Annotated in this window: 50 protein-coding genes, 3 tRNA genes and 1 pseudogene (1 of these 54 running past the window's edge); 20 read left to right on the top strand and 34 right to left on the bottom strand. The window is 66.6% G+C overall.

Annotation, left to right across the window (positions count from 1 at the left end; translation table 11 throughout):
* Window positions 1-123, top strand: partial view of a DsbA family protein gene (locus A6W98_RS08130; RefSeq protein WP_042460095.1) — the end only. It extends 636 nt beyond the left edge of the window; only the last 123 of its 759 coding nucleotides appear in the window; its start codon lies beyond the left edge, outside the window; its stop codon occupies window positions 121-123.
* Between the two features lie 121 nt (window positions 124-244).
* On the opposite strand, the gene ispG is transcribed toward A6W98_RS08130, so the two are convergent.
* The 4 genes from ispG to A6W98_RS08110 all read right to left on the bottom strand — a co-directional run bounded on the left by ispG (window position 245) and on the right by A6W98_RS08110 (window position 5,260).
* On the bottom strand, window positions 245-1,381 hold the full coding sequence (gene ispG / locus A6W98_RS08125) for a flavodoxin-dependent (E)-4-hydroxy-3-methylbut-2-enyl-diphosphate synthase (protein WP_042460092.1): 1,137 nt from the start codon (window positions 1,379-1,381) through the stop codon (window positions 245-247).
* Window positions 1,382-1,480: 99 nt separating this feature from the next.
* Window positions 1,481-2,737 carry a helix-turn-helix domain-containing protein gene (locus A6W98_RS08120; RefSeq protein WP_042460089.1) on the bottom strand — a complete coding sequence of 419 codons (1,257 nt, stop codon included), beginning with the start codon at window positions 2,735-2,737 and terminating at the stop codon, window positions 1,481-1,483.
* Between the two features lie 113 nt (window positions 2,738-2,850).
* The gene (gene hemA, locus A6W98_RS08115; RefSeq protein WP_042460086.1) at window positions 2,851-4,074 is read right to left on the bottom strand and encodes a 5-aminolevulinate synthase; all 1,224 of its coding nucleotides are present in this window, start codon (window positions 4,072-4,074) and stop codon (window positions 2,851-2,853) included.
* Between the two features lie 526 nt (window positions 4,075-4,600).
* Window positions 4,601-5,260 carry a 5-aminolevulic acid synthase gene (locus A6W98_RS08110; RefSeq protein ID WP_269202146.1) on the bottom strand — a complete coding sequence of 220 codons (660 nt, stop codon included), beginning with the start codon at window positions 5,258-5,260 and terminating at the stop codon, window positions 4,601-4,603.
* 171 nt (window positions 5,261-5,431) lie between these two features.
* Between A6W98_RS08110 and A6W98_RS08105 the strand changes: the two genes are divergently transcribed.
* Window positions 5,432-6,805 (top strand): M20/M25/M40 family metallo-hydrolase, encoded by a 1,374-nt coding sequence (locus A6W98_RS08105; RefSeq protein WP_042460083.1) that lies wholly within the window; start codon window positions 5,432-5,434, stop codon window positions 6,803-6,805.
* A 245-nt stretch (window positions 6,806-7,050) separates the two neighbouring features.
* Here the strand turns inward: A6W98_RS08105 and A6W98_RS08100 are convergent.
* Together A6W98_RS08100 and A6W98_RS08095 are read right to left on the bottom strand one after the other, a co-directional pair.
* Window positions 7,051-7,127, bottom strand: a tRNA-Asp gene (locus A6W98_RS08100).
* 28 nt (window positions 7,128-7,155) lie between these two features.
* Window positions 7,156-7,232, bottom strand: a tRNA-Asp gene (locus A6W98_RS08095).
* Window positions 7,233-7,521: 289 nt separating this feature from the next.
* Here A6W98_RS08095 and A6W98_RS08090 point away from each other — a divergent pair.
* The 3 genes from A6W98_RS08090 to A6W98_RS08080 are packed head-to-tail and all read left to right on the top strand — an operon-like array spanning window position 7,522 to window position 10,623.
* Window positions 7,522-7,968, top strand: coding sequence for a GNAT family N-acetyltransferase (locus tag A6W98_RS08090; protein ID WP_406678855.1), 447 nt, complete (start codon window positions 7,522-7,524; stop codon window positions 7,966-7,968).
* 40 nt (window positions 7,969-8,008) lie between these two features.
* Window positions 8,009-9,388 (top strand): DUF2927 domain-containing protein, encoded by a 1,380-nt coding sequence (locus A6W98_RS08085; RefSeq protein WP_042460077.1) that lies wholly within the window; start codon window positions 8,009-8,011, stop codon window positions 9,386-9,388.
* Window positions 9,389-9,441: 53 nt separating this feature from the next.
* Window positions 9,442-10,623: a vWA domain-containing protein gene (locus A6W98_RS08080; protein WP_042460073.1), complete on the top strand. Its 1,182-nt coding sequence runs from the start codon at window positions 9,442-9,444 to the stop codon at window positions 10,621-10,623.
* An 807-nt stretch (window positions 10,624-11,430) separates the two neighbouring features.
* Here A6W98_RS08080 and A6W98_RS08075 read toward each other — a convergent pair.
* The 6 genes from A6W98_RS08075 to A6W98_RS08050 form a co-directional block, all read right to left on the bottom strand.
* On the bottom strand, window positions 11,431-11,841 hold the full coding sequence (locus A6W98_RS08075; RefSeq protein ID WP_042460070.1) for a F0F1 ATP synthase subunit epsilon: 411 nt from the start codon (window positions 11,839-11,841) through the stop codon (window positions 11,431-11,433).
* Window positions 11,842-11,898: 57 nt separating this feature from the next.
* Entirely contained in the window at window positions 11,899-13,323 is a 1,425-nt protein-coding gene (gene atpD / locus A6W98_RS08070; protein WP_042460068.1) for a F0F1 ATP synthase subunit beta, read from the bottom strand.
* 18 nt (window positions 13,324-13,341) lie between these two features.
* Window positions 13,342-14,211, bottom strand: a complete 870-nt coding sequence (locus A6W98_RS08065) for a F0F1 ATP synthase subunit gamma (protein ID WP_042460066.1) — start codon at window positions 14,209-14,211, stop codon at window positions 13,342-13,344.
* 21 nt (window positions 14,212-14,232) lie between these two features.
* Complete coding sequence (gene atpA, locus A6W98_RS08060) at window positions 14,233-15,771, bottom strand: F0F1 ATP synthase subunit alpha (protein ID WP_042460065.1); 1,539 nt, start codon at window positions 15,769-15,771, stop codon at window positions 14,233-14,235.
* On the bottom strand, window positions 15,772-16,332 hold the full coding sequence (locus tag A6W98_RS08055; RefSeq protein WP_042460062.1) for a F0F1 ATP synthase subunit delta: 561 nt from the start codon (window positions 16,330-16,332) through the stop codon (window positions 15,772-15,774). It lies immediately after the preceding gene.
* A gap of 277 nt (window positions 16,333-16,609) precedes the next feature.
* Window positions 16,610-17,356: a class I SAM-dependent methyltransferase gene (locus A6W98_RS08050; RefSeq protein ID WP_042460059.1), complete on the bottom strand. Its 747-nt coding sequence runs from the start codon at window positions 17,354-17,356 to the stop codon at window positions 16,610-16,612.
* Window positions 17,357-17,424: 68 nt separating this feature from the next.
* Between A6W98_RS08050 and gloB the strand changes: the two genes are divergently transcribed.
* Entirely contained in the window at window positions 17,425-18,186 is a 762-nt protein-coding gene (gene gloB / locus A6W98_RS08045; RefSeq protein WP_042460056.1) for a hydroxyacylglutathione hydrolase, read from the top strand.
* Between the two features lie 175 nt (window positions 18,187-18,361).
* Window positions 18,362-20,698, top strand: coding sequence for an ATP-dependent Clp protease ATP-binding subunit ClpA (gene clpA / locus A6W98_RS08040; protein ID WP_042460054.1), 2,337 nt, complete (start codon window positions 18,362-18,364; stop codon window positions 20,696-20,698).
* A gap of 342 nt (window positions 20,699-21,040) precedes the next feature.
* Here clpA and A6W98_RS08035 read toward each other — a convergent pair whose 3' ends face one another.
* The 4 genes from A6W98_RS08035 to A6W98_RS08020 form a co-directional block, all read right to left on the bottom strand.
* Window positions 21,041-21,304: a hypothetical protein gene (locus A6W98_RS08035; RefSeq protein WP_052677979.1), complete on the bottom strand. Its 264-nt coding sequence runs from the start codon at window positions 21,302-21,304 to the stop codon at window positions 21,041-21,043.
* A 608-nt stretch (window positions 21,305-21,912) separates the two neighbouring features.
* Window positions 21,913-21,987, bottom strand: a tRNA-Thr gene (locus A6W98_RS08030).
* Window positions 21,988-22,041: 54 nt separating this feature from the next.
* Window positions 22,042-23,700, bottom strand: a complete 1,659-nt coding sequence (locus A6W98_RS08025) for an ABC transporter permease (RefSeq protein WP_042460051.1) — start codon at window positions 23,698-23,700, stop codon at window positions 22,042-22,044.
* 247 nt (window positions 23,701-23,947) lie between these two features.
* Entirely contained in the window at window positions 23,948-24,229 is a 282-nt protein-coding gene (locus tag A6W98_RS08020) for a DUF2312 domain-containing protein (protein ID WP_042460048.1), read from the bottom strand.
* 126 nt (window positions 24,230-24,355) lie between these two features.
* Between A6W98_RS08020 and A6W98_RS08015 the strand changes: the two genes are divergently transcribed.
* Complete coding sequence (locus A6W98_RS08015) at window positions 24,356-24,571, top strand: hypothetical protein (protein WP_042460044.1); 216 nt, start codon at window positions 24,356-24,358, stop codon at window positions 24,569-24,571.
* Here A6W98_RS08015 and A6W98_RS08010 read toward each other — a convergent pair.
* Window positions 24,558-26,669, bottom strand: a complete 2,112-nt coding sequence (locus tag A6W98_RS08010; protein ID WP_042460040.1) for an enoyl-CoA hydratase/isomerase family protein — start codon at window positions 26,667-26,669, stop codon at window positions 24,558-24,560. The two genes, A6W98_RS08015 and A6W98_RS08010, sit on opposite strands and share 14 nt — an antisense overlap.
* 147 nt (window positions 26,670-26,816) lie before the next feature.
* Entirely contained in the window at window positions 26,817-27,029 is a 213-nt protein-coding gene (locus A6W98_RS08005; protein ID WP_042460038.1) for a hypothetical protein, read from the bottom strand.
* Between the two features lie 765 nt (window positions 27,030-27,794).
* Between A6W98_RS08005 and A6W98_RS08000 the strand changes: the two genes are divergently transcribed.
* Entirely contained in the window at window positions 27,795-28,265 is a 471-nt protein-coding gene (locus tag A6W98_RS08000) for a protein tyrosine phosphatase family protein (protein ID WP_231098403.1), read from the top strand.
* Between the two features lie 33 nt (window positions 28,266-28,298).
* Here A6W98_RS08000 and A6W98_RS07995 read toward each other — a convergent pair whose 3' ends face one another.
* The 5 genes from A6W98_RS07995 to A6W98_RS07975 form a co-directional block, all read right to left on the bottom strand.
* Window positions 28,299-29,483 carry a FliM/FliN family flagellar motor switch protein gene (locus A6W98_RS07995; RefSeq protein ID WP_042460035.1) on the bottom strand — a complete coding sequence of 395 codons (1,185 nt, stop codon included), beginning with the start codon at window positions 29,481-29,483 and terminating at the stop codon, window positions 28,299-28,301.
* Between the two features lie 95 nt (window positions 29,484-29,578).
* The gene (locus A6W98_RS07990; protein WP_155734755.1) at window positions 29,579-32,272 is read right to left on the bottom strand and encodes an ATP-binding protein; all 2,694 of its coding nucleotides are present in this window, start codon (window positions 32,270-32,272) and stop codon (window positions 29,579-29,581) included.
* Window positions 32,269-32,529 (bottom strand): hypothetical protein, encoded by a 261-nt coding sequence (locus A6W98_RS07985; protein ID WP_042460032.1) that lies wholly within the window; start codon window positions 32,527-32,529, stop codon window positions 32,269-32,271. The genes A6W98_RS07990 and A6W98_RS07985 overlap by 4 nt, the downstream gene beginning before the upstream one ends.
* Before the next feature lies 1 nt (window position 32,530).
* Window positions 32,531-32,899, bottom strand: coding sequence for a response regulator transcription factor (locus A6W98_RS07980; RefSeq protein ID WP_042460028.1), 369 nt, complete (start codon window positions 32,897-32,899; stop codon window positions 32,531-32,533).
* Window positions 32,900-32,988: 89 nt separating this feature from the next.
* Window positions 32,989-34,299, bottom strand: coding sequence for a helix-turn-helix transcriptional regulator (locus A6W98_RS07975; protein WP_042460025.1), 1,311 nt, complete (start codon window positions 34,297-34,299; stop codon window positions 32,989-32,991).
* Between the two features lie 224 nt (window positions 34,300-34,523).
* On the opposite strand from A6W98_RS07975, the gene A6W98_RS07970 reads away from it, so the two are divergent.
* The 6 genes from A6W98_RS07970 (at window position 34,524) to acs (ending at window position 41,785) form a co-directional block, all read left to right on the top strand.
* Complete coding sequence (locus A6W98_RS07970) at window positions 34,524-35,873, top strand: substrate-binding protein (RefSeq protein WP_042460021.1); 1,350 nt, start codon at window positions 34,524-34,526, stop codon at window positions 35,871-35,873.
* Window positions 35,874-35,981: 108 nt separating this feature from the next.
* The gene (locus tag A6W98_RS07965) at window positions 35,982-37,013 is read left to right on the top strand and encodes a branched-chain amino acid ABC transporter permease (protein ID WP_042460018.1); all 1,032 of its coding nucleotides are present in this window, start codon (window positions 35,982-35,984) and stop codon (window positions 37,011-37,013) included.
* Window positions 37,014-37,017: 4 nt separating this feature from the next.
* Entirely contained in the window at window positions 37,018-38,232 is a 1,215-nt protein-coding gene (locus A6W98_RS07960) for a branched-chain amino acid ABC transporter permease (protein WP_042460015.1), read from the top strand.
* A 12-nt stretch (window positions 38,233-38,244) separates the two neighbouring features.
* Complete coding sequence (locus A6W98_RS07955) at window positions 38,245-39,000, top strand: ABC transporter ATP-binding protein (RefSeq protein WP_042460013.1); 756 nt, start codon at window positions 38,245-38,247, stop codon at window positions 38,998-39,000.
* Window positions 39,001-39,010: 10 nt separating this feature from the next.
* Window positions 39,011-39,766 carry an ABC transporter ATP-binding protein gene (locus tag A6W98_RS07950; RefSeq protein WP_042460009.1) on the top strand — a complete coding sequence of 252 codons (756 nt, stop codon included), beginning with the start codon at window positions 39,011-39,013 and terminating at the stop codon, window positions 39,764-39,766.
* 69 nt (window positions 39,767-39,835) lie between these two features.
* Window positions 39,836-41,785 carry an acetate--CoA ligase gene (acs, locus tag A6W98_RS07945; RefSeq protein ID WP_042460007.1) on the top strand — a complete coding sequence of 650 codons (1,950 nt, stop codon included), beginning with the start codon at window positions 39,836-39,838 and terminating at the stop codon, window positions 41,783-41,785.
* A gap of 87 nt (window positions 41,786-41,872) precedes the next feature.
* Here the strand turns inward: acs and A6W98_RS21020 are convergent, their stop codons facing one another.
* The 6 genes and pseudogenes from A6W98_RS21020 to aptA form a co-directional block, all read right to left on the bottom strand.
* On the bottom strand, window positions 41,873-42,019 hold the full coding sequence (locus A6W98_RS21020; RefSeq protein ID WP_155734754.1) for a hypothetical protein: 147 nt from the start codon (window positions 42,017-42,019) through the stop codon (window positions 41,873-41,875).
* A gap of 205 nt (window positions 42,020-42,224) precedes the next feature.
* Window positions 42,225-42,982, bottom strand: a protein-coding gene (locus A6W98_RS20305; protein ID WP_155734753.1) for an IS5 family transposase whose coding sequence is annotated in 2 segments (ribosomal slippage) — window positions 42,225-42,646 and window positions 42,646-42,982 — 759 coding nt in all. Because the reading frame shifts where the segments join, the coding sequence is not laid out codon by codon here.
* Between the two features lie 79 nt (window positions 42,983-43,061).
* Window positions 43,062-43,628: pseudogene (locus A6W98_RS20300) on the bottom strand (ABC transporter ATP-binding protein); the annotation flags it as partial.
* A gap of 79 nt (window positions 43,629-43,707) precedes the next feature.
* A complete protein-coding gene (hydA, locus tag A6W98_RS07925; protein ID WP_042460000.1) occupies window positions 43,708-45,162 on the bottom strand; it encodes a dihydropyrimidinase in 1,455 nt (484 codons plus the stop codon).
* Between the two features lie 114 nt (window positions 45,163-45,276).
* On the bottom strand, window positions 45,277-46,527 hold the full coding sequence (locus A6W98_RS07920) for a Zn-dependent hydrolase (protein ID WP_042464766.1): 1,251 nt from the start codon (window positions 46,525-46,527) through the stop codon (window positions 45,277-45,279).
* 466 nt (window positions 46,528-46,993) lie between these two features.
* Window positions 46,994-48,322, bottom strand: coding sequence for an omega-aminotransferase AptA (gene aptA / locus A6W98_RS07915; protein WP_042459996.1), 1,329 nt, complete (start codon window positions 48,320-48,322; stop codon window positions 46,994-46,996).
* A 239-nt stretch (window positions 48,323-48,561) separates the two neighbouring features.
* On the opposite strand from aptA, the gene A6W98_RS07910 reads away from it, so the two are divergent.
* Window positions 48,562-49,176, top strand: a complete 615-nt coding sequence (locus A6W98_RS07910; protein ID WP_042459991.1) for a TetR family transcriptional regulator C-terminal domain-containing protein — start codon at window positions 48,562-48,564, stop codon at window positions 49,174-49,176.
* 127 nt (window positions 49,177-49,303) lie between these two features.
* Complete coding sequence (locus A6W98_RS21015) at window positions 49,304-49,642, top strand: hypothetical protein (RefSeq protein WP_143540216.1); 339 nt, start codon at window positions 49,304-49,306, stop codon at window positions 49,640-49,642.
* Between the two features lies 1 nt (window position 49,643).
* Here A6W98_RS21015 and preA read toward each other — a convergent pair whose 3' ends face one another.
* Both preA and A6W98_RS07900 read right to left on the bottom strand, forming a co-directional pair.
* Complete coding sequence (gene preA, locus A6W98_RS07905; protein ID WP_042459987.1) at window positions 49,644-50,963, bottom strand: NAD-dependent dihydropyrimidine dehydrogenase subunit PreA; 1,320 nt, start codon at window positions 50,961-50,963, stop codon at window positions 49,644-49,646.
* 3 nt (window positions 50,964-50,966) lie between these two features.
* Window positions 50,967-52,307, bottom strand: coding sequence for an NAD(P)-dependent oxidoreductase (locus tag A6W98_RS07900; RefSeq protein ID WP_042459985.1), 1,341 nt, complete (start codon window positions 52,305-52,307; stop codon window positions 50,967-50,969).
* Between the two features lie 373 nt (window positions 52,308-52,680).
* Here A6W98_RS07900 and accB point away from each other — a divergent pair, with 373 nt between their 5' ends.
* Genes accB through aat form a run of 3 tightly spaced genes read left to right on the top strand, consistent with a single transcriptional unit; the run spans window position 52,681 to window position 55,229 of the window.
* Window positions 52,681-53,190: an acetyl-CoA carboxylase biotin carboxyl carrier protein gene (accB, locus tag A6W98_RS07895; protein ID WP_042459982.1), complete on the top strand. Its 510-nt coding sequence runs from the start codon at window positions 52,681-52,683 to the stop codon at window positions 53,188-53,190.
* Window positions 53,191-53,203: 13 nt separating this feature from the next.
* Window positions 53,204-54,553 carry an acetyl-CoA carboxylase biotin carboxylase subunit gene (accC, locus tag A6W98_RS07890; protein ID WP_042459979.1) on the top strand — a complete coding sequence of 450 codons (1,350 nt, stop codon included), beginning with the start codon at window positions 53,204-53,206 and terminating at the stop codon, window positions 54,551-54,553.
* Between the two features lie 31 nt (window positions 54,554-54,584).
* Complete coding sequence (aat, locus tag A6W98_RS07885) at window positions 54,585-55,229, top strand: leucyl/phenylalanyl-tRNA--protein transferase (protein WP_042459977.1); 645 nt, start codon at window positions 54,585-54,587, stop codon at window positions 55,227-55,229.
* Here the strand turns inward: aat and A6W98_RS07880 are convergent.
* The 3 genes from A6W98_RS07880 to A6W98_RS07870 are packed head-to-tail and all read right to left on the bottom strand — an operon-like array spanning window position 55,193 to window position 56,627.
* Window positions 55,193-55,744: a DUF2155 domain-containing protein gene (locus A6W98_RS07880; protein WP_231098402.1), complete on the bottom strand. Its 552-nt coding sequence runs from the start codon at window positions 55,742-55,744 to the stop codon at window positions 55,193-55,195. The two genes, aat and A6W98_RS07880, sit on opposite strands and share 37 nt — an antisense overlap.
* Window positions 55,741-56,241, bottom strand: coding sequence for an outer membrane lipid asymmetry maintenance protein MlaD (gene mlaD, locus A6W98_RS07875; protein WP_042459975.1), 501 nt, complete (start codon window positions 56,239-56,241; stop codon window positions 55,741-55,743). The genes A6W98_RS07880 and mlaD overlap by 4 nt, the downstream gene beginning before the upstream one ends.
* Window positions 56,242-56,243: 2 nt before the next feature.
* Window positions 56,244-56,627, bottom strand: a complete 384-nt coding sequence (locus A6W98_RS07870) for an NADH:ubiquinone oxidoreductase subunit NDUFA12 (protein ID WP_042459971.1) — start codon at window positions 56,625-56,627, stop codon at window positions 56,244-56,246.
* Window positions 56,628-56,822: the final 195 nt, after the last annotated feature.

Raw genomic sequence — 56,822 nt, 5'->3', positions numbered from 1 at the left:
GCGCTGGCGCAACGGCTGCAGATCTCGGGCACGCCCACCTTCATCCTCGGCGACCAGATGATCCGGGGCTATGTGCCGCTCGAGGGCATGAAGCAACTGGTCGAGGACGCGCGGGCGGACTGATCGCACCGCCCACAACGCTTCGGGAAAATTCGCGAATTTTCCCGGGGCTTTCGCGGCATTGCGGTGGCTCCCGGACCAGAATTCTTCGACGAAGAATTCTGGTCCGGCGGCGCCGGTCCGGCTACTCGGCCGCTTCGACCCCGGAGGAGGTCTCGGTGGACTCGATCTCAGCGGCCTTCTTCTCGACCTCCTCGACGATATGGTCGATCATCGCCTCGTTCGAAATCCGGTGGTCCTGCTTGCCCGCGAGATAGACCATGCCGTTGCCGTTGCCGCCGCCGGTAAAGCCGACATCGGTCATCAGCGCCTCGCCCGGCCCGTTCACCACGCAGCCGATGATCGACAGGCTCATCGGGGTCTTGATATGTTCGAGACGCTTCTCCAGCGCCTCGACGGTCCGGATCACATCGAAGCCCTGCCGCGCGCAGGACGGGCAGGAGATGATGTTCACGCCCCGGTGCCGCAGCCCCAGCGCCTTGAGGATCTCGTAGCCGACCTTGACCTCCTCGACCGGGTCGGCCGAGAGCGAGACCCGCAGCGTGTCGCCGACCCCCATCCACAGCAGGTTGCCCAGACCGATCGCCGACTTGATGGTGCCGGAGACGAATCCCCCCGCCTCGGTAATGCCCAGATGGATCGGCGCCTCGGTCACCTCGGCGATGCCCTGATAGGCAGCCGCGGCCAGGAACACGTCGGAGGCCTTCACCGAGATCTTGAACTCGAAGAAGTCGTTATCCTCGAGGATGCGGATATGTTCGAGCGCCGACTCGACCATCGCCTCGGGACAGGGCTCGCCGTATTTCTCGAGCAGGTGCTTTTCCAGCGACCCGGCATTCACCCCGATCCGCATCGAGCAGCCATGATCGCGGGCGGCCTTGATGACCTCCTTCACCCGCTTGGCATCGCCGATATTGCCGGGATTGATGCGCAGGCAGGCAGCGCCCGCCTCGGCAGCCTCGATCCCGCGCTTGTAGTGGAAATGGATGTCGGCGACGATCGGGACCGGGCTTTCGGCGACGATTTCCTTCAGCGCGCGCGACGAATCCTCGTCTGGCACCGAGACCCGCACGATATCGGCACCCGCCTCGGCCGCCCGCAGGATCTGTCCGATCGTGCCCTTCACATCGGTCGTCACCGTATTGGTCATGGTCTGGACCGAAATCGGCGCATCGCCGCCCACGGCGACGGGGCCAACATGGATCTGACGGGTTTTTCGGCGGTCGATACTGCGCCAGGGGCGCACGGAATTGAGCGACATGGGTCTACCTGTCCGAGCGTTGGTTAATCCAACTCCGGGATAGAAGATTCCCCGACGCGGCGCAACGCGCGGCCTTGCCGCGCCCCGGCCGATGCGGCTCTAGCGCGACGGGCCGCCGGCGCGTGTCGTCGGCACGTCGTTCTGCGCCAGCGCCACCGCCAGATCGGGATCGGCCTGGATATCGGCCAGTTGATAGCGTTCGGTCAGCGCCCGGGGCGACAGTTCGATATTCTTGGCCACCTTCGCCCCCGGAGCCGACGGCCCGTAGGTCCGCCCGTTGACCGAGAAATAAACCGAGCCCGAATTCCCCGCGCGCAGCCGCGGCGGTTTTTCGGTACGGGGCAGCACGTAGCTTTCTCCCGCATCCAGGATCTTTTCGAGCAGCACGGTTCCGTCAGCCGCCGAGATCCGGACCCAGGCCGGCCGGACCGCGAGGATCGCGAGCTCGGGTGTCGCATCGGCGGCGACAACCTGAACGGCTCCGTTCTCCGCGGCGCGGGGCTCGCGCACGAGGCCCGGCCTCTGCCCTCCGGCCCCTGCCTCGGCCAGCGCCGTCGCGACGGCAGTGTCGAAAGAACGCTCGACCGCGCGCTGCGACCGGTCGCTGACCAGAACGCCGATCTCGCCCGGGTCGATGGTCGCGATCGGTCCGTCGCGGGCGACCATCACCGGACGATCGAGGATCTGGGGACGATAGAGCCGGTCGAGCGCATCGACCGACGGCGGGGCAGAGGGCGCCCGGTCCGAGACCGGCGCGTTCTCGGCGACCTGAAGCGGATCGACATCGGCCATCAGGCCCGGCTGGTCGTCGAGCGGCGCGAGCCGAACCTGCTGGATCTCCTTCAGCACCGACCAGCCGCCATAGCCGAGCACGGCGATCAGCGACAGCAGCACCAGCACCGATCCGATGGCCCCGGGCTGGACCTGCGAGAACATCGCCGGGCCGCGGGGCACGAAAATGGCATTGGGGTCGGCCAGCGGCTCGGAGACGGACTTGCGACGCGCCGGCTGCGGCTTGTGGGACGCGGCTGCATCCATCGCGTTGACGGTCGCGAAATCGCCCTCTTCGCAGAAGCGGCGATAGGCCCATTCCGGATCGAGCCCGAGATAGCGGGCATAGGACCGCACATAGCCCGCGATGAAACCGGGGGTCTCGAAGGCGGTGGGGTCGGCATTCTCGATGGCGGCGATATAGGTGGCGCGGATCTTCAGCTCACGCTGGACATCCAGCAGGGATTTTCCGAGCGTCGCCCGCTCGCCCCGCATGACATCCCCAAGGCGCAACTCGAACGCGTCGAACCCCTTGGGTTTGTGGTGCGAGTGCTCAGCCGCGCGCGGCTGCCTGCGCCTGATCATAAAACCGCCCTGTGCCTGCCTTCGTGTCCCCGATGAGGCGGCGAGTTGTGGAATCGCCGCCTCGTTTTCGAAACGATATCACAAGTGCGGGAGCGGTACACCCGCGGATGGACCTAGGCCGTGAGTTCGGCGCGATTCAGCGCACATTGCGACCAGAGTTCGTCCATCGCCCGGATCAGCGCATCCATCTGCTCGGGCGTATGCACCGGCGAGGGCGTGAAGCGCAGACGCTCGGTGCCGCGCGGCACGGTCGGGAAGTTGATCGGCTGCACGTAGATGCCGTAGCCTTCCAGCAGCATGTCCGAGATCCGCTTGGTGTGGACCGGATCGCCGACGATGAGCGGCACGATATGGCTGCCATGATCGATCACCGGCATGCCCAGCCCCTTGAAGCGGGCCTTGAGCACGCGGGCGCGGTCCTGGTGCTTCTCGCGCAGGGTGGCATCGGTCTTGAGGTGATGCACCGAGGCGCAGGCCCCGGCCGCGATGGTCGGCGGCAGCGAGGTGGTGAAGATGTAGCCCGGCGCATAGGAGCGGACGGCATCGCACATCTTGGCCGAGGCCGCGACATAGCCGCCGAACACGCCATAGGCCTTGGCCAGGGTGCCGTTGATGATGTCGATCCGGTGCATCAGATTGTCGCGCTCGGCGACACCGGCGCCGCGGGCGCCGTACATGCCGACCGCGTGGACCTCGTCGATATAGGTCAGCGCGCCGAATTCGTCTGCCAGGTCGCAGATTTCCTCGATCGGGCCGAAATCGCCATCCATCGAATAGACCGATTCAAAGGCGATCAGGATCGGACGGCCCTTCTCGATGCTTTCGAGCACCTGACGCAGATGCGCCATGTCGTTGTGGCGGAAGATGTGCTTTTCGCAGCGGCCGCGGCGAATGCCCTGAATCATCGAGGCATGGTTCAGCTCGTCCGAGACGATGACCAGATCCTTGAACAGCACCGGCAGGGTCGAGAGCGTGGCATCATTGGCCATATAGGCCGAGTTGAAGACCAGCGCGGCCTCTTTATGGTGCAGATCGGCCAGTTCGGCCTCGAGGCGGCGGTGATGGATCGTGGTGCCCGAGATGTTGCGGGTGCCGCCCGACCCGGCACCGGTCGCAGCGATCGCATCCTGCATGGCGCCGACGACGACGGGGTGCTGGCCCATGCCGAGATAGTCGTTGCCGCACCAGACGACGATGTCCTGGTTCTCGCCATCGGGACGGCTCCAGACCGCCTCGGGGAAAGCGCCCTTGCGCCGTTCGATGTCAATGAAGGTGCGGTAGCGCCCCTCTTCGTGCAGCCGGTTGATGGATGCGTCCAAAGCAGCGGTATAATCCACCGGGTCTCTCCTTTTTTGTCGGCCCCGCAGGGCCCTCGAAGATGTCCGTCATGCTCCGCCCTGCGGAACCCGCCGGATCCTTCTGCGTTTCGGGGTCACCGACCGACCCCTCTGGCGTTCCGTCTGTCCCGGCCGGGACAGGCCGAAGCGCCGTTTCCGTTTCCCCGTCCGTTTCTCTTAAGCGAAAAACAGCGGATATCGAAGCATCATGCTGCACAAATTTCAGCCGATCCTTGCTTTTGAACCATACTCCCCGGGCCGGGCGTTCCGATCGGAAACAGGGTTTCTGCGGTCCACCGATACCAAAGCAATATGGCGCGATTCGGCCTGAAGGCGCGTCTGCGCGCAGCATACGTCCGTCAGCTTAGCGACAGTTTTCGGATTTGAACATTGATTTCTGTCAATTCAGGTGGACATAGACACTGTAAGTCAGGCTGGACAGCTTTCTTGCAACGCAGCCTGTGCCCGGGACCGGAGCCGCGCGACCGACGGGACGGCCGAGCGTCGGCTCCGGCGGGAGAGGCCCTTAACGGTCCTCGACCGCGATCCGGCAATCCGTGGCACCGGACTGGTCCGCGCAGGCCTCCAGCGCCCGGGACGCGGCACCCTGCCCCTTGATCACCGCCCAGCGCCCCGTCGATGGCGAGATGGCCATCGCACGCGGACCGCCCCGGCGCCCGTATTCGCTGCGCAGCCCGTCCGTGGCATCCGCCGACAGCTGCAATGCGCGCGGCTCCCACCCCTTCGGCCGGATCTCGGCGGCGATCACGCAGGGCGCGCCCTCGGGCTTGCGGGCCGCGTCGCAGCGCCTGAGCGCCGCAACGCGGGCTGCGTCGACATCGTGGTAATTGGCCGCTGCCAACGTCGCCTTGGACCGCAGTCCCTCGGTCGGCGCGACCGCGATGGCGCCGTAATAGGGCTGCTGCGCCCCCACGACGACCAGGGTCTTGCGATCGGTTTCCGACAGAAAGGGCAGGTCGACCACCGCGACCTCGGCGCCGTCGGGCTTGAACACAAGCTTGCGCGCGTCCTTGCCATCGACCGGCGCAGCCGAGGCGGTCAGTGCCGCTCCCAGCCCCAATGCCAGCCCCAGCCCGACCCCGCGCGTCAGCGCAGCCCCCGGCCCCGCCGCGGCGCACGTCTTCCGGTTGGCATTCGGCTTCGCAGGCCCGTTGCTCAGCTGCATATCGTCCTCCTGTCGCTTGACCTGCCCGGAGCCTAGACCGGCGGGCAACGCTCTGCCAGCCCCCTCCGGCAAGGCCCTGACCTGCTCTCTGGCGCCCTCCGGCCAGACCTCTGGACAGTCCCGGCCCGCCTGATAGGGTCCGCGCAACCCCCGCATCGGAAGGATATATTGATGAGTCTCGATCCCGTTCTCGCCCGCATCGACGCCGACCTGCCGCAGGCGCTCGACCGCCTGATGGCGCTGCTGCGCATCCCCTCGATCTCGACCGACCCGGCCCATGCCGACGCCTGCCGCGAGGCCGCCGACTGGATGGTGCGCGACCTCGCCTCGATCGGCTTCGACGCCCGCACCTGCCCCACCCCGAAACACCCGATGGTCGTCGGCAAGGCGGGCGAGACCGGGCCCAGCCTGCTGTTCTACGGCCATTACGACGTGCAGCCGGTCGATCCGCTGTCGCTCTGGGCGCGCGACCCGTTCGATCCGGCGATCGAGGAGACGCCGAAGGGCAAGGTGATCCGCGCGCGCGGCGCGGGCGACGACAAGGGCCAGCTGATGACCTTCATCGAGGCCTGCCGCGCATGGAAGGCGGTGCATGGCAGCCTGCCCGCCCGGATCACGATGTTCCTCGAAGGCGAGGAGGAATCGGGCTCGCCCTCGATGGTGCCCTTCCTCAAGGAGAATGCCGAGACGCTGAAGGCCGATCTCGCGCTGATCTGCGACACCGGCATGCTGGGCAATGCGACGCCAGCGATCGTCACCATGCTGCGCGGGCTCGTCGGCGAGGAGATCACCATCACCGGCCCCGACAAGGACCTGCATTCCGGCATGTATGGCGGCCCCGCGATCAACCCGATCCGGGTGCTGGCCCGGATCATCGCCGCGCTGCATGACGAGACCGGGCGGGTAACGGTGCCCGGCTTCTACGACGGCGTGCCCGAGATGCCCGAGGAGATCCTGGCGCAATGGCAGGGCACAGGGTTCGATCCGGCGCAGTTCCTCGGAGAGGTCGGCCTGTCGACGCCCGCGGGCGAAGATGGCCGCTCGGTGCTGGAAATGCTCTGGTCGCGGCCGACCTGCGAGATCAACGGCATTTCCGGCGGCTATGAGGGTGCGGGCTTCAAGACCGTGCTGCCCTCGAAGGCCTCGGCCAAGATCAGCTTCCGCCTCGTCGGCAGCCAGGACCCGGTCCGGATCCGCGAGTCGTTCCGCGAGATGGTGCGCGGCCTGCTGCCGCCCGACTGCTCGGTCGATTTCGCGCCGCATGGCGCCTCGCCCGCCTCGCAGATGTCGATCGGCGATCCGGCCTTCGAGAAGGCGCGGCTGGCGCTATCGCAGGAATGGCCGAACCCCGCCGCCTTTGTCGGCTCGGGCGGGTCGATCCCGGTGGCAGGCTACTTCCGGAACCTGCTCGGCATGGACTCGATGCTGATCGGCTTCGGCAGGGACGATGACGCGATCCACTCGCCGAACGAGAAATACGACCTCGAGAGCTTCCACAAGGGCATCCGCAGCTGGGCCCGCATCCTCGCGGCGCTCTCGGCCTGACATCACCGCTTCGGCCGTCCTACAGTGCCGGCCGAAGCCCCTCTGCCTGAAGCCCGTCCCTTCTGAAACCCGCCCCATTACCGGACATCCGGGCGCGCCGCGCCAAGCGCGGCGCCGGGCCCAACGGGATGCGGCGGCCGCAAGGCCGCCAAAGACGGGCGGGAGCGCCCCCTGCCCTGCGCGTGTCCGGACATGGGTCGGGGCCCCGGAGGCGGGGTAAAGATCTTTCGACTTTCGGGAAGGAATGGCGCGGTTGACGGGGCTCGAACCCGCGACCCCCGGCGTGACAGGCCGGTACTCTAACCAACTGAGCTACAACCGCGCATCGCGCAGGACAGACAGGAAGGCGGTGGCGCGGTTGACGGGGCTCGAACCCGCGACCCCCGGCGTGACAGGCCGGTACTCTAACCAACTGAGCTACAACCGCAGCGCCTTCCGGGCTCGCCCGGCGTGACGTGCCTTTTATTGACGCCCAGAGCCCCCGTCAAGCGCCTCCGGACGCAATTCTTCCGCCTTCGGCACGGGTTTTTTCGCAACCACCGCCAGACCCGGGCAAAAGCCCCTGAAACGCCGGTGCCGAAGGCGCGTCCCTGGTCGCAATGACACGCCCCGCGCCGCCCTTCGCCAGTCACGACCACCCTACCTTGTGAAGCCCGCGCCGGTCTCGCAAGATGCAGGAGTCGGATTCCTCCCTGCTCGCCGCGAAAGGCCCCATCGTGACCGACCTTCTCGTCCGTCCGCTTCGCCCCGAAGACATCGCCAGTTGGCGCCGACTCTGGACCGCCTATCTCGATTTCTATGACAGCGCGGTTCCGGCCGAGACCTGTGACATCACCTTCGCCCGGCTGCTGCATGGCGGCGACCCGAACATGGGCTGCCGACTCGCGCTGATCGATGGCCGCGCGGTCGGGCTCGTGCATTTCATCTTCCACCGCCATTGCTGGAAGCCTGAAAATGTCTGCTATCTGCAAGACCTCTATGCCGATCCCGAGGTCCGCGGCCGCGGCGTCGGACGGGCGCTGATCGAGGCGGTCTATGCCGTGGCCGATTCCCGCGGCACGCCCTCGGTCTACTGGCTGACCCAGGAATTCAACGACACCGCACGACAGCTTTACGACCGCATCGGCCAGTCCACAGCCTTCGTGAAATATGTCCGCGGCTGACGCCCCCCGCCGAGGCGGCCCCGGGCCCGCCCGGACGGCGATGTCGCGACACGGGTCACGGATAGGCGGCTTCGTCCTGGCCCTCGCGCTTGCGGGGTGCACCGCCACGGGGCCGGATCTGGCCGCCCGCCATCCACCGGTCCCGACCGACCTACCGCCGATGAAAACCTTCGCCAGCCACCGCGTGACACCGCCCTGGCGCTCGAACGCCACCATCGCCCGGGACTTCCTCGATCTCGCCTTCCGGATGGAAAGCGGGCGCCCCCTGCCCTACATGACCCGGTTCGAGGAACCGATCACCCTGCGCGTCGCAGGCCCGGTGCCACCGGCGGCCGAGCCCGATCTCGCAGCACTTCTGGCGCGGCTCCGCCGCGAGGCCGGGATCGATATCCGCCGCGTTGCAGCCGATGCCGGGGCCAAGGTCACCATCGAGTTCCTTCCCCGGGCGAAGCTTCAGCGACTGGTACCGCAGGCCGCCTGTTTCGTCGTGCCGCGCATCTCGTCCTGGAACGAGTACCGCCGCGGCCGCCGCTCGGACGAGGTCGACTGGACGACGCTGGCCCGCCGCGAGCGGGTGGCGATATTCATTCCCGGCGATGTCAGCCCGCAGGAAGTGCGCGACTGCCTGCATGAGGAACTCGCACAGGCCATCGGCCCGCTGAACGATCTTTACCGGCTGCCCGACTCGGTCTTCAACGACGACAATTTCCACACCGTCCTGACCGGCTTCGACATGCTGATCCTGCGCGCCTATTACGCGCCCGAACTCGGGAACGGCACCACCCGGCAGGAGGCCGAGCGGGTGCTGCCCGGACTTCTCGCACGGCTCAATCCGCGCGGCGGACGAATCGGCGTCTCCGGGCCGCTCCCGCCCACGCCGCGGGCCTGGATCGACGCCATCGAGACCGCGCTCGGGCCCCGGACATCTTCCTCGCGCCGGGTGACGGCGGCCCGCACCGCAATCGAGATCGCCCGCAACCAGGGCTGGCGCGACACCCGGCTGGCCTTCAGTCTGTTCGCCTTCGGTCGCCTGTCGCTCAACCGGAATGCAAGCGAGGCCTCGCTCGCGGCCTTCCTCGAAGCCGGAAAGATCTATGCCGCCAATCCGGTGACGCGGGTGCAATCGGCCCATGTCGCCATGCATATCGCCGCCTTCGCCTTGTCGGGCGACCGACCTCAAAGAGCCATCGCCCTGATCGACGGCCATCTCGCCGATGCTCGCAGCGGCGAGAACGCGGCGCTCCTGGCCTCCATGCTTCTGATGAAGGCCGAGGCGCTCGACATGCTCGGCCGCGATGCCGAAGCAGGCGCCACCCGGCGCGATGCGCTTGGCTGGGCCCGCTACGGCCTTGGCTCGGAAGACGAGATACGGGCCCGGATCGCCGAGATCGCCTGGCTGAACCCGGCCCGGTCCGATTAGGCGGGGCGCGCTTGCCCCTTTCCGAGCGCGCCCGGCGGCCCTATCCTTGATCCATGTTTCTGCCCTTCTTCCAGACCCTCCGCACCTGCGGCATCCCGGTCTCGCTGCGCGAGTATCTGAGCTTTCTCGACGGCATGAAGGCCGGGCTCGTCACCTATGACCCCGAGGGCTTCTACTATCTCGCCCGCACCGCGCTGGTGAAGGACGAGCGCCAGCTCGACCGCTTCGACCGGGCCTTCGCCGAAAGCTTCGGCGGGCTCGAGCAGATCGATCCGGGCGAGGTGCTCGAGGCGCTCGAGCTGCCCGAGGACTGGCTGCGCAAGCTGGCCGAAGGCCATCTCAGCCCCGAGGAGCGGGCCGAGATCGAGGCCATGGGCGGGTTCGACAAGCTGATGGAAGCGCTCAAGGAGCGTCTGAAGGAACAGAAGGAGCGGCATCAGGGCGGCAACAAGTGGATCGGCACCGCCGGAACCTCGCCCTTCGGGGCTTACGGCTACAATCCCGAGGGGGTCCGGATCGGTCAGGACGAAAGCCGCCACCGCCGCGCGGTCAAGGTCTGGGACCGCCGCGAGTTCCGCAATCTCGATGATTCGGTCGAGCTTGGCACCCGCAACATCAAGGTGGCGCTGAAACGGCTGCGCCGCTGGGCCCGCGACGGCGCCCGCGAGGAGCTCGACCTCGACGGCACGATCCGCGCGACCGCCGACCGCGGCTATCTCGACGTCAGGACCCGGCCCGAGCGGCACAATGCCGTCAAGGTGCTGCTGTTCCTCGATGTCGGCGGGTCGATGGACGACCATATCCGGGTGGTCGAGGAGCTGTTCTCGGCCGCGCGCGCCGAGTTCAAGCATCTCGAGCATTATTACTTCCACAACTGCCTTTATGAGGGCGTCTGGCGCAACAACCGGCGCCGCTGGGACCGGGTCACGCCGACCTGGGAGGTGCTGCGGACCTACGGGCCCGACTACAAGTGCATCTTCGTCGGCGATGCCAGCATGTCGCCCTACGAGATCGCCTTCGCGGGCGGCGCCAACGAACACTGGAACGCCGAGCCCGGCCAAGTCTGGCTGGAACGCGCCCGTGCGCAATGGCCCGACCACCTCTGGATCAACCCGGTGCCCGAGCAGCATTGGCAATATACCCAGTCGATCGGCATGATCCGAGAGATCTTCGAGGACCGGATGGTGCCGATGACCCTCGACGGGATCGAGCGGGGAATGAAGTCGCTCGGGTAGTAGCCTGCGATCCGCTGCCGCGGTTCCGGACCGAAGTGCGGGCCTTCCCCTGTCCGAGGGCCCCTGCCGCTTCAAGGCACCAGAGCCGCCGGTCCTTTTCCCTCGCTGATTTGCAGCGTCGAGACCGGCCGATGCATCCGAGTCGCTTCGCCACCACCACGCGGAGTGCAGGGCCAACGAGATTGCGCGGTCCGCCACCAAAAAGAACCAGGCTCGAACCGCGGGCCTGCCAAGCGGCTAGCCGTCCGGGAGCAAGGGCATGCGGCCAAGCGACAGGAAGACAGGCGCCGGGTGCCGTGATCAGTCACGGCTCGATTGCAGCGCAGACCGGAAACCACCGGAAACGTGTGTCGTGCCTACGGGCGCCACCGCCGGACGGGAGCACGAAACCGGCCGGGCGCCATTGCGGCGCCAAGCAAGCCCTCGTGTCAGCCGCGGGTGCGATGCCTGCCGGGCACAGAACGTCTCCCTGCCGCCTCTCAGGGATTGTGCCCGCAGCCCGCTAGCAAGCCGCTGAAAAAACGTCTTGCGGCGACCATTGTCGTCAGATTCACCGGCCCCCAGCACGAAGAGCTCCGTACAACGCAACGAGAGAAACCGTGAATGGGGTGTTCTGATACCAACGCCTTCGTCGTATGACTTTTTCAGCGACCTGCTAGGTGGTCGCGCATGCCCCGGAAACGCACGCCTGCACACCCGGGCCGGACGCCCGCACCCCGCGTGCCACAGCAACCGCCCCGGGGGGCACCGCATATGAAAAAGGGCCCGCAAACGCGGACCCTTTTCGGAACGTCGGAGCCTTGGGCCTCAGGCCTGGGGCTCGAAGCCCATATGCGTGCCCATCGCCACCATATCGGCCAGCATCCTGGCCGCAGCGTCGACCAGATCGGGATGGGCGTCACGGGCGGCCGCGCGGGCCTCGGCGACCATCTCGTCGATCATCTCCTGGGTCACATCCTCGACCGGATGCGAGCGCTCGGCAAGAACCGTGGCGCTTTCGGCGGTGATCTCGGCGAAACCGCCGGTGACGATATATTTCCGCGATCCGGACTCGGAGAAGACCTCCAGCAGGCCGGGGCGCAGGGTCGTGATCAGGGGCGCGTGCTGGGGCATCGCAGTCAGGTCGCCCTCGAAGCCCGGGATGACGACCGAGGTCGCCTTTTCCGAGGCCACGCGGCGTTCCGGCGCCACCAGATCGAATTGCATCGTGTCGGCCATGTTGCCTCCTTGCAAGCAGGCTCCGGGCGGACGAACCGCCCGGAGCCGAAACCCCTATCAGGCCGCGTCGGCCGCCATCTTCTCGGCCTTGGCAACCACCTCGTCGATGTCGCCCACCATGTAGAAGGCGGCTTCGGGCAGGTGGTCGTATTCGCCGGCCACGACCGCCTTGAACGACGCGATGGTCTTTTCAAGCGGCACCTGGACGCCGTCCGAACCGGTGAAGACCTTCGCCACGTCGAAGGGCTGGCTGAGGAACCGCTGGATCTTCCGGGCGCGGGCCACGGTCAGCTTGTCCTCTTCCGACAGCTCGTCCATGCCGAGGATGGCGATGATGTCCTGCAGCGACTTGTAGCGTTGCAGGATGCCCTGCACGTCGCGCGCCACCTGGTAATGTTCTTCGCCGACGACGGCCGGATCGAGGATCCGCGAGGTCGAGTCGAGCGGGTCCACCGCCGGATAGATGCCGAGTTCCGAGATCGCACGCGACAGAACGGTGGTGGCGTCGAGGTGGGCGAACGAGGTGGCAGGCGCCGGGTCGGTAAGGTCGTCCGCGGGCACGTAGATCGCCTGAACCGAGGTGATCGAGCCACGCTTGGTCGAGGTGATGCGTTCCTGCAGCGCGCCCATGTCGGTCGCCAGCGTCGGCTGGTAGCCCACGGCCGAGGGAATACGGCCGAGAAGCGCCGACACCTCGGACCCCGCCTGGGTGAAGCGGAAGATGTTGTCGACGAAGAACAGCACGTCGGTGCCGGACTGGTCGCGGAACTGCTCGGCCAGCGTCAGGCCGGTCAGCGCGACGCGGGCCCGGGCTCCCGGCGGTTCGTTCATCTGACCATAGACCAGCGCCACCTTGGATTGCGACAGATCGTCGATCTTGATGACGTTCGACTCCATCATCTCGTGATAGAGGTCGTTGCCTTCACGGGTCCGTTCGCCAACGCCCGCGAACACCGAATAGCCCGAGTGCACCTTGGCGATGTTGTTGATCAGTTCCATGATCAGAACGGTCTTGCCCACACCGGCGCCGCCGAAGAGGCCGACCTTGCCGCCCTTGGAATAGGGCGCCAGCAGGTCGATGACCTTGATGCCGGTCACGAGGATATCGGACGAGGTCGACTGTTCGGCGAATTCAGGCGCCGGCTGGTGGATGGCACGGGTTTCCGTGGCATGCACCGGGCCCTTTTCGTCGACCGGCTCGCCGATCACGTTCAGGATGCGGCCGAGGGTGGCATCGCCCACCGGCACCGAGATCGGCTTTTCCAGGTCCGTCACCTTGGCGCCGCGCACGAGACCTTCGGTCGCGTCCATGGCGATGGTGCGCACGGTGTTTTCGCCGAGGTGCTGGGCCACTTCCAGCACCAGCCGCTTGCCGTTGTTCTCGGTTTCAAGCGCGTTCAGAATTTCGGGCAGGTGTTGGTCGAACTGAACGTCGACCACGGCGCCAATCACCTGAGTGACCTTGCCTACAGCATTTGCCATGTCGTTTCTCCGGTTCCGTTAGAGCGCCTCGGCGCCCGAAATGATTTCGATCAGCTCCTTGGTGATCGCAGCCTGACGCGAGCGGTTGTACTCGAGGTTCAGCTTGTCGATCATGTCGCCCGCGTTCCGGGTCGCGTTGTCCATGGCGGACATCCGCGCGCCCTGTTCGGAGGCGCCGTTCTCGAGGAGCGCGGCGAAGATCTGGGTCGCCACCCCGCGGGGCAGAAGCTCGGCCATGATCTCGCCCTCGGTGGGTTCGTAATCATACATGGTCGAGCTGTCCTCGGGTTCGTCGAAGACGGCCGGGATGATCTGCTGGGCGGTCGGTTCCTGGGTGATCACCGACTTGAAGCGGCTGAAGAAGAGCGTCGCGACATCGAACTCGCCCGCCTCGAAGCGGCCGATGATGTCCTGACAGATCTCGCGCGCATTGCCGTAGCGGATGCGCTTGACCTCGCTCAGATCGACATGGCCGACGAAATGGTCGCCAAGGTCGCGTTTCAGCTGCTCGCGGCCCTTGCGGCCCACGGTCAGGATCTTGACGGTCTTGCCCTCGGCGATGAGGTCCTGCGCCTTGTGGCGCGCCAGACGCACGATCGACGAGTTGAAGCCGCCGCAAAGGCCCCTCTCGGCCGTCATGACGACCAGGAGGTGCACCTTCTCGGAGCCGGTGCCGACGAGGAGTTTCGGCGCATTGGCCGCCCCCGTGGCCGAAGCCGCGAGTCCGGACATGACCTTTTCCATCTGCGCGGCATAGGGACGCGCATTCTCGGCGGCTTCCTGGGCGCGGCGGAGCTTGGCCGCCGCGACCATCTGCATGGCCTTCGTGATCTTCCGCGTCGACTTGACGCTGGCGATCCGGTTCTTGAGGTCCTTGAGGCTAGGCATCTATCCCGATCCCATCCACGCTCAGGCGAAGTTCTTGGCGAATTCGTCCAGCGCGGCGCGGATCTTGTCCTCGAGCTCGCCCTTCACCTTGCGGTCGTTGTTGGTGATGTCGTCCAGCAGATCCTGCTTCTTGCTGCGCAGGAAGTTCAGCAGGTCGGACTCGTAGCGGGTCACATCCTTGACCGCGACCTTGTCGAGATAGCCCTGCGTCCCGGCGAAGATCACGCAGACGATCTCGGCATTGGTCAGCGGCGAGTATTGCGGCTGTTTCATCAGCTCGGTCAGGCGCGCGCCGCGGTTCAGCAGCTTCTGGGTCGAGGCGTCGAGGTCGGAGCCGAACTGGGCGAAGGCCGCCATCTCGCGATACTGCGCCAGTTCCAGTTTCACCGGGCCGGCGACCGATTTCATCGCGTTGGTCTGGGCCGAGGAGCCCACCCGCGACACCGACAGGCCGGTGTTCACGGCCGGACGGATGCCCTGGTAGAACAGGTCGGTTTCCAGGAAGATCTGACCGTCGGTGATCGAGATCACGTTGGTCGGGATATAGGCCGACACGTCGCCCGCCTGGGTTTCGATGATCGGCAGCGCGGTCAGCGACCCGGCGCCGTGATCCTCGTTCATCTTGGCCGAACGTTCCAGCAGGCGGGAGTGCAGGTAGAACACGTCGCCCGGATAGGCTTCACGCCCCGGCGGACGGCGCAGCAGCAGCGACATCTGACGGTAGGCGACGGCCTGTTTCGACAGATCGTCATAGATCATCAGCGCGTGGCGGCCGTTGTCGCGGAAGAATTCGCCCATGGCGGTCGCGGTATAGGGGGCGAGATACTGCATCGGCGCCGGGTCCGAGGCGGTGGCGGCGACGATGATGGAATAGGCCATCGCGCCGGTTTCCTCGAGCTTCTTCACCAGCTGCGCAACGGTCGAACGCTTCTGGCCGATGGCGACATAGACGCAGTAGAGTTTCTTGCTCTCGTCGTCACCCGCGGCTTCGTTGTAGGTTTTCTGGTTCAGGATGGTGTCGAGCGCGACGGCGGTCTTGCCGGTCTGGCGGTCGCCGATGATCAGCTCACGCTGGCCGCGGCCGACCGGGATCATGGCGTCGACCGATTTCAGGCCGGTGGCCATCGGCTCATGCACCGATTTGCGCGGGATGATGCCCGGCGCCTTGACGTCGCCGATGCGGCGCTCGGTGGTCGCGATCGGGCCCTTGCCGTCGATCGGATTGCCCAGCGCGTCGACCACGCGGCCCAGCAGCGCGTCGCCGCAGGGCACGTCCACGATCGAGTTGGTGCGCTTGACGACATCGCCTTCCTTGATGGCGCGGTCGGAACCGAAGATCACGATGCCGACATTGTCGACCTCGAGGTTCAGCGCCATGCCGCGGATACCGCCCGGGAACTCGACCATCTCGCCCGCCTGGACGTTGTCGAGGCCATGGACACGGGCAATGCCGTCACCCACCGACAGCACGCGGCCTACCTCTGCAACTTCGGCCTCCTGACCGAAATTCTTGATCTGCTCCTTGAGGATCGCAGAGATCTCAGCTGCTTGGATACCCATTTATCCGACCTCTTTCATGGTGTTCTGGAGTGCACTGAGGCGCGCGCGGATCGAGGTGTCGATCATCTTCGAGCCCAGTTTAACGATAAGGCCGCCGATGAGGCTTTCATCGACGGAAGCATTGATCTTGACGTCCTTGCCGGCGTTCTGCTTCAGCGCCGTGGCCAGGGCCTTGCGCTGCGCATCGCTCAGCGGCCTGGCCGAAACGACCTCGGCGCTGACTTCGCCCTTGGCCTCGGCGATCAGCGCGCGAAGCTCCGTCACCATCTGCGGCAGCACGAACAGGCGGCGCTTGGAGCCCATCAGCTGCAGCGTATTGGACAGAACCTGCCCCAGCCCCATTTTCGACGCAATCGAGCCGACTGCGCGCGATTGCTGATCCCGCGAATAGACGGGCGACGAAATCAGGTCACGAAAATCCCCGCTTTCGAGCAGCGCCGCGTCGAGCGCATCGACATCGGCCTCGAGTGCGGGAATGGCATTGGCTTCCTTGGTAATCTCAAACAGCGCGGTGGCATAGCGCTTGGCAATGCCGGACGAAATCGAAGCTGGTTCGGACACGTCAACCCTTCCGATGTCTTAAGGCCCCTCGCATGCCCGTTAAAGACCCGGACGGGGCAGATCAAGCGGCGCGCCCTCACGGGCACGCTCTGAAATCGGCGTGGGTGTAGCAGAGGAGGATTGACCTCGCAACCGCCTAGAACGGCAGAATGTGACGCGCACGCCACAGCTCCGGCACATACCCGGCCCGAAACCCCGGACAGCCTCCGGCCCCGGGCCGCGTCGGATGGCCGAAGCAGCCCCGAACCGGGCGCAGAACGCCATATCCGCTGGGCTCTCAGGCCGGTTCGGCGCCGGGCTGGGGCAGCGCGTCGAGAATGCGCAGCGGGCGCGGCAGCCCGTCTTTCGTCGGCAGCCCGGTCGGCCGATAGACCCGTTTCGTCGCCTCGACCATAAGCACTCCGCCCGCATAATAGGCAGACATGCGTTGCCCCGCATTTTCCCAAATGGACGCGGTTTTAAGCCAGAATCGCCTGGAGGTCGGGGGCGAGAAAAGCGCGGCCCGATGCGCTTCGGGTTCGAAACCGTGCTGACGCAATTGCGCCTCGAGCTGGCCGGAACTGTAGGGGCGGCCGAATCCGAAAGGCGTTCCGTCGCGTCGCGCCCAGAGCCCCGACCGGTTCGGCACGATGAAAAGCGCCCTGCCCCCGGGCCGCAGCACCCTCAGCGATTCTTCCAGCACCGCGGCCGGATGCTCGCTGGTCTCGAGCCCGTGCAACAGGATCAGCTTGTCGACGAACCCGTCGGGCAGCGGCCAGGCGGTCTCTTCGCAAAGCAGCGAGACATTCTCCTCGCCGGCCGGCCAGGGCATCACCCCCTGCTGGCCCGGCATCAGCGCCACCACCCGGCGGGCGCTGGTCCGCAGCGGCCGCAGCAGCGGCACCGCGAAGCCGAAGCCCGCCACCGTCTGCCCCTTGGCCGCGGGCCAGATCTCGCGCACCTGTTCGCGGATTGCCCTCTGCGCCACGCGCCCCAGATTGGTACGGTAGTAGAAGTTCCTCAGGTCCAGAACGTCGAGATGCATTGCCGCCTGCGCTGCCTCCGGGCTTCGGGCCTCGGAACGCAAGAATAACCAAGACGGACGAGAATGCCATGCCCTTAGAAATCGTCACCGTGCCCTGTCTCGACGACAACTACGCCTACCTGGTCAAGGGCCCCGGCGGGGCCGTTCTGATCGACGCGCCCGAGGCCGGTCCGATCGCCGCTGCGCTCGAGACCCGCGGCTGGGCGCTCGACACGATTCTGATCACCCATCACCATCACGACCATGTCGAGGGCGTGGCCGAGCTGCGCGCGCGCTTCGGCGCCAAGGTGATGGGCCCGGCGGCCGAAGCCGACCGGCTGCCACCGCTCGACCGGGCGCTGTCCGAGGGCGACCGGGTCGGCGAAGGCCCGATTGCGGCCGATGTGATCGCGGTGCCGGGCCACACGCTGGGCCATGTCGCCTATCGGTTTGCCGCCGGGGATGCGGTCTTCACCGCCGACAGCCTGATGGCGCTGGGCTGCGGCAGGCTGTTCGAGGGCACGCCCGCGATGATGTGGGACAGCCTGAAGAAACTTTCCTCGCTCCCGCCCGAGACCCTTGTGTTCTCGGGCCATGAATATACATCCTCCAATGCCCGCTTCGCCCTGACCGTCGAGCCCGGCAATGCCGCGCTTCGCGCCCGCTCCGAGGAAATTGACAGACTGCGCGCCGAGGGCCGCCCGACAGTTCCGGTACCGCTTGCCGTCGAACTCGAGACGAACCCGTTCCTGCGCGCCGACCGGCCCGAGCTGAGGAAGGCGCTCGGCATGGAAACCGAAGGCGACATCGAGGTCTTTGCAGAGATCCGCGCGCGCAAGGACCGGTTCTGAGGCCCGCGCCGTGGCGGCGGGCCTGCCGAAAAACCGGGCGATCTGGGGACGGTGTCCAGGTTTTGAACAGAAAAAACTTGAAGCAGGCCAACAAACACCAAAACTTAATCCTAAGGAGCAAAGGTAGAGGGACGGCAATGCCCGCCTCTGCCACAGAAGGAAAGGAGCACGTCCCGTGCCTTCATTCTCAAACACTCTCGAGCAAGCCATTCACGCTGCGCTGGCCCAAGCCAATGCGCGTCGCCACGAACTCGCCACTCTCGAACACCTTCTCCTGGCACTGATCGACGAGCCCGACGCCTCCAAGGTGATGAAGGCCTGCTCGGTCGATCTCGAGGAGTTGCGCAAGACCCTTACCGAGTTCATCGAAGACGAACTGGCAACGCTCGTGACCGATATCGAAGGCTCGGAAGCGGTGCCAACGGCCGCGTTCCAACGGGTGATCCAGCGCGCCGCGATCCATGTCCAGAGCTCGGGCCGGACCGAGGTCACCGGGGCCAATGTGCTGGTCGCGATCTTTGCCGAACGCGAATCGAACGCCGCGTATTTCCTACAGGAACAGGAGATGACGCGCTACGATGCCGTCAACTTCATCGCCCATGGCGTCGCCAAGGACCCGTCCTTCGGCGAACATCGCCCGGTCACCGGCGCCTCGGAATTCGAGGAGGAGCCGCAGGCCGGCGCCGCGCAGCCCGAAGGCGGCGAGGCAAGGGAATCCGCACTGGCCAAGTATTGCGTCAATCTCAACGCCAAGTCGCGCAAGGGCGATATCGACCCGCTGATCGGCCGCGACCAGGAGGTCGAGCGCTGCATCCAGGTGCTGTGTCGTCGCCGCAAGAACAACCCGCTTCTGGTGGGCGACCCGGGCGTCGGCAAGACCGCCATCGCCGAAGGGCTCGCGCGCAAGATCGTCGGCGGCGAGACGCCCGAGGTGCTGTCGAAGGCCACGATCTTCGCGCTCGACATGGGGGCGCTCTTGGCCGGCACCCGCTATCGCGGCGATTTCGAGGAGCGGCTGAAAGCGGTCGTGACCGAGCTTGAGGATCACCCCGACGCGATCCTCTTCATCGACGAGATCCATACCGTGATCGGCGCGGGCGCAACCTCGGGCGGGGCCATGGATGCCTCGAACCTTCTGAAACCCGCGCTGCAGGGCGGCAAGCTGCGCTGCATGGGCTCGACCACCTACAAGGAGTTCCGCCAGCATTTCGAAAAGGACCGCGCACTCAGCCGCCGGTTCCAGAAGATCGACGTGACCGAGCCCTCGGTCGAGGACGCGGTCAAGATCCTCAAGGGGCTCAAGCCCTATTTCGAAGAGCATCACGAGGTCAAATACACCTCCGACGCCATCAAGTCGGCGGTGGAACTGGCCGCGCGCTATATCCATGACCGCAAGCTGCCCGACAAGGCCATCGACGTGATCGACGAGGCCGGCGCCGCCCAGCACCTGATCGCCGAAAGCAAGCGCCGCAAGACCATCGGCCCCCGCGAGATCGAGGCCGTGGTGGCCAAGATCGCCCGGATCCCGCCGAAGAACGTCTCGAAGGACGATGCCAAGCTGCTGAAGGATCTGGAAACCACCCTCAAGCGCGTGGTCTTCGGTCAGGACAAGGCGATCGAGGCGCTCTCGGCCTCGATCAAGCTGGCCCGGGCCGGTCTGCGCGAGCCCGAAAAGCCCATCGGCAACTACCTCTTCGCCGGCCCCACGGGTGTCGGCAAGACCGAGGTCGCCAAGCAACTGGCGTCCAGCCTCGGGGTGGAACTGCTGCGCTTCGACATGTCGGAATACATGGAGAAACATGCCGTCAGCCGTCTGATCGGCGCCCCCCCGGGTTATGTCGGTTTCGACCAGGGCGGGATGCTGACCGACGGTGTCGACCAGAACCCGCATTGCGTCCTGCTGCTCGACGAGATCGAGAAGGCGCATCCGGATGTGTTCAACATCCTGCTGCAGGTGATGGATCACGGCAAGCTGACCGACCATAACGGTCGGCAGGTCGATTTCCGCAACGTGATCCTGATCATGACCTCGAATGCGGGGGCCGCCGAACAGGCCAAGGCCGCCATCGGCTTCGGCCGCGACCGGCGCGAGGGCGAGGATACGGCCGCCATCGAGCGGACCTTCACGCCCGAGTTCCGCAACCGGCTCGATGCGGTGATCTCCTTTGCGCCGCTGCCGAAAGAAACCATCCTGCAGGTCGTCGAGAAATTCGTGCTGCAACTCGAAGCCCAGCTGATGGACCGCAACGTCACCATCGAACTGACCCGGCCCGCCGCCGAATGGCTGGCCGACAAGGGCTATGACGACAAGATGGGCGCCCGCCCGCTGGGCCGCGTCATCCAGGAAACGATCAAGAAGCCGCTGGCCGAAGAGCTGTTGTTCGGCAAGCTCGCCAAAGGCGGCGTGGTGAAGGTCGGTGTCCGGGATGGAGAAATCGACCTGAAGATCGAGGAACCGGAGAAACGCCGCCTCGACTCTTCGAAGAAGCCGCCTCTTCTGACGGCGGAATAAGCGCCAGAAAGGCGCCAAGCCCAACCATGTTCCCGCGGCGGCCCCACACCCGCCGCGGGTTTTCCTTTCCCGCACAGCCCACCGCCATTCCTATCCCCGCGGCAAGCCATTAGCCCGCGCAACAGGCCTTTATTCGCCACATGCGATGGGTACGGCCCTTCTGGCTCCGGACGAAACACGGCCCAGTTGAAACGCCGATCCAAGGCTGCCCCGCTCGTCCCCAAAAAGCGGTCGGAAAAAGCAGGCGCGCCCTCCTACTGCCGGGTCGCCAGCCCGCTCCGGCCGAAAGTGGCATTTCCCGGGCGATGCTGCGCAATTCAGCATTCGTGCTGAACAGCCCCTTCAACTGCTCGTTCGGGCGATGGCTTCGATTTCCGCCCTGCCTGGGGCGTTGAAGAGCCTCACGATGGAAAGGCAGATCAGGATTTCGGCGCTCTGGCCGACAGGGAATCGGAACAGGGCCCGCTCGTCGAAGCGCTTGCGGTACGACATCCGGGCCTCGAGCCGGTTTCGAACACAACCGTCGGCCCCCGCCTTCCGGAGGAACAGTCCGAGGAGCCGCGCCGCACGCAGGACCTCATTTCGCGGCGCGGCGTTCTCCGCCATTGGTCCATTGAAAATGCCAGGCGCCGCCGCACAGCCTTCCTTCCAGGCGCGTCCGTTTCGCCGGAGCGGACATAAGGGCATGACGGCGATTGGCCCGAAGGAAGCCCGAGCGGCTCGGCATCCACCGCGATGATCGCGGCATGGCATCGTCATGTGTCAAAGGTGCCATGCCGCAGGAACGAGAGCGATCTTTTCGCGCCGGTGAATATGCGCCATCAACTCCGGCAGCAGAAGTCTGCCCCGTGGCAGCGCGATTTGACCTCGACCGCCCCTATGCCGCCGGTCGCAGGGTCAATGCCAATGAAGACCTTCAGCCATTGCCTCCGGCGGAAGGCGCCATGCCTTCAAGCCAGCCATCCGCTGTTGCCGCGGACGCGAATGCCGGTGCTGTCGACCAAAGCAAGGCTGGGGGAATGCAGGAAACCAGCGCTCCGTTTCCCATCAAGCCCCTAGAACATTCATAACGATAGGAACTCCACCATGAAGCAAACAGTGCTTCGGCGGGGCTTTGCCACGCCTCCGGGAAACTGCCGGAATTAATGGCTATGAAGGTTTAAAAGCCTTGGCCTGCAAGGCTTCAGGAGGCCTGACAGGCCTGGACGGAAAAATGGTGCCCCCAGAGAGATTTGAACTCCCGACCTTCGGTTTACAAAACCGCTGCACTACCGCTGTGCTATAGGGGCAACGCCGCCTCTCCTATCATGGCGGGACGCGACCGCGCAAGCGGCGGCCGCGGCTCAGCGATTGGCGCGCGCCAGAAGCCCGACCGCCACCAGCCCCACCAGACAGACCAGAAGCGCCGCCGGCGCGGCATCGGCCAGGTTCTCGAGGCTGGCCTTGTCATAGACCCGCGTGGCGAGGGTGTTGTAGTTGAACGGCCGCAGCAGCAAGGTCGCCGGAAGCTCTTTCACGCAATCGACGAAAACCAGAAGCAGCGCGGTGCCGACCGAGGTCCGGATCAGCGGCAGATAGACCGCGGTCAGCGTCCCGCGCGCGCTGCGACCGAGCGAGCGCGCCGCCATCGGCAGGCTCGGGGCGATCCGCCCCATCGCCGCATCGGCCGCCCCCTGCGCGATGGCAAAGAACCGCACCGCATAGGCATAGACGATGGCGAAAGCCGAGCCGGTCATCAAAAGCCCCGGATCGACGCCGAAAAGCCCGACCCAGGTATCGGCCAGCGCATTGTCGGCGGCCGCCATCGGGATCAGCAGCCCCACCCCCAGCACCGCGCCCGGCGCCGCATAGCCGATGGTCGTGACCGGCAAGAGCAGCCGCGGCAGCGCCCGGCCGGTCAGCCGCACGCCATAGACCAGAAAAAGCCCCGCAGCGACCGTCAGCACCGCCGCGATACCGCCGGCGCTGAGCGTGTGGATCAGTGCCCGGACCAGCCCCGGATCGGCCCAGCCTCCGCTATTGGCCAGAGCATGGCTGAGGATCACGCCCACGGGCAGCACGAAGCCGGTGGCGACCGGCAGCGCGCAGGCGGCGGTCGCCGCCCAGCCCGCGGCCCCCTCCAGCGGCACCGGCACCAGCGGACGGTGATGGCGGCCCAGATTGTGAAAGCGCAGATTGCGGCGGCTGACCTTCTCGAGCGCAACCAGCGCAAGGATCACCGCCAGGATCACCCCCGCGATCTGCGCCGCGCCTCCGGCATTGCCGCCCTCGAGCCAGACCGAGAAGATGCCGGCGGTCAGGGTCTGGACCGCGAAATACTCGACCACGCCGAAATCGTTGACCGTCTCCATCATTGCGATGGCCGCGCCCGCGGCGATGGCCGGACGCGCCAGCGGCAGCCCGACCCGCCAGAACAGCGCCAGCGGCCCCGCGCCCAGCGCCCGGGCGACCTCATAGGACGCGCCCGACTGTTCGCGGAAGGCCGCCCGCGACAGCAGATAGACATAGGGATACAGCGCCGCCGACAGCACCAGAACGGCCGCCCCGCGCGAGCGGATCTCGGGGAACCAGTAATCCCGTGCGTTGTGCCAGCCGAAGAGCGTCCGAAGCCCGGTCTGCACCGGCCCGGCATATTCGAGGAAATCGACCAGCGCATAGGCGCCGACATAGGCCGGGATCGCCAGCGGCAGCAATAACAGCCATTCGAGCCAGCGCACGCCGGGAAAGCGGTACATCGAGACCAGCCAGGCCGCCCCCGCCCCCACCGCCGAGGCCAGCACCGCCACCCCGGCCATCATCGTGACGGTATTGCCCAGATAGCGCGGCAGCGTGGTCGAGATCAGATGCGGCCAGATGTTCTCCTCTGGCGTCAGGGCCAGAACCAACACCGACAGGATCGGCATGAGCACCAGGGCCGCAATCACCAGTGCGCCCAGCGACCATGGGTCGGGCCGCAACCGGACCCGGCGCAGCGGGCTTAGTCGAGCGATTTGGTCAGACATGCCGCCTTGGGTAGCGCAAAGCGCAAATCCTGTCCAGAATGCGCAACCCGGCCCAGGCGCGGGCAAGCCCCCCGGGGCTTGTTACGACGGCCTGTCCCGGCGACGTTTCAGGTTCCATCTGAGGAAGAAGACCGGCCGACCCGAGACGGCGCTCCGGCCAGCGCCCCGACCGGCCGACCCCGACCTGACGAAAAAGCAAGGGCGCCGCCGCAGCGCGAGGCGGGGGCGGTTCTCCGCCCGCGCGGCCTCAGGCCATGCCCAGCGCTTCCTTGTAAAGCTCGAGGATCGCCTCTTCCTCGGCGATGTCCTCCTTGTCGCGCTTGCGCAGCGAAATCACCTTGCGCATCACCTTGGTGTCATAGCCGCGCGCCTTGGCCTCGGCCATGACCTCCTTCTGCTGGTCGGCGAGATCCTTCTTCTCGGCCTCCAGCCGCTCGAACCGTTCGATGAACTGGCGCAGCTCGCCGGCGGTGACGCGGTAGCTACTGTCGGCGGAGCGGGTATCGTCCTGCTCGTCCTCGATCTCCATCGGGCCTGTGTCCTTCTGCTTGCTCGGGGTCCTGACGTAGCGAAGGCCCTTGCGGGCCGCAAGACCCTTGCGCGCAAGGAACGGTTCGACTAGGCGCGGGGGCGCCAATCGAGCGAGGAGACTGCCATGGAAGCTTTGATCTGGGCCGGGGCGGCCGTGTCGGTGCTGGGTCTTGCGGGCATCTTCTGGTGCATCCGCGACATGCTGGGCGCGCGCAACAGCGGCCTGCCCGAGCCCGAGATACGCGCCCGGCTGCAGAAGGCGGTGGCCAAGAACATGGCCGCGCTGGCGCTTTCGGCAATCGGCCTGATGATGGTCGTCGTCGGCATCATGCTGGGCTGAGCGCGCCCCGCCCTGGCGCTACCGCCGAGGCCAGCTCGCGCCCGTTCTTGATCGTTTCGGCAAGCAGCGGATCGAGGTCCCAGATCCCGCCACGCGGGCGCTCGGCGGCCAGCGCGCGCAGGGTCTTGCGCACCGACAGCAACCCGGCCTCGTCGGCCGCCCGCATCGGCCCGCCACGCCAGCGCGCGACCCCGAGCCCATGGACCGCCGCCAGGTCAAGCTCGGCCGCAGAGCTCACGCCGCCCCGTCTCAGCAGCGCCGCCCCGGCCTGAACCATCCCGGCCAGCACCCGGGCCTGGATCTCGGCCTCGGCAAAGTCCCGCAACGTCCCGACCGCCAGGACCTCGCGCGCGGCGGCGACAATCTCCGCGACCTGGGGATCGGGCTCGGCCGCCCCGCCCGCAACGTAGCGGTAATAGCCCCGCCCGGCCAGATACCCCTCGCGGCCCTCGCGCACGAGCTGACCGAGGATCAGCACCGGCCGCAGTTCGGGATCGTCGCCCCCGGGCTGACGGCGACGCAGCGCCAACAGCTGCGACAGCCCCAGCCGGTCGGCCATCCGGTAGGGGCCGAGCGCCATGCCCCAGGCCTCCATCGCCGCATCGACCGCAGCCGGCGCGGCCCCGGCCTCGACCATTCCATCGGCCGCGTCCAAGGCCCCCAGCAACAGGACCAGCGACGGGCTTTCGCGCTCGGCGACCAGCACCAGCCGTTCGAGCCGCCGGGCCAGCGCGCCGAAGACCGCGACCGGGCGCGGGCCGGTGCGGGGCGAGCGGATCACCTCGGCCAGACGACAGCCCGGCACCGCCTCGGGCAGGTGAAACCAGACCGTATCGGCCTCGCGTCCGGCCGGGGCGCCGAGGGCCGAGGGGCTCGCCGGCCCGCCGGTCGCCGCCAGCACCGCCCCGGGCGCGGCCACACGGGCAAGATCGGGAAACCGCGTCTGCCGATCGCTCATCGTTCCGGAACCGGCCTCGATCATCGCGTCGCATCCGGTCAAGGCCGAGGGCCCCGGACCTGCCGACAGCCGCGAGCGGTACCGCACCCGCGTCGCCTCGTCCCAGCCCGCCGTCAGCCGCGCCGCGTCGAGCAGGGCCTCGATCTCGACGAGCCCGAGGCCGAGCGTCGCCGCATCCGGCGCGCCCAGCCTGACCGAAGGCCCGGCCGTCAGCAGCGCCGCCCCCAGCGCCGCCGCCTGCGGCCCCCAGCCCCAGATCCCGACCCGGCGCGGCGCGGGCCCGGCTTCGGCCCAGTCGCGCGCGCGCGCCGTCAGGGCCTGCTCGGCCTCGGCGAGATGGCACAAGGCGCGATGGACGGCACTGTCGCGGCAGTCCTCGACCGCAGCCTCCTCGAAGGCCAGCGCCGCCTCGGCAGGCATCATCGCCGCGGCCTCGACGCAGTCGAGAACCGCCCGCCTTGCCCGAACCGCCCCTTCGGGGCCGGTCCCGGCACGCAGCCGTTGCAACAGCGCCTGCAGCGCCCGGAATTCCGGCATCGGACGCGAGGGCGCCGGACGCGGACCGGCACCTTCGACCAGAAGCCCCAGCACGAAGCGCAGCCCCGCCGCATCCAGATCGCCGTCGACCAGCGCGTCGAGGAGCCCCGCCTGCCGCGTGCGGCTGGCGCCGAGCGGCCGCGCCGACAGCATCAACTCGAGCGCCGTCACCGGATCGGTCAGACGCGGCAGCCGCGACGTGGTTCCGGCCTGCGGCGGCAGCCCCAGCGCGATATCGGGCAGGCACAGCGCGGCCGTGCGCGTGGCCACGCGATAATGGCAGGCAAGCGCCAATTCGCAGCCCGGCCCCGTGGCAGGCCCGGGCAGCAAGGCGACCACCGGCACCTCGGCCGCATCGATCCGCCCGCAGATCGCACCAAGCGGGGCCGCCATTCCGGAGGGCGCGGGAGATGCACCGGCCGAAAACACCGTCCCCCGCGCGGCGATCATCACCGCCCGCGTAGATCCTGCGGCAAGAGCTGCGGTCAGACCGGCATCCAGCGCATCGCGCAACGGCGCGGTCAGGACATTGTCGGGCGGCGCGTCCAGAACCAGGCGCACCACACCCGGCGCCGGATGCTCCACCGCCAAGAGAGGCGCCATTCTTCGATCCCCCGTCCGTCACGGTTCCGGAGCGGCGCGACCGCCCGGACCAGAATTCATCCGGCGACCATTAGGGGGCGCTCCGGCCCGAAACGCAACATCCCGCCGCGACCGGACGACCGCAAGCGGCGCCGGAACGGCGAGGGCTCAAACCGGCATGTCGTCGTAGAGATCGTCCGAGCCGTCATCCTCGAGCTCCCGCTCGAGCCGCAGGATATCTTCGGGCACGGGCATGCCGAGCGCACGCAATTCGGCGATCTTGCCGCGCAGTTCCTCCTGCAGGACGTGACGGTCCTCGGGCCGCTTCTCGATCTCCTCGAGGATCAGTGCGATCCCTGCCTTGAGCTGTTCGAACGCCATCCCTGTCTCCCTGTCCTGGTTGTGCAGGCTTGCGCGGCCTCATGGGCCTGCCCATCCTGCTCGTCGGCCGCGGCAGACGCAGCCGCCCAGGGGCTGCAGCAGCCCTTGGTGCGCAACTGCCGGCCGACCTGGCTGGCCACGGCTCTGCTGCTCAGAAGGCTCTCGATCCGGGCCCGGATCAGGGCGCGGGTTTCGTCGGGGGCGGCGCTGTTGGAAAATGCTGGCATACGGCTGTGTCGGCTCGTTTGGCTCATCGGACGGTTCCTATACAGCGGCCCCTATCGGGCGCAGATGCGGCAAAATGGCGTTGCGAAACCCGCATCCGGCCGCCCTTCCGCGACCCCCTCGCCGCAGCGCACGCAAAAACCGTAACCGCCGCTTTCGATTCGCGCGAGGGCTGCACGGACCGGACGAAACCCGGCCCTCCCCCGACGGTCCAACCCCTGCAACACCTCATCCTCCTCACGCTCAACCACAAGTTCAACCCGGCCCCTGGATTGGCGCAGGTCGCGGTTCAGTCCCGATATCGTGGAGCCACCCGCCCCAGCCTGGTCCGCCGCGTCGGAAACCGGCGCTTGCGGTAACGCCGCCTCGCCATGGTTCGCCATGCTTAGACCGCAGAATGCCCGGCCAGAGGCCTGTGACATCATGGCGAAAAACCGGCATTGACACATATCAAACCGCGAAGGACCGCGCATTGCGCCTCGGCCGGAAAGCCGCGATTGTGGGCTGGAACGATTCCACGAAAAGAGGGGGCGAACCGCCATGGCAGAAGACATGAACCGCAATGCCGAGGGGCTGGATCTGCCCCCGATGATGTGGCTGGACAAGGAATTCGCCGCAGCGCCACAACCCGGGATTGAAACCCTGGCGGTGCTGGCACAGGCAGGTTTCCGCTCAGTGATCTGCAACCGGCCCGATGAAGAGGTCGCGGCGGACGCTTCGGCAGCCGCGATGGAAGCGGCGGCCCGGGCAGCAGGTCTCGGCTTTGCCGCGATCCCGGTGCGCCATGCGCCGATCACGCCCGCCATGATCGCGGCGCAGACCGAGGCGATGGGCGCGCTTCCCGGCCCGGTCTTCGCCTATTGCCGGGCCGGCTTCCGGTCTTCGGTGATCTGGGCGCTGGCCCAGGCCGGGCGGAAGCCGACGGCAGACATCATGGCCGCGCTGGAACGGGCGGGTTTCGCCATGCCGGGCCTCGAGGCCCAGATCGAGGAGCTGGCGACCGCGCGCTGATCCGGCCCCGCTTTTGTTGCCGCCCTATCGCCGTCAGGCCGACACGGAGGGAAAATCCTCGGAAAGGTCGAGCGGCGCGGCGCCGAACCCGCCCCCATCGAGGCCGTTCTCAAGCGCATTCTCGAGATCGCTGTCGAACCCCGCCGGATCGAAGGGAAAATCCTCTCCCCCTTGATCGAGCCCGTCGGCCGGGAGCCCCTCGGCGGCGAAATCGAAACCGCCGGCGTCGTCCAGACCGCCCCCCGCTTCGCCCATCGGCAGGTCGGAACCGGGCAGACCGGAGGCGGCCAGCGCGCCGATCTCGGCGGGGCCGGCATCGAAGGCCGACGCATCGGCCTCGCCACTTTCGGTGTCGAGCTTGACCGCCCGGTCGCCATGCGCCTGCCCCAGCCGTCCGCCCGCGATCGCGACACCGCCCGGCCCTTCGAGTTGCACCGCCCCCAGCGCCGCGGCTGGCAGCGGGATCAGATCGCCCGGGCGGAACCGCGCGATGGCCGCAGCCGAGACCCGGCTGCGCCAGAGCACCGCGTTGAGGGTGAGTTCGGCGCCGAGAACGCCCGCGCGCAGCGCCTCGGGCCAGGGCCGCGCGACATTTTCGGCGGTTCTGGGGCGCAGGACCGGCGCCGCCTCGGGCAAGGCGATGATCAGCCCGCCCGCGCGACCGCGCCCGGCCACCAGCCTCAGCCGGTAAAGCCGGTAGCGTCCGGCTGCCATGATCAGCGGCACATGGCGCGGATCGTCGATCCGGGCACCCTGGGTATAGCCGGAGGCCCAGTCGACACCATCGGCCTCTTTCATGGCCCGGCCGAAACGGTCGAGGACAGGATCGGTCAGATCGGCCAGCACCGCCGCATCGGTCGCGGTCAGCGGCCGGTCCGGCGGCGCGGTTTCGGACAGGAACCCGATCAGCCGCCATTCGAGCAGCGCCAGCGCCAGCTCGGAGGAATAAACCACAAGGCCGAGCCGCCCGTCGGACGTGCGCAGTAGGATCGGCAGCGAACCCGGCCCGATTTCCGCCTGGATCTCGGGCAGCCCTGCCCTGTCGGCCTTGCACTCCTCGACCAGGGCGGTCAGCCCGAAGGAATCGCGCATGGCCCGCGCCGTTTCGAGCCTGAGCGCGGCCGCGCCGTTATTGCCGCCGCCCCGGCCGCCGCCCAGCGACACCCGGTCTTCGCCGAGTATGCGTCGCAGGATTGCATGATGTCCGTCTTCCGCCATGTCGCGTCCGTTCTCGATCGCCGTTCCCGATGGGTTCTCCCCGGTGATAAACCGGTCAAGGTTTAGAAAGGGTTGCCTCTAAAATGCGACCGATTTCAGGCGGCCTCGGCGCAGCCCCTGGGAAGCGTCACCCGGAACGCGGCCCCGCCCTGCCCCGGCAGATAGACGATCGCGCCGCCGAGCCGCCCCATGATCTCGCGGCAGATCGCGAGCCCCAGCCCGGCGCCTCCGGCCTTGCGCGGGTCGGTCAGGCGCGAGAACTTCTCGAAGATGATCGACTGGCTGCGTTCGGGGATGCCGCTGCCATTATCGACGAAATCGACCGCCACGGCGCCCTCCTCCTCGGTCACCGAAATCGTCAGCTCGGGCTCGGCGGCATCGCAGTATTTCCGCGCATTGGTGACGAGATTGATGAAGACCTGGCTCAGCCGATCGCCATCGGTGACCAGCGCCACCCGCTCGGCGGCCGGATCGCGCCGGATCGTCATCGGCGCCCGCCCCGAGCCCCCGCCTGCCGCCGCGACCGACCGGTCGAGCAGATCGGACAGGCTCACCGGCTGCGGATGCAGCGAGACCTGGCCGTTTTCCAGCACAGACAGATCCAGCAGGTCGTCGAGCAGCCGGGTCAGCCGCATGCTTTCCTGATGGATGATGCGGGAATAATCGACCAGGCGCTCGGGCGGCAGATCGCCGTTTTCCATCAGGATCTCTGAAAAGGCCCGGATCGAGGTCATCGGCGTGCGCAGCTCATGGCTGATCTGGCTGAGAAAGGCGTCCTTCTGCACCGACAGCTCGGTCAGCTTCTCGTTGACCTCGCGCAGCTGGCGCGCGGTGCGGGACAGCTCTTCGGATTTCGCCTCGAGCTGGCTCGAATATTCCATCATCTGCGCGGTCTCGTCGGCGACCTTCATCAGATCCTCGACCGACACCGACGACCGGCCGACGATCTGCCCGACCATCGCATGGGCCGTGGCCGCGCCGACCGAGCCGGCCAGCCTGCGTTCCAGCCGCTGCAGGAATTCGGGGGTGGTGTCGGGCAGATAACCCTGCTTGCCCTGATCGACCGCGGCCCGCTGGAACAGCCTCTGGGCATCGTCGGCGCCAAGGATGCGCTGGGCCATCAGCAAAAGGTCCTCGGCCTCGGCGCGGCCCTGGCTCCAGCCCTGCCCGGAGGGAGAGTGATCGAAGACGTTGACGAATTGCGCCGCCTGCAGCCGCTCCATCGGGCCGGGAAAATCGAGCATCGAGACCAGCGTGAAGGCCAGCGCATTCACCCCCATCGAAAACACCACCGCATGGACCAGCGGGTCGAGCCCGTCGAGCCCGAACAGCCCCTGCGGACGCAGCCAGCCGATCCCCCAGGGGCCGTCCGCCAGAAGGCTCGCGCTCATCACCGCCCCCTCGCCGAAGCTCGGCAAAAACAGCGTGTAGGCCCAGAGCGCGAAGCCGAGCGTCAGCCCGGCCAGCGCCCCGGCCCGGGTCGCGCCGCGCCACAGGATGCCGCCGAGTAGCGCCGGCAGGAACTGGGCCACGCCCGCGAAGGAGATCAGCCCGATCTCGGCCAGCGCCTCGCTGCCGCCGGTCAGCCGGTAATAGAGATAGCCCAGAAGCAGGACGCCCCCGATCGAGAGCCGCCGCGACCGCAGCACCAGATTGCGCACATCGCCCGACATGGTGGCCCCCGCCCGCGTCCAGTGCAGGAAAAGCGGCATGACGATATGGTTCGAGACCATGGTCGAGAGCGCGATGGCCGCGACGATCACCATCGAGGTGGCCGAGGAGAACCCGCCCAGAAAGGCCAGCGTCGCCAGCCCGTCCTGGCCGCGGGCAAGCGGCAGGGTCAGCACGAAGAGATCGGGATTGGCGCCGGGCGGCATCTCGGCCAGACCGACCGCGGCGATCGGCACCACGAACAGGCTCATCAGGAAGACATAGGCCGGAAAGGCCCAGGCGGCGGTGGCCAGATGACGCTCGTCCTCGTTCTCGACCACCAGAACCTGGAACATCCGGGGCAGCGTCAGGATCGCCGCCCCGGCCAGGAAGGTCAGGCCGATCCAGCGGCCGGGCGCAAGCGGCATGCCCGCCAGCGGCGAGGCCTCGATCCGCGCCAGTGTCGCCTGGGCGCCGCCGCCGATCCCCCAGACCACGAACAGCCCGACCGCCAGCAGCGCGACCAGCTTGACCGCGGCCTCGACCGCGATGGCGGTGACCACGCCGTGATGACGCTCGTTGGCATCGAGGTTGCGGGTGCCGAAGATCACGGTGAAGACGGCAAGCCCGACCGCCACGCTGAAGGCCGCGGCCTTGAGATCGGTGGGCTGCCAGGGCCCGTTGGTGCCCGCCGCGGCGAAGACCGCGAAGGACAGGGTCACCGATTGCAGCTGCAGCGCGATATAGGGCGTCGTGCCCACCACCGCGATCAGAGTGACGATGACCCCCAGCAGGTTCGACTTGCCGTAGCGCGACGAGATCAGGTCGGCGATCGAGGTGATCCGCTGGGTCTTGCCGATCCGCACCAGCTTGCGCAGCGTCCACCACCAGCCGATCAGGACCAGTGTCGGCCCGAGATAGATGGTGACGAATTCAAGCCCCGAGCGCGCGGCGTAGCCGACAGCGCCGTAGAAGGTCCAGGCAGTGCAGTAGACCGACAGCGACAGCGTGTAGATCACGGGCGAGCGCAGCCAGCCATTGCTTCCGCGCGCCCCGCGGCGCTCGGCCAGAAAGGCGACGCCGAACAGAAGCGCGACATAGACGAGACAGATCGCGACGAGCATGTCGAAGGCGATCATGGCGCCTCGCGGGAGGGCTCGGCCGTCTCGCGCGGCGCGGCGCGGACCAGGCGGGACGAGACAAAGGCCGAGGCCAGGATCAGCCAGAACCAGGCGATGAACAGATAGATCAGCATGCCCGCCCCGAGCCCGTCCTCGGCATCGAGCGCGGGGACCAGAAACAGCGCCGCGCCCAGCACCGGCAAGAGCCGCGCCATGTCGGCAAGCCGACGCCGCCGGTAACCCTCGCGGGCCAGGAACAGCGGCGCGCGGGCCATCTCAGGCGCCCGTCAGTTCCCGCACCGAGGCCAGAACCTCGGTATTCGAGAACGGTTTGGCCATGAAGCGGCTCGCCCCCATGCGCTCGGCCAGGTCGCGGTCCTTGACCTGGCCCTTGGCGGTCAGCATCAGCACCGGCAGCCCGTCGAGACCGGATTCAGAGCGGATGTCGCGCAGGATGTCGAAGCCCGACCGGCCCGGCAGCATCACGTCGAGGATCACGATGTCGGGGCGGGTCTCGGCGACGCGGGCAAAGGCGGTGCTGCCCTCGGCATGGGTGTCGACGCGCCAGCCGTCGCGGGCCAGAATGAAGCGGATCGCCTCGATGATGTTCGGTTCGTCCTCGATCAGTAGGACACGCTTGTCCATCCCCGGTCCCTCTCCTCCCCGTGCGGGCGTTCGTGCCCCGCTTGTGTACCGACTATCATGCCAAAGCCCCGCCCTGTCAAAACCCCAGCTCAGAAGCCATCGGCCAGGATCGAGGGCTCGCGCCGGGCGACGCAGTCCCGGCGCGGGCAGATCCGGCAGGACGTGCCCACCGGCTGCGGCGCCAGGCGCGGCAGATCGACCGTGCCCTCGGGCAGGATCAGCATCGCCGCCTCCAGCACCTGCGGCCCGTCGAAGCCCGCCGCCAGGGCCGGCTGGCAGATCGCATAGGTCAGGAAGCGTCGCGGCGCCGAACCGCCCAGCTCGACCACTGCCCGGACCGGCGCCATCGGCCGCGACAGCGCCTGATAAAGCGGCCAGAGCGGACAGGCCGCGCCGAAGCGGGGCAACGAAAAGCCCTCGACGGGCTTGCGGAAGGTCAGCGTGCCCGACCCGTCGCAGGCCACCAGCCCGACCGGCCCGCCCGCCCGCTCTTCCGGCAGGGCCGCAAGCCTGCGGAATACGGCGCCCGGATCGACCCCGAAGGCCTGCGCCAGCGCCCCCGGGTCGAGCCCGGCGCCGCGCGCGGCCTCGGCGAAGCGCTGCAGCGGCATCAGTTCGGCATCGCGGCGATAGCGCCGGAGATGCGCCAGCGCCAGTTCGCGCGCGGGCGCCGAGGTCAGTTCGGGCGCCTCGGCCACGATCCGCGCCGGATCGGGCGGCAGGCTGCGCTCGAGCTCGGGCAGATGCCAGTCGCGGGCGCGCAGGAAGGCCTCGACCTCCTCCTGCGGCGAGGATTGCACGCCCGGATCCTCGGACCCCTCGTCGAGATAGGCCACCAGCGCCTGCGCGCCCTCGGCCAGGCGGCGGCTGTCATCGCTGAGGTTGCGATGAAACCGGCGCTGCCAGTCGGGGTCGATATCCTCGGTATCCGCGAGGATCGCCGCGGTCGAGCGGATCGAGGTCACCGCCGAGATCACCTCGTGCAGCGAGGCCGACAGGAACGGATCATGGGTCATCCGGTCGGTCAGCATCTCGACCGTGCGTTCCAGTTCGCGCATCCGGCGGTGGCGGTCGGCGATCAGCGCCGCCCAGCCCGGAAACCGGCCCGCGAATTCCTCGAGCCGGGGCAGTTCGGCCTCGGCCGCGTCATGATCGGCCGCCGCCTCGCGCAGGGTCTCGATCAGCGCCGCGGCCGCGCCTTCGGTCAGCGCCGAGGCCTCGACATCGAGGTTGCGGGCGATCTCGACCAGCAGCTTGCCGCCGATTCTGCGACGATTGTGCTCGATCAGGTTGAGATAGGACGGGGATATTCCGGCCATTCTGGCCAGATCGGCCTGCCGCAAGCCGATCATCGTCCGGCGTTCGCGAATCCTGGTCCCGGTCAAGGCGCTGCGCGTCATCCGAAAATCCTTATGTCTGCCAAGGGCTTTCTGCGGATGCACGACAATTTTTTTACGCCACCCTCTATAGACCTGTGTAATTGTTTACAAAAAAATCCAGCCTGAAAAAGCAGTTGTTGCCATGTTTTCGCAGCGGCCCCGATACTGGGGTTGCTTTGTAAAGAGCCGACCCCCGAGCAAGAGGAGGCAGGGGGCCGACACTCAAGCATCACGGGAGGATGCCCATGACCAGACCGACCCTGACACGCCGTGGCGTGATCAAGACCGGGGCCTATGCCGGAGCGGGCCTTGCGCTGCCCACGATCTTCACCTCGCGGGCCCGCGCCTTCACCAATGCGCCCACCGGCAGCACCGTCAAGTTCGGCTTCAACGTTCCGCAGACCGGCCCCTATGCCGATGAGGGGCTCGACGAGCTGCGCGCCCAGGAGCTTGCCATCGAGCACCTGAACGGGATGGGCGATGGCGGCATGCTGAACACCTTCAGCTCGAAGGCGCTCGACGGCACCGGCATCCTCGGCAAGCAGGTCGATTACGTGACCGGCGACACCCAGACCAAGTCGGATGCCGCCCGCGCCTCGGCCAAGGCGATGATCGAGAAGGACGGCGTCGTCATGATCAATGGCGGCTCGTCCTCGGGCGTCGCGGTCGCGGTGCAGGGCCTCTGCCAGGAGGCCGGCATCATCTTCATGGCGGGCCTGACCCATTCCAACGACACCACCGGCAAGGACCGCAAGAAGAACGGCTTTCGGCACTTCTTCAACGCCTACATGTCGGGCGCGGCGCTGGCCCCGGTGCTGGAGAAGGCCTATGGCACCGACCGCCGCGCCTATCACCTGACCGCCGATTACACCTGGGGCTACACCCAGCAGGAATCGATCCAGGCCTCGACCGAGGCGATCGGCTGGGAGACCGTCAACAACGTGCTGACGCCGGTCGGCGCGGGCGATTTCTCGTCCTATATCGCGCCGGTCCTGAACTCGGGCGCCGATGTGCTGGTCTTGAACCATTACGGCGGCGACATGATCAACTCGATCACCCAGGCGGTCCAGTTCGGCCTGCGCGACAAGCAGGTCAACGGCAAGAATTTCGAGATCGTCGTGCCGCTTTATTCGGAACTCATGGCCGAGGGCGCGGGCGACAACATCAAGGGCGTCTACGGCTCGATGAACTGGAACTGGCAGCTCTCGGACCCGGGCACCAAGGCCTTCGTCAAGTCCTTCGGCGAGAAATACGGCCGGCCGCCGTCGAACTCGGCCCATACCTGCTATGTGCAGACCCTGCTTTACGCGGATGCGGTGGCGCGCGCGGGCTCGTTCGACCCCTGCGCGGTGGCCGAGGCGCTGGAAGGCTTCGAATTCGACGGCATGGGCAACGGCCCCGTGCTGTACCGCGCCGAGGATCACCAGTGCTTCAAGGACGTGCTGGTCATGAAGGGCAAGGACAACCCCTCGACCAAATACGACATCCTCGAGATCGTCGAGGTCACCCCGGTCGACCACGTCACCTATCCGCCGGATCACCCGATGTTCGGCGGCGCCGAGGCGACCCTCGGGCAGTGCAATAACGGCGCCTGAGCGCCGGCCATCTCGGCAGACATACCGGTCCGGGCCGCAGAAGCGCGCGCCCCGGACCGCGCCCCGGACCCGGCGGGTCTGTCGCTCCCCCAACGCACGGATGGGACCATGGACGCCATTATCCTTCAAATACTGAACGGGCTCGACAAGGGCTCGGCCTATGCCCTGATCGCGCTCGGGCTCACGCTGATCTTCGGCACGCTGGGGGTCGTGAACTTCGCCCATGGCGCGCTGTTCATGATCGGCGCCTTCTGCGCGGTCACCATGCAGCGCCTGCTGAGCCTGTCCTATGAGGAGATCGACCCGACCCGCACCGACTTTCTCGGCAATCCGCTGAAGGTCGAGGTGCCCTATGTCGAACACTGGTTCGGCCCCGAGATCGGCGGCGCGATCATCGACTGGTCGGTGCCCTTCGCGATCCTGCTGGCGATCCCGGTGATGGTCGGGCTCGGCTTCGCGATGGAACGCGGGCTGATCAAGCATTTCTACAAGCGCCCCCATGCCGACCAGATCCTCGTCACCTTCGGCCTCGCGATCGTGCTGCAGGAGATCATCAAGTATTTCTTCGGCGCCAATCCTATCCAGACCGGCGCGCCGCCGGCCTTCTCGGGCAGCTTCGATTTCGGCACGCTCTTGGGCTTCGACCCCAACGTGATCATCTATCCCTACTGGCGGATGGTCTATTTCCTGTTCTCGCTGGCGATCGTCGGCGGCGTCTTCGCCTTTTTGCAATTCACCACCTTCGGGATGGTGGTCCGCGCGGGCATGGCCGACCGCGAGACGGTCGGGCTTCTGGGCATCGACATCGATCGCCGCTTCACCCTGATGTTCGGGCTGGCGGCCGCCGTGGCGGGGCTGGCGGGGGTGATGTACACCCCGATCCTGGCGCCGAACTACCATATGGGCATGGATTTCCTCGTGCTCAGCTTCGTCGTCGTCGTCGTCGGCGGCATGGGCTCGCTGCCCGGCGCGGTGCTGGCGGGCTTCATGCTCGGCATCCTGCAAAGCTTCGCCTCGATGAACGAGGTGAAAAGCCTGATCCCCGGCATCGACCAGGTGATCATCTACCTCGTCGCAATCGTGATCCTGCTGACCCGCCCGCGCGGGCTGATGGGCCGCAAGGGCGTGATGGAGGACTGACCCAATGTTCGGACTGAGTGCCAGAGATACCCGTTTCCTGCTGATCGTGATCGCGCTGACCCTGGTCACGCCGATCCTCTTGCAACCCTTCCCCGAAGGCTCGAGCCTTGCGCAATTCAACGCGGGCTATCCGGACCTGATGCAGAAATTCGCCATCTTCGGGATCTTCGCCATCGGCTTCAACATCCTGTTCGGGCTGACCGGCTATCTTTCCTTCGGCCATGCCGCCTTCCTGGGCGTGGGCTCCTACACGGTGGTCTGGATGTACAAGCTTCTGGGCTACAACGTGCTGCCGGGGCTCTTGCTGTCGGTGGTGATCTCGGCCGCCTTCGCGCTTCTGATCGGGTTCATCTCGCTGCGCCGCTCCGGGATCTATTTCTCGATCCTGACGCTGGCCTTCGCGCAGATGAGCTACAACCTCGCCTATTCGGTGCTGACGCCGATCACCAATGGCGAGACCGGGTTGCAGGTCTATGCCAGCGACCCGCAGATCCTTGCCGGAAGCGGCGCCCCCACCAGCCCGCATCTGTTCGGCCTGGTGATGCGCGAATCGGCGCAGCTGGACCTCGGCGGCTGGGTCTTCACCTTCAATATCGGCTATTATTTCTGCGCCCTGATGGCGATCCTGGCCTTCTATATCAGCCTCAGGATCTTCCGCTCGCCCTTCGGGATGATGCTGCGCGCGATCAAGACCAACCAGACCCGGATGAACTATACCGGGCTGAACTCGCGCCCCTATACGCTGGCGGCCTTCGTGATCTCGGGCATGTATGCCGGGCTTGCGGGCGGACTGCTGGCGGCGATGGACCCGCTGGCGGGGGCCGAGCGGATGCAGTGGACCGCCTCCGGCGAGGTCGTCCTGATGACCATTCTCGGCGGCGCCGGCACGCTGATGGGGCCGGTGCTGGGGGCGGGCTTCATCAAGTATTTCGAGAACATCTTCTCGAAGATCAACGATGGCGTCCTGCATTCCTGGTTCGCTTTCCTGCCCGACGGGCTGGAGAATTTCGTGGTCGCCTGTTTCCACCCCTTCGTGGGCAAGGGCTGGCACCTGACCCTGGGCATCCTGTTCATGCTGGTCGTGATCTTCCTGCCCGGCGGGCTGGTCGAGGGGATGCAGCGCCTGCGGAGCCTGTTCCGGCGTCGGGGCAAGACCGGCGGGCCGCGGCGGAAGGATCCCGAGCACCGCCCCCACACCCCCCCGCATGTGGCCGAATGAGGAGGACGCGCGATGGGCATTCTTGAAGTCAAGGGCGTGAACAAGCGCTTCGGCGGGTTGCAGGCACTGGGTGACGTCAATCTCTCGGTTCCCGAAAACACCGTGCATGCGATCATCGGACCGAACGGGGCGGGCAAGTCGACGCTTCTGAACTGCCTCGTCGGCAAGCTGATCCCCGATACCGGGTCGGTGATGTTCGACGGCCAGTCGGTGCTGGGACGCAAGCCCCACGAAATCAACCAGATGGGCATCTCGCGGGTGTTCCAGACCCCCGAGATCTTCGGCGATCTGACGGTGCTGGAAAACGTCCTGATCCCCTGTTTCGCCAAGCGCGACGGGGCGTTCCGGATGCATGCCTTCGAAACGGTGGCGCGTGAGGGGGAAATCGTGGCCCGGGCCGAACAGATGCTCGAGGACGTGCATATGCTCGACAAGGCGGGCATGCAGGCCGCAAGCCTGTCGCGCGGCGACAAGCGGCGGCTGGAAATGGCGATGTGCCTGGTGCAGGAACCGCGGCTCCTGCTGCTCGACGAACCGACCGCGGGCATGGCGCGGGCCGATACCAACAACACCATCGACCTGCTGAAAGAGATCAAGGCCACCCGCAACATCACCCTGGCGATCATCGAGCATGACATGCATGTCGTGTTCAGTCTCGCCGACCGGATCACGGTTCTGGCCCAGGGCACGCCGCTGGTCGAGGATGTGCCCGAGAAGATCAAGGGCCATCCGAAAGTGCAGGAAGCCTATCTGGGCCAGGCCCATTGAGGGGGATCAGATGAACGTCAAACCCGATTTCAACAAGAATGCGAACCAGGCCGCGACGGCGCCGGCCTTCCTGTCGATCTATGACCTGCATGCCTATTACGGCGAAAGCTACATCGTGCAGGGCGTCAGCTTCAACGTCCACGAGGGCGAGATCCTCGCCCTTCTGGGCCGGAACGGGGCGGGCAAGACCTCGACCTTGCGCGCCATCGCCCGGCTGGCGAGCCCCGAGCTCACCTATGGCGAGATCTGGCTCGACCACGCGGCGCTGCATGGCATGGCCGCGCATCAGGCCAGCGCGGCGGGCATGGCGCTGGTGCCCGAGGACCGCCGGATCATCCCCGGCCTCACGGTCGAGGAAAACCTGCAACTTGCCCAGATCGTGCCGCCGGTGGGCTGGACGCTCGACCGGCTATACGATCTCTTCCCCCGGCTCGGCGAGCGCCGCAAACAGGAGGGCGTGACGCTTTCGGGCGGCGAACAGCAGATGCTGGCCATTGCCCGGGCGCTGGCCCGCGACATCAAGGTGCTGCTGCTGGACGAACCTTATGAGGGTCTTGCGCCGGTCATTGTTGACGAGATCGAGAAAACACTCGTTCATATCAAGGAACAGGGCATCACGACCGTCATAGTTGAACAGAACGCGATCCGGGCCTTGGAACTTTCGGACCGCGCCGTCATACTCGATACGGGCCAGATCGTTTTCGACGGATCGGCCGCCGAGGTCCTGAGCAACGCCGAATTGAGGGCGGAATACCTCGCTATCTAGACCGTGCGCCCCGGAAAGAAGGGCGGCGGCCCCGCTATAAGATAAAGTCAGTCAGAGGGAGTTCTGGAGATGACTGAGCATATTTACCCGCCGGACCCGGATTTCGTGTCGGGCGCGCATATTGATCCGGCGAAATACGATGCGATGTATCGCGAATCCGTCGAGGATCCAGAAGGGTTCTGGGGCACGCATGGGAAGCGGCTCGACTGGATCACGCCCTATACCGAGGTCAAGCGCAGCACCTTCAAGATGGGCGCGGTCGAAATCCACTGGTTCCGGGACGGCACGCTGAACGTCGCCTCGAACTGCATCGACCGGCATCTGAGGTCACGGGGCGACCAGGATGCGATCATCTTCGTGCCCGACGACCCCGGCGACCCGATCCGGCACATCAGCTATCGCGAGTTGCACGAGAAGGTGAACCGGATGGCCAATGTCCTGCTGAGCCAGGGCGTGATGCGGGGCGACCGCGTGGTCATCTACATGCCGATGATCCCCGAGGCCGCCTATGCCATGCTGGCCTGCGCCCGGATCGGGGCGATCCATTCGGTGGTCTTCGCTGGCTTCTCGGCCGACGGGCTGGCCAACCGGATCAACGATTGCGGCGCCAAGGTCGTCATCACCGCCGACAGCGCCCCGCGCGGCGGGCGCAAGACCGCGCTGAAATCGAATGCCGATGCAGCACTCCTGCACTGCTCGGACAAGGTGCGCTGCATGGTGGTCAAGCATACCGGCGATCAGACCTCCTGGATCCAGGGCCGCGATGTCGATGTGTTGCAACTGATGGAGCATGCCAGCCCCGACTGCCCGCCGCGCGAGCTGGCCTCGGAGCATCCGCTCTTCATCCTCTATACCTCGGGTTCGACCGGCAAGCCCAAGGGCGTGGTGCATTCCTCGGGCGGCTATCTCGCCTATGCCGCGATGACCCATGAATACACCTTCGACTATCACGAGGGCGACGTGTTCTGGTGCACCGCCGATGTCGGCTGGGTCACCGGCCACAGCTACATCGTCTACGGTCCGCTCGCGAATGGCGCCACGACCGTGATGTTCGAGGGCGTGCCGACCTACCCGGATGCGGGCCGGATGTGGCAGATCTGCCAGGATCTCAAGGTCAACCAGTTCTACACCGCCCCCACCGTGATCCGGGCGCTGATGGGCCAGGGCACCGACTGGGTCGAGAAATACGACCTGTCCTCGCTCAAGGTGCTGGGCTCGGTCGGCGAGCCGATCAATCCCGAGGCCTGGGAATGGTACAACACCCATATCGGCAAGGGCCGCTGCCCGATCGTCGACACCTGGTGGCAGACCGAGACCGGCGGCCATCTGCTGACCCCGCTGCCGGGCGCCACCGCGACCAAGCCCGGCTCGGCCACCAGGCCCTTCTTCGGGGTGCAGCCGGTGGTGCTGGAACCGGAATCGGGCAAGGAGATCGACAGCACCGAGGCCGAGGGCGTCCTCTGCCTCAAGGACAGCTGGCCCGGGCAGATGCGCACGATCTGGGGCGATCACGACCGCTTCCAGGAGACCTATTTCAGCCATTACAAGGGCTATTACTTCTCGGGCGACGGCTGCCGCCGCGATGCCGACGGCTATTACTGGGTCACGGGGCGCGTCGATGACGTGATCAACGTCTCGGGCCACCGGATGGGCACGGCCGAAGTGGAATCGGCGCTGGTCGCGCATCAGGCGGTCGCCGAGGCCGCGGTGGTGGGCTACCCGCATGAGCTGAAGGGTCAGGGCATCTATGCCTATGTGACGCTGATGAACGGGGTCGAGGCGACCGACGCGCTCCGCAAGGAGCTGGAGAAATGGGTCCGCACCGAGATCGGCCCGATCGCCAAGCCCGATATCATCCAATGGGCGCCGGGCCTTCCCAAGACCCGCTCGGGCAAGATCATGCGCCGCATCCTGCGCAAGATCGCCGAGAACGACTTCGACTCGCTCGGCGACATCTCGACCCTCGCCGACCCCTCCGTCGTCGAGGAGCTCATCGACAACAGGAGAAACAAGGACTGATCGGGCCATCCGCCCGAAGGCAAGGGCCGGTGGATCGCCACCGGCCCTTGTCCTGTCAAGCAGCCGCGGCGTTGTCGGCCTGGGCGCTCAGCAGCCCGGCGCCGTGACCGTGGCCATCTCGCTGATATTGCTGACCCCGGGCTCGCATTCCTCCGGCTCTCCGGCACAGCCAGCCAGAACCGCCAACAGCCCGATCCCGAGCATCAGCCCCGGCAGTTTCTTGCATTTCCGCATGTTTCTCTCCCTTTCAGTGGCGAAGATCCCGTTCCGCCGGAACTGAACTGCGCCGTTCAGTAAATCACATTCCCGCGCCCGATCAAGACGGATGGGCCGCCCTCGCATGCGCCACGCGAGAGGCCGGGAAACTCCCGGCCTTTGGTGGTCCCGTTCAGCGCCGCATACGAAATCGTATGGGGCTAGGTTCAGGACTCGTTCTCTCTCAAAGCCAGAAGATTACGGTCGCAGCGAGTGCGATTGCTGAGAAGAAGGTTTGTGGGCAGCGGTCATACCGGGTCGCAACCCTCCTCCAGTCCTTGAGCCTGCCGAACATGATCTCGATGCGATTGCGCCGCTTGTATCGGCGCTTGTCGTATTTGACCGGCGTTTTCCGTTTCTTCCGGCCCGGGATGCAAGGACGTATCTTCTTGTCCTGCAAGGCTTCTCTGAACCAATCGGCATCATATCCACGATCTCCGAGCAGCCACTTCACGTTGGGCAACCCGCTGACCAGGGCACGCGCCCCGATGTAATCGCTGACGGGTCCGGCAGTCAGGAACAGGTCGATGGGCCGGCCTTGGCTGTCGCAGATGGCGTGCAGCTTCGTATTCATGCCGCCTTTGGTTCGGCCAATCAGACGCCCACGCCCCCTTTTTTGACGCCCAGGCTGGACGCCGTACGGTGGGCCTTCAGATGAGTTGCGTCGATCATCACGGTCGTATCCTCGCCGTGCTCGGCGGCCAGCCCCGCCATGATGCGGGCGAAGACGCCCTTATCGCTCCATCGTTTCCAACGGTTGTAGAGCGTCTTGTGCGGGCCGTATTCCCTTGGCGCATCTCGCCACCGCAAGCCATTGCGATTGATGAAGATAATCCCGCTCAGGACACGCCGGTCATCAACCCTGGGCTTGCCGTGCGACTTGGGGAAGTAAGGCTCCAGACGCGCCATCTGCGCATCGCTCAGCCAGAAAAGATCAGACATGTTCACCGCTCGTTTTCGAACGGTGAATCACGCTCGCCCAACCAAATCAATGGGTCCTGACCCTAGGCAGATCGCAGATCTTGCCGGTTCGCGCCCAAAGCGCCAACAGCTGTTCGTTCAGGTGATCGCGCACGATCTCGTCAAGCGCCCCGAAAGGCTCGTCCATCAGCTGTATAACGACATCGAAGGCCAGCGCGGGGCGATGCTGGCCCGCTGCTGCATGCCGCCCGAGAGCTGCCAAATATACTTGTTGCCCAAGCCACCAGATCGACCAGTTCAGCATCCGCGCCGCCTGCTCGACCTTCGGATAGCCCATGATCTCCAGAGCCAGCCTGATGTTCCGGACAATGGTCTGCCAAGGGTAGAGCCCCGCCGCCTGGAACACATAGCCGTAGCTGCGTTCCTTGCGGGCATTGTCGGGGCTCATCCCGTTGACGCTCGGTCGGCCGCTGGTTGGGTGTTCCAGCGCGGCGACGCAGGAAGGTGGTCTTGCCGCAGCCCGAAGGGCCGATGAGGCTCACGAATTCGGCGCACCCGACATCGGACGACGCGTAGCTCAGCGCCTGCAGGAGCCGTCGCCGGTCTGGAACAGCAGTTCCACGCTCTCTGCCTGGATGTCCGGTGTCTTCACATCCCTTGCCAGCAGGAGACACGAAGTCCATCGCCATTCCAACCCGAGCGCGAAGATCCCCCGCGCCCGCTCTTTTGCAAAGGGGGCCGTGGCGTCAGACACCGCTGGCCGGAATGCCCGCCCGCTCGATGGCCCGCGGCGCGGTCAGCGCCTTCCAGGACGACAGCGCCTTGTTGACGGCGCCATTCGGCGAGCGCTTGACGAATTCGCCCCAGCCTTCCTGAGGCGTCACCTCGCCATCGGCCAGGGCGACGCGGCCACGGCTCAGCGTGTAGCGCGGCAGGCCCCTGACCTTCTTGCCCTCGAAGACGTTGTAATCGATGGCCGATTGCTGACCCGTGGCGCTAATCGTTTTTGTTTTCTCCGGATCCCAGACCACCAGATCGGCATCCGAGCCGACCAGCACCGCGCCCTTCCGGGGATAGAGGTTCAGGATCTTGGCGATATTGGTCGAGGTCACCGCCACGAATTCGTTCGGCGTGATCCGCCCGGTACCCACCCCATGGGTCCAGAGCATCGGCAGCCGGTCCTCGAGCCCGCCGGTCCCGTTCGGGATCTTGGTGAAATCGCCGATGCCATAGCATTTCTGATCGGTCGAGAACGCGCAATGGTCGGTCGCGACGCAGGAGAGCGAGCCCGAGGCCAGTCCCGCCCAGAGACTGTCCTGATGCTGGCGGTTGCGAAAGGGCGGCGACATCACGCGGCGCGCCGCATGGTCCCAGTCGGCATTGAAATATTCGCTTTCATCGAGCGTCAGATGCTGGATCAGCGGCTCGCCCCAGACCCGCTTGCCCTGCATCCGCGCGCGCCGGATCGCCTCGTGGCTCTCCTCGCAGGAGACATGCACCACGTAAAGCGGCACCCCTGCCATGTCGGCGATCATGATCGCGCGGTTGGTGGCCTCGCCCTCGACCTGGGGCGGGCGGGAATAGGCATGGGCCTCGGGGCCGGTATTGCCCTCGGCCAGAAGCTTCGCCGACAGCTCGGCCACCACATCGCCATTCTCGGCATGGACCAGCGGAATGGCCCCCAGCTCGGCGCAGCGCCGGAACGAGGCGAACATCTCGTCATCATTCACCATCAGCGAGCCCTTGTAGGCCATGAAATGCTTGAAGGTGGTGATGCCGCGTTCCTTCACGACGGTTTCCATCTCGTCGAAGACCTGCCTGTCCCACCAGGTGATCGCCATGTGGAAGGAATAGTCGCAATGCGCGCGGGTCGACTTGTTGTCCCACATCTTCAGCGCATCCAGCAGCCCCTGACCCGGCGAGGGCAGCGCGAAATCGACCACCATGGTGGTGCCGCCCGCCAGCGCCGCCCGGGTGCCGGATTCGAAATCGTCCGAGGAGTAGGTGCCCATGAAGGGCATCTCCAGATGGGTATGCGGGTCGATCCCGCCCGGCATCACATAGCAGCCGGTGGCGTCCAGAACCTCGTCGCCCGAAAGACCGGGGCCGATGGCGGCGATCTTCCCGCCCTCGATCAACACATCCGCCTCATAGCTCAGATCGGCGGTCACAATGGTGCCGTTCTTGATGACTGTGGTCATGTCTTTCTCCCTGACGGGCTCTCCGGCCCTTTCTTCTTGGCATAAATACCCCCCGAGGGGGGCATTCCAGGGTCGGGGGGGGCTGGCCCCCCGGCCTTGCCGCAACCGCCGAGCTCAGTCGACGATCCCGGCCGTCTCCAGCACCGCGTGGCAGAGCACATCGGCCCCCGCCGCGGCCCAGTCCTTCGAGATTTCCTCGGCCTCGTTATGGGACAGCCCACCGACACAGGGGCACATGACCATGGTGGTGGGCGCGACCTTGGCGGCCCAGCAGGCGTCGTGGCCCGCTCCGGACACGATATCCATATGCGAATAGCCGAGTTTCCCGGCCGCGTTCCGGACCGCGCCCACCAGATCGGGCGTGAAGGTCACGGGGTCGAAATGGCCCACCGGTTCGACGGAACAGCCGACGCCCAGATCGGCGCAGATCGCCGCCGCGCGGGTCTCGATCTCGGCCCGCATCCGGTCGAGCTTGGCCTGATCGGGGGTGCGGATATCGACGGTGAAGACGACGGTGCCGGGCAACACGTTGCGGGAATTGGGCGAGAACTGCATCTGCCCCACGCCGCCCACGGCATTGGGCTGGGCCGCCATAGCGACCTCCTGCACCATCTCGAAGATGCGCGCCGCCGCCAGCCCCGCATTCACCCGCATCGCCATCGGCGTCGAGCCGGTATGCGCCTCGCGCCCGGTCAGGGTGAATTCCAGCCACCACAGCCCCTGGCAATGGGTGACGACCCCGATCTCCTTGCCCTCGGCCTCGAGGATCGGACCCTGCTCGATATGCAGCTCGTAATAGGCATGCATCTTGCGGGCGCCGACCTCTTCCTCGCCCTTCCAGCCGATCCGGGCAAGCTCGTCGCCATAGCTGAGCCCCTCCAGATCCTGGCGCGAATAGGCATAATCCAGGCTGTGCACGCCCGCGAAGACGCCCGAGGCCAGCATGGCGGGGGCAAAGCGCGCGCCCTCTTCATTGGCCCAGTTGGTCACGACGATGGGGTGCCTGGTGCGGATGCCCAGATCGTTCATCGTGCGCACCGCCTCCAGCGCGCCCAGAACCCCCAGCACCCCGTCATATTTGCCGCCGGTGGGCTGGGTGTCGAGATGGCTGCCGACATAGACCGGCAGCGCGTCGGGATCCTCGCCCGGACGGGTCGCGAACATCGTCCCCATCTGGTCGACGCCCATCGACAGCCCGGCCTCGTCGCACCAACGGCTGAACAGGGCGCGCCCCTCGGCATCGGCATCGGTCAGGGTCTGGCGGTTGTTGCCGCCCGCGACGCCCGGTCCGATCTTCGCCATTTCCATCAGGCTGTCCCAGAGCCGGTCGCCATTGATCCGCAGATTCTCTCCCGGGCTTGTCATCATCTTACCTCACCTGTCGTTATTTATTGTTCGTCAGGGCCTTGTCGGCGCCCCGGCCCCGGCGCGCGCATCCGCAAGCTCGGGGAGAATGTTCCTGAACTTTCCCGCAGTTCCGTCCGGGCGTCCCGCGCAGGCGGGGCGGATCCTCATCTTGCCGGACAGCCGCCCGGCGCGCAGGCCTCCTCCGGGGAAGGCATAATCCCGGAAATTCCGAAGAACCGGGCCGAAGGCCGTCCGGGCCTCACCAGCGCCCCCCGGATCGGCCACCGGCCGAACCGGCCCAGCGCAAGGCCGAAAGCCCCGGCAACGGTCGCGAACACCATATTGGCGCCGCCTGCGGGAGGCGGTCTTGCCGAGACCGGGCCCCCGGCCGAACAGGTCATCCCCGGCCCGTCGCATGGCCAGAGCGGATGAGGCCGGATCCGCGCCCGCCGGTCCGATCCGGCGGGCGCGCTGCAAACAGAGCTTAGTCCAGCGCCCTGAGAACATCGGTGAGCTTGCCGAAAAGTTCGTCGATCTGCGCCTTGTTGATCATCAGCGGCGGCGACATGGCGATGATGTCGCCGGTGGTCCGGATCATCAGGTCCTTCTCGAAGGCATTCAGGAAGGCGGTGAAAGCGCGCTTGGTCGGCTCGCCCGCGATCGGCTCCAGCTCGACCGCGCCGATCAGGCCCATGTTGCGGATGTCGATCACATGCGGCAGCCCTTTCAGCGAATGCAGCGCCTCTTCCCAATAGGGGGCGAGTGCCGCGGCATTCTCGAACAGCCCCTCCTCGCGATAGGTCTCGAGCGTCGCGAGCCCGGCGGCCGAGGCAATCGGGTTGCCGGAATAGGTATAGCCGTGGAAGAACTCGATCATGTGCTCGGGGCCCTGCATGAAGGCGTCATGCACCCCGGCCGTGGTCAGCACCGCGCCCATCGGGATCACCCCGTTGGTCAGGCCCTTGGCGGTGGTCATCAGATCGGGAAGCACCCCGAAATGCTCGGCCGCGAAGGACGAGCCCAGCCGCCCGAAGCCGGTGATGACCTCGTCGAAGATCAGGAGGATGCCGTGTTTCCTCGTGATCTCGCGCAGCCGCTCCAGATAACCCTTCGGCGGCAAAAGCACCCCGGTCGAGCCCGACATCGGCTCGACGATCACCGCCGCGATGGTGTCGGCGCCATGAAGCGCGACCAGCCGTTCCAGATCATCGGCCAGATTGGCGCCATGCTCGGGCTGGCCGCGGGTGAAGGCGTTCTGATCGGGCAGATGGGTATGGGGCAGATGATCGACCCCGGTCAGGAGCGACCCGAACATCTTGCGGTTGGGACCGATGCCGCCGACCGAGATGCCGCCGAAATTCACCCCGTGATAGCCGCGCTCGCGCCCGATCAGACGGGTGCGCGCGCCCTCGCCCCGCGCCCGGTGATAGGCGATGGCGATCTTCAGCGCGGTCTCGACGGATTCCGAGCCGGAATTGGTGAAGAAGACATGCTCCATCCCCTCGGGTGCCATGTCGCGCAGCGCGCTGGCCAGCTCGAAGGCCTTGGGATGGCCCATCTGAAAGGCGGGCGCATAATCGAGCTCGGCCACCTGCTTCTGCACCGCCTCGGTGATCTTCGGCCGGCAATGGCCCGCATTGCAGCACCACAGCCCCGCCGTGCCGTCCAGCACCTGGCGACCGTCCGCGGTGCGGTAATACATGCCCTCCGCCCCCACGAGCATCCTGGGCGCCGCCTTGAACTGCCGGTTCGCGGTGAACGGCATCCAGAAGGCCGACAGGTCATTGGGACTGGAATTACGATCGAGCGCCATGGGTGTCCCCCCGAATTTCTCCCTCCGCCAGCGCAAAGGCGAAGGGTCCAAAACATTTGACCAAGCGGTCAGGAGCACGCTAGCAGAGGCCGAAGGCCAGTCAATATAACGGCCCCGGTCCCGGCCCGAGTCGATTTCAGGGTGTCCGACCGAGTGGCGGTTTCCACCATCGAATGATGGAATTTTGCGCAATCGAAGGAAAGTGAAATTCACCGACGCGCCCATTTCCGGAGCACCGCATGAAACCTTCACACCCCCGCACCCGCATTCAGCGCCGAAATCGCGAGACCATCCTCGAGGCCGCGCTGGACGTTTTCTCGCAACAGGGCTTCCGCGGCGCGACGCTCGACCAGATCGCCCGGAAAGCCGGGCTGTCGAAGCCGAACCTGCTTTACTACTTCCCCTCCAAGGAGGCGATGCACGAAACGCTGATGGCGGGATTGCTCGACACCTGGCTCGCGCCGCTGCGCGCGCTCGACCCGGAGGGCGAGCCGCTGGACGAGATCCTGGGATACGTCCACCGCAAGCTTTTGATGAGCCGTGATTTCCCTCGCGAAAGCCGGTTGTTCGCCAATGAGATCCTGCAAGGCGCCGAGCGCATCCGGCCGACCCTCGAAGGCGAGCTGAAAAGCCTTGTCGACGAGACCGCCGCGGTGATCGCGGGCTGGGCCCGCGCGGGCCGTATCGCGCCGGTCGACCCCTATCATCTGATCTTCTCGATCTGGGCGCTGACCCAGCATTATGCCGATTTCGACGTTCAGGTGCGGACCGTTCTGGGCGAGGACAATGAGGATCCGTTCGAGGGCGCCGACCGCCATCTGGCGATGCTGTTCCGCCGCCTGCTCGCCCCCTGATCTCCGGCCTCCGCTCAGAGTTCATTAACCTCGACACCAGAAAATCGGAGGTTGACCCTTCTCAACCCCGCCCTTTGGGTGCATATTTCTCATTGGTGGTGGGGGCCTGAGCTGGAGCTTGGGTGAAATGCAAATTATCGCTCCCGTTTCGGTGGGTGGCGTGCACGATGTGGCGCCAACTACCGTCGCCCCTGCGGCGCCGACGGCGCCCGTTGCCGCTGCCCAATCCGGTGGCGGTGCAACCCAGACCCGTGCCGAGACCGGACAACGCGGCCAGTCGCAAACGCGTCAGGAATTCCCCGCGCCCGATCCCGACCGCCCCGCCGGACCGCCTCCGGCCTTCGACACGACGCCGCTTCAACTCGAAGCGGAACGGCGCGTGAACGAGGCCTCGGTCTTCTGGCGGGTCGAAATGACTGCGGGCTCTGCCGAGCCGGCCCCGCGCCAGCTCGACATCGAAATCTGACCTACTCCAACCCCTGTTCCGCGGCGCTTTTCCGTCCGGGATTGTTGGGGTGGGTCGTCCAGTTCCCGTAATTGGCGGGCACCTCCTTTCCCGTGCGAGGATCGACCTCGCCCGGGGAAAGCCTGCGCATGTCGATACATCCCTCGACCGGACAAACATCCACGCAAAGATTGCACGCCACGCAGTCTTCGTCCCTGACCAGAAACGACCGGTCCGCCGTCATCTCGATGGCCTGATGGCTGGTATCCTCGCAGGCGGCATAACAGCGGCCGCATTTGATGCAGGTTTCGGGGTCGATCCGCGCCTTGGCGATGTAGTTGAGGTTCAGATACTGCCAGTCGGTCACATTGGGCACCGCCTTGCCGACGAAATCCTCCGGGCGCGCATGGCCCTTGCGGTCCATCCAGTCCGACAGCCCCGAGATCATCTCCTGCACGATCCGAAAGCCATAGGTCATCGCCGCCGTGCAGACCTGCACATTGCCCGCCCCCAGCGCCATGAACTCGGCCGCATCCTTCCAGGTCGTCACGCCGCCGATGCCCGAAATCGGCAGGCCCCGGGTCGCCGGATCGCGGGCGATCTCGGCCACCATGTTCAGCGCGATGGGCTTCACGGCCGGGCCGCAATAGCCGCCATGGGTGCCCTTGCCGTCGATGGTCGGCTCGGGCGCCATCAGGTCCAGATCGACCGAGGTGATCGAGTTGATGGTGTTGATCAGGCTGACCGCATCGGCCCCGCCCTTGTGGGCGGCGCGGCTGGCCAGACGGATATCGGTGATGTTGGGCGTCAGCTTCACGATCACCGGCATCCGGGTGTTCTGCTTGCACCAGCGGGTGACCATTTCGACATAATCGGGCACCTGCCCCACCGCGGCCCCCATGCCGCGTTCGCTCATCCCGTGCGGACAGCCGAAATTCAGCTCGACCCCGTCGGCGCCGGTCTCCTCGACCCGGGCAAGAATGCGCTTCCAGGCCTCCTCCTCGCAGGGCACCATCAGCGAGACGACCAGAGCCCGGTCGGGATAGTCGCGCTTGACCGTCGTGATCTCGCGCAGATTCACCTCGAGCGGCCGGTCGGTGATCAGCTCGATATTGTTCAGCCCCAGAAGCCGCCGGTCGGCGCCGTAGATCGCGCCATAGCGGGGACCGTTGACATTGACGACCGGCGCGCCGTCCTCGCCCAGCGTCTTCCAGACCACGCCGCCCCAGCCCGCCTGAAAGGCACGGCGGACATTGTATTCCTTGTCGGTCGGCGGCGCCGAGGCCAGCCAGAACGGGTTCGGGCTTTTGATGCCCACGAAATCGCAGGAAAGATCGGCCATGGATCAGCCCTCCGCCATCAGCGTTGCGTGAATGTCCTCGGCGGCATCGCGACCCTCGGCCACCGCCGTCACCGTCAGGTCGTCGCCGCCCGAAGCGCAGTCGCCCCCGGCCCAGACCCCGGCAAGCGAGGTCCGCCCCGGCCCGGTCACCGCGATCTTGCGGCCGGCAAGGGCGATCCCCTCGGGCGCGCCCTCGAGCTTCTGCCCGATGGCCTTGAAGACCTGATCGGCCCGAAGCCGGAAGGTCTCGTCGGTCAGCTCCAGCCCGGCCCCGGTCTCGCGGGTATAGGCGAATTCCACCGCCTCGACTGCGCCATCACCCAGCAGACGCAGCGGTGCTGCGCCGGTGACGATCCGCACGCCCTTGGAGCTGGCCAGATGCTGTTCCTCTTCCGAGGCGCCCATCGCCGCGCGGCCGCGGCGATAGACCATGGTGACGGATTCCGCCCCCAGAAGCTTCGACTGCACCGCCGCATCGACCGCCGTCATGCCGCCGCCGATCACCACCACATGGCGCCCGACCGGAATGGCAGACAGATCGTCGGACTGGCGCAGACGGGCGATGAAATCGACCGCATCCACCACCTGCGCCTTCTCCTCGCCCTCGGCCCGAAGCGCATTGACGCCGCCAAGCCCGATCGCGAGGAACACCCCGTCATGGCCCGCGCGCAGCGTGTCCAGCGTCATGTCGCGCCCCAGCGCCTTGCCATTGGTCACCGCGATTCCACCGATCCGCAGCAGCCAGGCGACCTCGGCCTGGGCATAATCGTCGACGGTCTTGTAGGCGGCGATGCCATATTCGTTCAGCCCGCCCGCCTTGGGTCGTGCGTCGAATAGCTGCACCTCATGGCCCTTCATCGCCAGCCGATGGGCACAGGCCAGTCCTGCGGGGCCCGCCCCCACCACCGCGATCCGTCGCCCCGTCGGTGCCGCGCGGAGAAAGGGGTGGCCTTCGCGGCGCATCAGCGTGTCGGTGGCAAAGCGCTGCAACCGGCCGATCTCGACCGGACGCGCCTCGGACGTCATCCGCACGCAGGCCTCTTCGCAAAGCTGTTCGGTCGGACAGACCCGCGCGCACATGCCGCCCAGGATGTTCTGTTCGAAGATCGTCCGCGCCGCCGCCGCGGGCGCCCCGGTCGCGATCTCGCGGATGAAAAGCGGAATGTCGATGGCGGTCGGACAGGCCGTGACGCAGGGCGCATCATGGCAGAAATAACAGCGTTCCGCCGCCACCGCGGCCTCATGGGCACTCAGCGGCGGCGCCTTGTCGGCAAAGTTCCGGATATAGTCTTCTGGCTTCAGACGCCCGGGAACCACGCCCGGGCTCAGTGGCGAATTGGCCATTCCGGCTCTCCCTGGTCTCGTCTTCCATCGAGCCTGCCACAGGGCCTTGTTTTATCAAAAGGTAAATATCCTGCGGGCCGGTTTGCCGCAGATCCGGACCGTTCCGGGGCGCGCGGGCGCCCAGGGAAAGGGCAACCGGCGAAAAGCGGCAATGCACGCCCCCCGCGCGGGACGGCGGCCCCGTCTCGCCGCGTGCCCGGGTCTCGGCCCTGACCTGCGGCCTCGTTCACGGCCCGGCGAGCCCCGGCCTGGCCGCGCCGCGAAAACCGGCCGCACCGCCTTTCCATGGGGTTGCCCCTCGCGTATAAGCGCCCCAATTCTTACCGCGGCCCTGCGCTCCGGCGCGGGGCCGCGCGACCGATCGAGGACAGGCATGACCAAGACTTCCCACGAGGCGGATGTCGCCTTCATCCAGGCGCTGGCCGAACTTCTGCGCGAACACGACCTGACCGAGTTGCAGGTCAAGCGTGAATACGGCGAGGACGACTCGCTGGACGTGCGGGTATCGCGCTCGCAGCCGGCATCCGTCGTCGCACAGGCCCCGACGACGATGCAGATCCCCGCCTATGCCCCGGCCCCTGCCGCGGGCGGCGGCGCGCCCGCCCCCGGCACCAATGCCGAGGCCGGCGTCGAGGACCCCGCCCAGCACCCGGGCGCCGTGACCTCGCCGATGGTCGGCACCGCCTATCTGCAGCCCGAGCCCGGGTCTGATGCCTTCGTCAAGGTCGGCGACAGCGTGACCGAGGGCCAGACGCTGTTGATCGTCGAGGCCATGAAGACGATGAACCACATCCCCGCCCCGCGCGCCGGGACCGTCAAGCGCATCCTCGTCGAGGACGCTTCGCCGGTCGAATACGGCACGCCGCTGATGATCCTCGAATAAGGCGCGGCGGGTCATGTTCGACAAGATCCTCATCGCCAACCGCGGAGAGATCGCGCTTCGCGTGATCCGCGCCTGCCGCGAAATGGGCATCCATTCGGTCGCGGTCCATTCCACCGCCGATGCCGATGCCATGCATGTCCGAATGGCCGACGAAAGCGTGTGCATCGGCCCGCCTTCGGGCACCGAAAGCTACCTGTCGATCCCCTCGATCATCTCGGCCTGCGAGATCACCGGGGCCCAGGCGATCCATCCCGGCTACGGCTTCCTCTCGGAAAATGCCCGTTTCGTGCAGATCGTCGAAGATCACGGCCTGACCTTCATCGGCCCCTCGGCCGAGCATATCCGGATGATGGGCGACAAGATCACCGCCAAGGAGACCATGAGGGCGCTGGGCGTGCCCTGCGTGCCGGGCTCTGACGGTGGCGTGCCCGATCTCGAGACGGCCAAGACGGTCGCGGCCGGGATCGGCTATCCGGTCATCATCAAGGCCACCGCCGGCGGCGGCGGGCGCGGCATGAAGCTGGCAAAGACCCCGGAGGATCTGGAACAGGCGTTCCAGACCGCGCGGAGCGAGGCGAAATCGGCCTTCGGCAATGACGAGGTCTATATCGAGAAATATCTCGGCCGCCCGCGCCATATCGAGATCCAGGTCTTCGGCGACGGCAAGGGCAATGCCGTGCATCTGGGCGAACGCGACTGCTCGCTGCAGCGCCGCCACCAGAAGGTGCTGGAAGAGGCGCCCGGCCCGGTGATCGACGCCGAGACCCGCGCCCGTATCGGCAAGGTCTGCGCCGACGCGGTGGCCCGGATCGGCTATGCCGGCGCCGGCACCATCGAATTCCTTTACGAGGATGGCGAGTTCTACTTCATCGAGATGAACACCCGCCTGCAGGTCGAGCATCCGGTCACCGAGGCGATCTTCGGGGTCGATCTGGTGCGCGAGCAGATCCGGGTGGCCGAGGGCCTGCCGCTCTCCTTCGCACAGGACGAGCTGCAGCTGAACGGTCATGCCCTCGAGGTCCGGATCAATGCCGAGCGGTTGCCGAATTTCGCGCCCTGCCCCGGCAAGATCAGCGCCTATCATGCGCCCGGCGGGCTGGGCGTCCGAATGGATTCGGCCCTTTACGACGGCTATTCCATCCCGCCCTATTACGACAGCCTGATCGGCAAGCTGATCGTGCATGGCCGCGACCGGACCGAGGCTCTGGCCCGTCTGGACCGGGCTCTGGGCGAGCTGATCGTCGACGGGATCGAGACCACCGCGCCGCTGTTCCGGGCACTGCTGAGGGAACCGGACATCCAGCGCGGCAATTACAATATCCACTGGCTGGAACGCTGGCTGGAGTCCGACCCCGAACTCTGACCGGCGCGCCCCCGGCCACGGGAGCGCGATGATGGATGCCGAACGGCTCACGCCGCTGACCCTGCTCAGGGCCTATGCCATGGGGATCTTCCCCATGGCCGAGTCGCGCCATGACCCGCGGATCTTCTGGGTCAATCCGCGCAAACGCGGCATCTTCCCGCTCGAAGGCTTCCACATCTCGAAAAGCCTCGCCCGCACGATCCGCCGCGGCCGGTTCAGGATCTGCACCGATAGCGCTTTCGAGCATGTCGTGGAGTGCTGCGCCGACCGGCCCGAGACCTGGATCAATGCCGAGATCTTCCGGCTCTACCGCCAGCTCTTCGATCTCGGCCATGCCCATTCGATCGAGGTCTGGCAGGACGACATCCTGGCGGGCGGGGTCTACGGCGTCACGCTTGGCAGCGCCTTCTTCGGCGAAAGCATGTTCTCGCGCCGCACCGACGCCTCGAAGGTGGCCCTGGCCTATCTGGTCGACCGGCTCCGGATCGGCGGCTTCACGCTTTTCGACACCCAGTTCCTGACCGACCATCTGGCCAGCCTCGGCGCCATCGAGATCGAGCGCGAGGACTATCTTTCACGGCTGGAACGGGCGGTAAACAGGGACGCGAACTTCGACCGGGCATGGCCTATCCCGGAGCCTCAGCTGCTTCTGCAGCGCAGCACCCAGACGTCGTAGCGGGCATTGTCGAGCGGGTTCAGTGCCGGGCTCGACGCGATCATCCAGCCCGAGAACAGGTGGCTGCCGCGGCTCGGGTCGGAAATATCAAGATGAGCGAAGGCGTCCGAGGCCGGGTTGTCGGCCGGGAAACGGCATTCGTCCAGCGTCACCTTCAGCCGCCAGACCTGGCCGGTCTCGCCCGGGGCAAGCGTGAGATCGACCGTATCGCCCGACAGCTTGTCGAGCCCGCGCAGCACCGCCCCCTGAGGCGCCGTCTCGGTCACGGCCGCGCTCCGGATCTCGGTCCGGTGTTCCTGCAGCTCCAGCGGGTCGGGCCGCGACACCAGAGGCAGCGGGCGGTCCGCCAGCGTCGTGTCGCCAAGCCCCAGCGCATCCATCATCTCTTCGGCGCGGGGCATTTCCTCGAGCGGCGCGACCTCCCAGCCATCCGGGGTCCAGCCTTCAGGGCTCCATTGCTGTTGCGCCAGAAGCGGGGTCGCGATCAGCGCCAGGGCCAGCGCCGCGCGGATCATTTCGTATCGTCCCCGCCGCCCGTTCCGACATCCGAGCCGCCGCCATCGCCACCGCCGCCGACGAATTTCATCAGCAGCGAGATCAGGCCGACCGCGCCCTGGGTGTCGATCACCTCGGCCCCCGGCTCGAGATTGAAGGGCGAGCCGCCCGGCACCAGCTCGAGGAAGGTGCCGCCCAGAAGACCCTCGGAACTGACCGATGCGGTGCTGTCATCGGGGATCTCGATGCCGTTGCGGACGGTGAAGCGGGTATCGGCCCGGAAGGTCTGCGGGTTGAGCTCGAGCCCGGTCACGGTGCCGACCTTGACACCGGCCAGCCGGACATCGGTGCCGAGATTGACGCCCTCGGCCGAACGGAAGCTCGCGCTCAGCTCGTAATGCTGCTGTCCGGCGCCGCCGATCATGCCGGTCGCGTTCGAGGCATAGACGAAGAAGCCGGCAGCCAAGGCCAGGACGGCGGCACCGGTGAGGATTTCGGTCGGACTGTTCTCTGCCATGGTTATTCCGGTTGCCAGGCCTCGTAATCGCGCCGCGGCGCGGGCTCGGGCCTGCGGATCGAGCCCGGAGGCGCATAGGCCAAGGGCGTGCCGGTCAGGTTTTCCTGATGCGGCTTTTCCCAGGCCCGGTGCGGCAGCGGCGCCTCGGTCGGCGGCGCGTCATAGGTATGGTGCAGCCAGCCATGCCAGTCGGGCGAGATCCGGCTTGCCTCGATCTCGCCATTGTAAATCACCCAGCGGCGCTTGCCGTCCTTCGACCGGTAGAACACGTTTCCCTGCGCGTCCTCGCCGACCTTCTGGCCATTGCGCGCGGTCCAGAGCCGCATGTTCACGGTCTGGCCGTTCCACCAGGTCACATAGCTGAGAAAACTGTCGACCACGCCCATGCGCCCCTCCTGACCGGTTTCGAGTTGGTATGACCCAACTCGGCGCCGAGGTCCAGAGCGAGGGCGGGGTCTCACGCAGTCGCGACCGTCCCGCCCCGCAATGGCCATCCCGCGCCACCGAAGGGCCGCAAAACCGCCGCCCGAAAGCCGCCGCGGCCAGCCCGATCCCGGCGCCCGGTCCCGGCCGCGCCGAAT

Origin of the sequence: Rhodovulum sulfidophilum DSM 1374 (assembly GCF_001633165.1) — a bacterium.
Lineage (GTDB): Bacteria > Pseudomonadota > Alphaproteobacteria > Rhodobacterales > Rhodobacteraceae > Rhodovulum > Rhodovulum sulfidophilum.
The sequence above is the reverse complement of the archived record's forward strand: the minus strand, read 5'-3'. Positions and strand labels throughout refer to the sequence as shown.

Coding starts and splice junctions, on each gene's coding strand:
- ispG (WP_042460092.1), bottom strand. CDS start 1,381: ATGTCGCTCAATTCCGTGCGCCCCTGGCGCAGTATCGACCGCCGAAAA.
- A6W98_RS08120 (WP_042460089.1), bottom strand. CDS start 2,737: ATGATCAGGCGCAGGCAGCCGCGCGCGGCTGAGCACTCGCACCACAAA.
- A6W98_RS08110 (WP_269202146.1), bottom strand. CDS start 5,260: ATGCAGCTGAGCAACGGGCCTGCGAAGCCGAATGCCAACCGGAAGACG.
- A6W98_RS08105 (WP_042460083.1), top strand. CDS start 5,432: ATGAGTCTCGATCCCGTTCTCGCCCGCATCGACGCCGACCTGCCGCAG.
- A6W98_RS08085 (WP_042460077.1), top strand. CDS start 8,009: ATGTCGCGACACGGGTCACGGATAGGCGGCTTCGTCCTGGCCCTCGCG.
- A6W98_RS08080 (WP_042460073.1), top strand. CDS start 9,442: ATGTTTCTGCCCTTCTTCCAGACCCTCCGCACCTGCGGCATCCCGGTC.
- A6W98_RS08075 (WP_042460070.1), bottom strand. CDS start 11,841: ATGGCCGACACGATGCAATTCGATCTGGTGGCGCCGGAACGCCGCGTG.
- atpD (WP_042460068.1), bottom strand. CDS start 13,323: ATGGCAAATGCTGTAGGCAAGGTCACTCAGGTGATTGGCGCCGTGGTC.
- A6W98_RS08065 (WP_042460066.1), bottom strand. CDS start 14,211: ATGCCTAGCCTCAAGGACCTCAAGAACCGGATCGCCAGCGTCAAGTCG.
- atpA (WP_042460065.1), bottom strand. CDS start 15,771: ATGGGTATCCAAGCAGCTGAGATCTCTGCGATCCTCAAGGAGCAGATC.
- A6W98_RS08050 (WP_042460059.1), bottom strand. CDS start 17,356: ATGCATCTCGACGTTCTGGACCTGAGGAACTTCTACTACCGTACCAAT.
- gloB (WP_042460056.1), top strand. CDS start 17,425: ATGCCCTTAGAAATCGTCACCGTGCCCTGTCTCGACGACAACTACGCC.
- A6W98_RS08035 (WP_052677979.1), bottom strand. CDS start 21,304: ATGGCGGAGAACGCCGCGCCGCGAAATGAGGTCCTGCGTGCGGCGCGG.
- A6W98_RS08025 (WP_042460051.1), bottom strand. CDS start 23,700: ATGTCTGACCAAATCGCTCGACTAAGCCCGCTGCGCCGGGTCCGGTTG.
- A6W98_RS08020 (WP_042460048.1), bottom strand. CDS start 24,229: ATGGAGATCGAGGACGAGCAGGACGATACCCGCTCCGCCGACAGTAGC.
- A6W98_RS08015 (WP_042460044.1), top strand. CDS start 24,356: ATGGAAGCTTTGATCTGGGCCGGGGCGGCCGTGTCGGTGCTGGGTCTT.
- A6W98_RS08010 (WP_042460040.1), bottom strand. CDS start 26,669: ATGGCGCCTCTCTTGGCGGTGGAGCATCCGGCGCCGGGTGTGGTGCGC.
- A6W98_RS08005 (WP_042460038.1), bottom strand. CDS start 27,029: ATGGCGTTCGAACAGCTCAAGGCAGGGATCGCACTGATCCTCGAGGAG.
- A6W98_RS08000 (WP_231098403.1), top strand. CDS start 27,795: ATGGCAGAAGACATGAACCGCAATGCCGAGGGGCTGGATCTGCCCCCG.
- A6W98_RS07995 (WP_042460035.1), bottom strand. CDS start 29,483: ATGGCGGAAGACGGACATCATGCAATCCTGCGACGCATACTCGGCGAA.
- A6W98_RS07990 (WP_155734755.1), bottom strand. CDS start 32,272: ATGATCGCCTTCGACATGCTCGTCGCGATCTGTCTCGTCTATGTCGCG.
- A6W98_RS07985 (WP_042460032.1), bottom strand. CDS start 32,529: ATGGCCCGCGCGCCGCTGTTCCTGGCCCGCGAGGGTTACCGGCGGCGT.
- A6W98_RS07980 (WP_042460028.1), bottom strand. CDS start 32,899: ATGGACAAGCGTGTCCTACTGATCGAGGACGAACCGAACATCATCGAG.
- A6W98_RS07975 (WP_042460025.1), bottom strand. CDS start 34,299: ATGACGCGCAGCGCCTTGACCGGGACCAGGATTCGCGAACGCCGGACG.
- A6W98_RS07970 (WP_042460021.1), top strand. CDS start 34,524: ATGACCAGACCGACCCTGACACGCCGTGGCGTGATCAAGACCGGGGCC.
- A6W98_RS07965 (WP_042460018.1), top strand. CDS start 35,982: ATGGACGCCATTATCCTTCAAATACTGAACGGGCTCGACAAGGGCTCG.
- A6W98_RS07960 (WP_042460015.1), top strand. CDS start 37,018: ATGTTCGGACTGAGTGCCAGAGATACCCGTTTCCTGCTGATCGTGATC.
- A6W98_RS07955 (WP_042460013.1), top strand. CDS start 38,245: ATGGGCATTCTTGAAGTCAAGGGCGTGAACAAGCGCTTCGGCGGGTTG.
- A6W98_RS07950 (WP_042460009.1), top strand. CDS start 39,011: ATGAACGTCAAACCCGATTTCAACAAGAATGCGAACCAGGCCGCGACG.
- acs (WP_042460007.1), top strand. CDS start 39,836: ATGACTGAGCATATTTACCCGCCGGACCCGGATTTCGTGTCGGGCGCG.
- A6W98_RS21020 (WP_155734754.1), bottom strand. CDS start 42,019: ATGCGGAAATGCAAGAAACTGCCGGGGCTGATGCTCGGGATCGGGCTG.
- hydA (WP_042460000.1), bottom strand. CDS start 45,162: ATGACCACAGTCATCAAGAACGGCACCATTGTGACCGCCGATCTGAGC.
- A6W98_RS07920 (WP_042464766.1), bottom strand. CDS start 46,527: ATGACAAGCCCGGGAGAGAATCTGCGGATCAATGGCGACCGGCTCTGG.
- aptA (WP_042459996.1), bottom strand. CDS start 48,322: ATGGCGCTCGATCGTAATTCCAGTCCCAATGACCTGTCGGCCTTCTGG.
- A6W98_RS07910 (WP_042459991.1), top strand. CDS start 48,562: ATGAAACCTTCACACCCCCGCACCCGCATTCAGCGCCGAAATCGCGAG.
- A6W98_RS21015 (WP_143540216.1), top strand. CDS start 49,304: ATGCAAATTATCGCTCCCGTTTCGGTGGGTGGCGTGCACGATGTGGCG.
- preA (WP_042459987.1), bottom strand. CDS start 50,963: ATGGCCGATCTTTCCTGCGATTTCGTGGGCATCAAAAGCCCGAACCCG.
- A6W98_RS07900 (WP_042459985.1), bottom strand. CDS start 52,307: ATGGCCAATTCGCCACTGAGCCCGGGCGTGGTTCCCGGGCGTCTGAAG.
- accB (WP_042459982.1), top strand. CDS start 52,681: ATGACCAAGACTTCCCACGAGGCGGATGTCGCCTTCATCCAGGCGCTG.
- accC (WP_042459979.1), top strand. CDS start 53,204: ATGTTCGACAAGATCCTCATCGCCAACCGCGGAGAGATCGCGCTTCGC.
- aat (WP_042459977.1), top strand. CDS start 54,585: ATGGATGCCGAACGGCTCACGCCGCTGACCCTGCTCAGGGCCTATGCC.
- A6W98_RS07880 (WP_231098402.1), bottom strand. CDS start 55,744: ATGATCCGCGCGGCGCTGGCCCTGGCGCTGATCGCGACCCCGCTTCTG.
- mlaD (WP_042459975.1), bottom strand. CDS start 56,241: ATGGCAGAGAACAGTCCGACCGAAATCCTCACCGGTGCCGCCGTCCTG.
- A6W98_RS07870 (WP_042459971.1), bottom strand. CDS start 56,627: ATGGGCGTGGTCGACAGTTTTCTCAGCTATGTGACCTGGTGGAACGGC.